Source organism: Herbiconiux sp. (assembly GCF_004297105.1).
GTDB lineage: Bacteria > Actinomycetota > Actinomycetes > Actinomycetales > Microbacteriaceae > Herbiconiux.
In genome coordinates, this window is the sequence record NZ_SCVE01000020.1 from 284,004 (window position 1) to 339,211 (window position 55,208).

Annotated in this window: 67 protein-coding genes and 2 tRNA genes (1 of these 69 only partly in view); 48 read left to right on the forward strand and 21 right to left on the reverse strand. The window is 66.4% G+C overall.

The window, feature by feature from the left end:
• From EPO52_RS17415 to EPO52_RS17440, 6 genes are all read right to left on the reverse strand, one after another.
• On the reverse strand, positions 1–323 hold the 5' portion of the coding sequence (locus tag EPO52_RS17415) for a hypothetical protein (RefSeq protein ID WP_290809107.1). It extends 268 nt beyond the left edge of the window; only the first 323 of its 591 coding nucleotides appear in the window; its start codon is at positions 321–323; its stop codon lies off the left edge, out of view.
• Positions 320–1,006, reverse strand: a complete 687-nt coding sequence (locus tag EPO52_RS17420) for a BON domain-containing protein (RefSeq protein ID WP_290809109.1) — start codon at positions 1,004–1,006, stop codon at positions 320–322. The genes EPO52_RS17415 and EPO52_RS17420 overlap by 4 nt, the downstream gene beginning before the upstream one ends.
• Before the next feature lie 82 nt (positions 1,007–1,088).
• Positions 1,089–1,724, reverse strand: coding sequence for a response regulator transcription factor (locus EPO52_RS17425; protein ID WP_290809111.1), 636 nt, complete (start codon positions 1,722–1,724; stop codon positions 1,089–1,091).
• Positions 1,721–3,448: a GAF domain-containing protein gene (locus EPO52_RS17430; protein ID WP_290809113.1), complete on the reverse strand. Its 1,728-nt coding sequence runs from the start codon at positions 3,446–3,448 to the stop codon at positions 1,721–1,723. Before EPO52_RS17430 ends, EPO52_RS17425 begins: the two co-directional genes overlap by 4 nt.
• 101 nt (positions 3,449–3,549) lie before the next feature.
• Entirely contained in the window at positions 3,550–4,077 is a 528-nt protein-coding gene (locus tag EPO52_RS17435; protein WP_290809115.1) for a universal stress protein, read from the reverse strand.
• A 67-nt stretch (positions 4,078–4,144) separates the two neighbouring features.
• Positions 4,145–4,217 (reverse strand) — tRNA-Val (locus EPO52_RS17440).
• A 49-nt stretch (positions 4,218–4,266) separates the two neighbouring features.
• Here EPO52_RS17440 and EPO52_RS17445 point away from each other — a divergent pair.
• Positions 4,267–4,971: a hypothetical protein gene (locus EPO52_RS17445; RefSeq protein WP_290809117.1), complete on the forward strand. Its 705-nt coding sequence runs from the start codon at positions 4,267–4,269 to the stop codon at positions 4,969–4,971.
• Positions 4,972–5,008: 37 nt separating this feature from the next.
• Here EPO52_RS17445 and EPO52_RS17450 read toward each other — a convergent pair whose 3' ends face one another.
• The 3 genes from EPO52_RS17450 to EPO52_RS17460 all read right to left on the reverse strand — a co-directional run bounded on the left by EPO52_RS17450 (position 5,009) and on the right by EPO52_RS17460 (position 7,010).
• Positions 5,009–5,803, reverse strand: a complete 795-nt coding sequence (locus EPO52_RS17450) for a hypothetical protein (RefSeq protein ID WP_290809119.1) — start codon at positions 5,801–5,803, stop codon at positions 5,009–5,011.
• Positions 5,800–6,438 (reverse strand): SatD family protein, encoded by a 639-nt coding sequence (locus tag EPO52_RS17455; RefSeq protein ID WP_290809121.1) that lies wholly within the window; start codon positions 6,436–6,438, stop codon positions 5,800–5,802. Before EPO52_RS17455 ends, EPO52_RS17450 begins: the two co-directional genes overlap by 4 nt.
• A gap of 98 nt (positions 6,439–6,536) precedes the next feature.
• The gene (locus EPO52_RS17460) at positions 6,537–7,010 is read right to left on the reverse strand and encodes a peroxiredoxin (protein ID WP_290809123.1); all 474 of its coding nucleotides are present in this window, start codon (positions 7,008–7,010) and stop codon (positions 6,537–6,539) included.
• Between the two features lie 208 nt (positions 7,011–7,218).
• Here EPO52_RS17460 and aceE point away from each other — a divergent pair, with 208 nt between their 5' ends.
• The 6 genes from aceE (at position 7,219) to EPO52_RS17490 (ending at position 15,002) form a co-directional block, all read left to right on the forward strand.
• Positions 7,219–9,945, forward strand: a complete 2,727-nt coding sequence (gene aceE / locus EPO52_RS17465; RefSeq protein ID WP_290809125.1) for a pyruvate dehydrogenase (acetyl-transferring), homodimeric type — start codon at positions 7,219–7,221, stop codon at positions 9,943–9,945.
• 61 nt (positions 9,946–10,006) lie between these two features.
• The gene (locus EPO52_RS17470) at positions 10,007–11,242 is read left to right on the forward strand and encodes a helix-turn-helix domain-containing protein (protein WP_290809127.1); all 1,236 of its coding nucleotides are present in this window, start codon (positions 10,007–10,009) and stop codon (positions 11,240–11,242) included.
• A gap of 90 nt (positions 11,243–11,332) precedes the next feature.
• Complete coding sequence (locus EPO52_RS17475) at positions 11,333–12,253, forward strand: ACP S-malonyltransferase (protein WP_290809129.1); 921 nt, start codon at positions 11,333–11,335, stop codon at positions 12,251–12,253.
• 49 nt (positions 12,254–12,302) lie between these two features.
• A complete protein-coding gene (locus EPO52_RS17480) occupies positions 12,303–13,307 on the forward strand; it encodes a beta-ketoacyl-ACP synthase 3 (RefSeq protein WP_290809131.1) in 1,005 nt (334 codons plus the stop codon).
• A gap of 41 nt (positions 13,308–13,348) precedes the next feature.
• A complete protein-coding gene (locus EPO52_RS17485; RefSeq protein WP_259526901.1) occupies positions 13,349–13,597 on the forward strand; it encodes an acyl carrier protein in 249 nt (82 codons plus the stop codon).
• A 169-nt stretch (positions 13,598–13,766) separates the two neighbouring features.
• Entirely contained in the window at positions 13,767–15,002 is a 1,236-nt protein-coding gene (locus EPO52_RS17490) for a beta-ketoacyl-[acyl-carrier-protein] synthase family protein (RefSeq protein ID WP_290809134.1), read from the forward strand.
• Between the two features lie 73 nt (positions 15,003–15,075).
• On the opposite strand, the gene EPO52_RS17495 is transcribed toward EPO52_RS17490, so the two are convergent.
• Positions 15,076–15,582, reverse strand: coding sequence for a DUF3145 domain-containing protein (locus EPO52_RS17495; RefSeq protein ID WP_290809136.1), 507 nt, complete (start codon positions 15,580–15,582; stop codon positions 15,076–15,078).
• Positions 15,583–15,788: 206 nt separating this feature from the next.
• Here EPO52_RS17495 and EPO52_RS17500 point away from each other — a divergent pair, with 206 nt between their 5' ends.
• On the forward strand, positions 15,789–16,340 hold the full coding sequence (locus EPO52_RS17500; protein WP_290809138.1) for a PadR family transcriptional regulator: 552 nt from the start codon (positions 15,789–15,791) through the stop codon (positions 16,338–16,340).
• Here EPO52_RS17500 and EPO52_RS17505 read toward each other — a convergent pair.
• The 6 genes from EPO52_RS17505 to EPO52_RS17530 form a co-directional block, all read right to left on the reverse strand.
• Positions 16,287–18,620: a transglutaminaseTgpA domain-containing protein gene (locus EPO52_RS17505; RefSeq protein ID WP_290809140.1), complete on the reverse strand. Its 2,334-nt coding sequence runs from the start codon at positions 18,618–18,620 to the stop codon at positions 16,287–16,289. The genes EPO52_RS17500 and EPO52_RS17505 overlap by 54 nt on opposite strands.
• The gene (locus EPO52_RS17510) at positions 18,617–19,390 is read right to left on the reverse strand and encodes a DUF58 domain-containing protein (protein WP_290809142.1); all 774 of its coding nucleotides are present in this window, start codon (positions 19,388–19,390) and stop codon (positions 18,617–18,619) included. Before EPO52_RS17510 ends, EPO52_RS17505 begins: the two co-directional genes overlap by 4 nt.
• Before the next feature lie 567 nt (positions 19,391–19,957).
• Positions 19,958–20,992, reverse strand: a complete 1,035-nt coding sequence (locus tag EPO52_RS17515; protein ID WP_290809144.1) for an AAA family ATPase — start codon at positions 20,990–20,992, stop codon at positions 19,958–19,960.
• Entirely contained in the window at positions 20,989–21,393 is a 405-nt protein-coding gene (locus EPO52_RS17520) for a hypothetical protein (protein WP_290809146.1), read from the reverse strand. The genes EPO52_RS17515 and EPO52_RS17520 overlap by 4 nt, the downstream gene beginning before the upstream one ends.
• Before the next feature lie 112 nt (positions 21,394–21,505).
• Positions 21,506–22,270, reverse strand: coding sequence for a helix-turn-helix domain-containing protein (locus EPO52_RS17525; RefSeq protein ID WP_290809148.1), 765 nt, complete (start codon positions 22,268–22,270; stop codon positions 21,506–21,508).
• A gap of 8 nt (positions 22,271–22,278) precedes the next feature.
• Positions 22,279–23,784: an APC family permease gene (locus EPO52_RS17530; protein ID WP_290809150.1), complete on the reverse strand. Its 1,506-nt coding sequence runs from the start codon at positions 23,782–23,784 to the stop codon at positions 22,279–22,281.
• A gap of 202 nt (positions 23,785–23,986) precedes the next feature.
• Here EPO52_RS17530 and EPO52_RS17535 point away from each other — a divergent pair, with 202 nt between their 5' ends.
• The 3 genes from EPO52_RS17535 (at position 23,987) to EPO52_RS17545 (ending at position 28,290) form a co-directional block, all read left to right on the forward strand.
• Positions 23,987–25,504, forward strand: a complete 1,518-nt coding sequence (locus EPO52_RS17535; protein ID WP_290809152.1) for an APC family permease — start codon at positions 23,987–23,989, stop codon at positions 25,502–25,504.
• Between the two features lie 61 nt (positions 25,505–25,565).
• Entirely contained in the window at positions 25,566–27,659 is a 2,094-nt protein-coding gene (locus EPO52_RS17540; protein WP_290809154.1) for a primary-amine oxidase, read from the forward strand.
• 31 nt (positions 27,660–27,690) lie between these two features.
• On the forward strand, positions 27,691–28,290 hold the full coding sequence (locus tag EPO52_RS17545) for a hypothetical protein (protein ID WP_290809156.1): 600 nt from the start codon (positions 27,691–27,693) through the stop codon (positions 28,288–28,290).
• 21 nt (positions 28,291–28,311) lie between these two features.
• On the opposite strand, the gene EPO52_RS17550 is transcribed toward EPO52_RS17545, so the two are convergent.
• The 4 genes from EPO52_RS17550 to EPO52_RS17565 form a co-directional block, all read right to left on the reverse strand.
• Positions 28,312–28,683, reverse strand: a complete 372-nt coding sequence (locus tag EPO52_RS17550) for a PLD nuclease N-terminal domain-containing protein (RefSeq protein ID WP_290809158.1) — start codon at positions 28,681–28,683, stop codon at positions 28,312–28,314.
• Between the two features lie 156 nt (positions 28,684–28,839).
• Positions 28,840–30,006 (reverse strand): site-specific integrase, encoded by a 1,167-nt coding sequence (locus tag EPO52_RS17555; RefSeq protein ID WP_290809160.1) that lies wholly within the window; start codon positions 30,004–30,006, stop codon positions 28,840–28,842.
• Positions 29,993–30,214, reverse strand: a complete 222-nt coding sequence (locus EPO52_RS17560; protein ID WP_290809162.1) for a hypothetical protein — start codon at positions 30,212–30,214, stop codon at positions 29,993–29,995. The genes EPO52_RS17555 and EPO52_RS17560 overlap by 14 nt, the downstream gene beginning before the upstream one ends.
• 91 nt (positions 30,215–30,305) lie before the next feature.
• The gene (locus tag EPO52_RS17565; protein WP_290809164.1) at positions 30,306–30,989 is read right to left on the reverse strand and encodes a helix-turn-helix transcriptional regulator; all 684 of its coding nucleotides are present in this window, start codon (positions 30,987–30,989) and stop codon (positions 30,306–30,308) included.
• Between the two features lie 122 nt (positions 30,990–31,111).
• On the opposite strand from EPO52_RS17565, the gene EPO52_RS17570 reads away from it, so the two are divergent.
• The 35 genes from EPO52_RS17570 to EPO52_RS17735 all read left to right on the forward strand — a co-directional run bounded on the left by EPO52_RS17570 (position 31,112) and on the right by EPO52_RS17735 (position 51,249).
• On the forward strand, positions 31,112–31,351 hold the full coding sequence (locus EPO52_RS17570) for a helix-turn-helix transcriptional regulator (protein ID WP_290809166.1): 240 nt from the start codon (positions 31,112–31,114) through the stop codon (positions 31,349–31,351).
• Between the two features lie 2 nt (positions 31,352–31,353).
• Positions 31,354–32,118 carry a phage antirepressor N-terminal domain-containing protein gene (locus EPO52_RS17575; protein WP_290809169.1) on the forward strand — a complete coding sequence of 255 codons (765 nt, stop codon included), beginning with the start codon at positions 31,354–31,356 and terminating at the stop codon, positions 32,116–32,118.
• Entirely contained in the window at positions 32,115–32,336 is a 222-nt protein-coding gene (locus tag EPO52_RS17580; RefSeq protein WP_290809171.1) for a helix-turn-helix domain-containing protein, read from the forward strand. The genes EPO52_RS17575 and EPO52_RS17580 overlap by 4 nt, the downstream gene beginning before the upstream one ends.
• Complete coding sequence (locus EPO52_RS17585; RefSeq protein ID WP_290809173.1) at positions 32,333–32,473, forward strand: hypothetical protein; 141 nt, start codon at positions 32,333–32,335, stop codon at positions 32,471–32,473. The genes EPO52_RS17580 and EPO52_RS17585 overlap by 4 nt, the downstream gene beginning before the upstream one ends.
• Positions 32,464–32,539: transfer RNA gene (locus EPO52_RS17590), tRNA-Arg, on the forward strand. The genes EPO52_RS17585 and EPO52_RS17590 overlap by 10 nt, the downstream gene beginning before the upstream one ends.
• A 310-nt stretch (positions 32,540–32,849) precedes the next feature.
• A complete protein-coding gene (locus tag EPO52_RS17595; protein ID WP_290809175.1) occupies positions 32,850–33,203 on the forward strand; it encodes a hypothetical protein in 354 nt (117 codons plus the stop codon).
• A 74-nt stretch (positions 33,204–33,277) separates the two neighbouring features.
• Positions 33,278–33,844, forward strand: coding sequence for a hypothetical protein (locus tag EPO52_RS17600; RefSeq protein ID WP_290809177.1), 567 nt, complete (start codon positions 33,278–33,280; stop codon positions 33,842–33,844).
• Entirely contained in the window at positions 33,841–34,173 is a 333-nt protein-coding gene (locus EPO52_RS17605; RefSeq protein WP_290809179.1) for a hypothetical protein, read from the forward strand. The genes EPO52_RS17600 and EPO52_RS17605 overlap by 4 nt, the downstream gene beginning before the upstream one ends.
• Before the next feature lie 217 nt (positions 34,174–34,390).
• A complete protein-coding gene (locus EPO52_RS17610; protein WP_290809181.1) occupies positions 34,391–34,576 on the forward strand; it encodes a hypothetical protein in 186 nt (61 codons plus the stop codon).
• The gene (locus tag EPO52_RS17615) at positions 34,573–34,980 is read left to right on the forward strand and encodes a hypothetical protein (protein WP_290809183.1); all 408 of its coding nucleotides are present in this window, start codon (positions 34,573–34,575) and stop codon (positions 34,978–34,980) included. The genes EPO52_RS17610 and EPO52_RS17615 overlap by 4 nt, the downstream gene beginning before the upstream one ends.
• Positions 34,964–35,302: a hypothetical protein gene (locus EPO52_RS17620; RefSeq protein ID WP_290809185.1), complete on the forward strand. Its 339-nt coding sequence runs from the start codon at positions 34,964–34,966 to the stop codon at positions 35,300–35,302. The genes EPO52_RS17615 and EPO52_RS17620 overlap by 17 nt, the downstream gene beginning before the upstream one ends.
• Positions 35,299–36,153, forward strand: a complete 855-nt coding sequence (locus tag EPO52_RS17625) for a helix-turn-helix domain-containing protein (RefSeq protein WP_290809187.1) — start codon at positions 35,299–35,301, stop codon at positions 36,151–36,153. The genes EPO52_RS17620 and EPO52_RS17625 overlap by 4 nt, the downstream gene beginning before the upstream one ends.
• Entirely contained in the window at positions 36,101–36,433 is a 333-nt protein-coding gene (locus EPO52_RS17630; RefSeq protein WP_290809189.1) for a hypothetical protein, read from the forward strand. The genes EPO52_RS17625 and EPO52_RS17630 overlap by 53 nt, the downstream gene beginning before the upstream one ends.
• Positions 36,430–36,609 (forward strand): hypothetical protein, encoded by a 180-nt coding sequence (locus tag EPO52_RS17635; protein ID WP_290809191.1) that lies wholly within the window; start codon positions 36,430–36,432, stop codon positions 36,607–36,609. Before EPO52_RS17630 ends, EPO52_RS17635 begins: the two co-directional genes overlap by 4 nt.
• The gene (locus EPO52_RS17640; protein ID WP_290809193.1) at positions 36,606–38,207 is read left to right on the forward strand and encodes an AAA family ATPase; all 1,602 of its coding nucleotides are present in this window, start codon (positions 36,606–36,608) and stop codon (positions 38,205–38,207) included. Before EPO52_RS17635 ends, EPO52_RS17640 begins: the two co-directional genes overlap by 4 nt.
• A 289-nt stretch (positions 38,208–38,496) precedes the next feature.
• Complete coding sequence (locus EPO52_RS17645; RefSeq protein ID WP_290809195.1) at positions 38,497–39,435, forward strand: hypothetical protein; 939 nt, start codon at positions 38,497–38,499, stop codon at positions 39,433–39,435.
• 172 nt (positions 39,436–39,607) lie between these two features.
• Complete coding sequence (locus EPO52_RS17650; protein ID WP_290809197.1) at positions 39,608–40,114, forward strand: hypothetical protein; 507 nt, start codon at positions 39,608–39,610, stop codon at positions 40,112–40,114.
• A 687-nt stretch (positions 40,115–40,801) separates the two neighbouring features.
• Positions 40,802–40,966 carry a hypothetical protein gene (locus tag EPO52_RS17655; RefSeq protein WP_290809199.1) on the forward strand — a complete coding sequence of 55 codons (165 nt, stop codon included), beginning with the start codon at positions 40,802–40,804 and terminating at the stop codon, positions 40,964–40,966.
• A 2-nt stretch (positions 40,967–40,968) separates the two neighbouring features.
• Positions 40,969–41,349 (forward strand): hypothetical protein, encoded by a 381-nt coding sequence (locus tag EPO52_RS17660; RefSeq protein ID WP_290809201.1) that lies wholly within the window; start codon positions 40,969–40,971, stop codon positions 41,347–41,349.
• 132 nt (positions 41,350–41,481) lie between these two features.
• Positions 41,482–41,751, forward strand: a complete 270-nt coding sequence (locus tag EPO52_RS17840; RefSeq protein WP_363340857.1) for an HNH endonuclease signature motif containing protein — start codon at positions 41,482–41,484, stop codon at positions 41,749–41,751.
• Between the two features lie 209 nt (positions 41,752–41,960).
• Entirely contained in the window at positions 41,961–42,266 is a 306-nt protein-coding gene (locus EPO52_RS17665) for a hypothetical protein (RefSeq protein WP_290809203.1), read from the forward strand.
• Positions 42,241–43,704, forward strand: coding sequence for a hypothetical protein (locus EPO52_RS17670; RefSeq protein ID WP_290809205.1), 1,464 nt, complete (start codon positions 42,241–42,243; stop codon positions 43,702–43,704). Before EPO52_RS17665 ends, EPO52_RS17670 begins: the two co-directional genes overlap by 26 nt.
• 9 nt (positions 43,705–43,713) lie before the next feature.
• Positions 43,714–45,120, forward strand: a complete 1,407-nt coding sequence (locus tag EPO52_RS17675) for a phage portal protein (RefSeq protein ID WP_290809207.1) — start codon at positions 43,714–43,716, stop codon at positions 45,118–45,120.
• Complete coding sequence (locus EPO52_RS17680; protein ID WP_290809209.1) at positions 45,104–45,772, forward strand: hypothetical protein; 669 nt, start codon at positions 45,104–45,106, stop codon at positions 45,770–45,772. The genes EPO52_RS17675 and EPO52_RS17680 overlap by 17 nt, the downstream gene beginning before the upstream one ends.
• Positions 45,773–45,853: 81 nt before the next feature.
• Positions 45,854–46,357 (forward strand): hypothetical protein, encoded by a 504-nt coding sequence (locus EPO52_RS17685; RefSeq protein WP_290809211.1) that lies wholly within the window; start codon positions 45,854–45,856, stop codon positions 46,355–46,357.
• A gap of 18 nt (positions 46,358–46,375) precedes the next feature.
• Positions 46,376–47,293: a phage major capsid protein gene (locus EPO52_RS17690; RefSeq protein WP_290809213.1), complete on the forward strand. Its 918-nt coding sequence runs from the start codon at positions 46,376–46,378 to the stop codon at positions 47,291–47,293.
• Positions 47,286–47,543 (forward strand): hypothetical protein, encoded by a 258-nt coding sequence (locus EPO52_RS17695; RefSeq protein WP_290809215.1) that lies wholly within the window; start codon positions 47,286–47,288, stop codon positions 47,541–47,543. Before EPO52_RS17690 ends, EPO52_RS17695 begins: the two co-directional genes overlap by 8 nt.
• A gap of 17 nt (positions 47,544–47,560) precedes the next feature.
• Positions 47,561–48,040, forward strand: coding sequence for a hypothetical protein (locus tag EPO52_RS17700; RefSeq protein WP_290809217.1), 480 nt, complete (start codon positions 47,561–47,563; stop codon positions 48,038–48,040).
• Positions 48,037–48,450: a DUF6093 family protein gene (locus tag EPO52_RS17705; RefSeq protein WP_290809219.1), complete on the forward strand. Its 414-nt coding sequence runs from the start codon at positions 48,037–48,039 to the stop codon at positions 48,448–48,450. The genes EPO52_RS17700 and EPO52_RS17705 overlap by 4 nt, the downstream gene beginning before the upstream one ends.
• Before the next feature lie 115 nt (positions 48,451–48,565).
• Positions 48,566–49,009, forward strand: a complete 444-nt coding sequence (locus EPO52_RS17710) for a hypothetical protein (protein ID WP_290809221.1) — start codon at positions 48,566–48,568, stop codon at positions 49,007–49,009.
• Positions 49,006–49,431, forward strand: a complete 426-nt coding sequence (locus EPO52_RS17715) for a hypothetical protein (RefSeq protein ID WP_290809223.1) — start codon at positions 49,006–49,008, stop codon at positions 49,429–49,431. Before EPO52_RS17710 ends, EPO52_RS17715 begins: the two co-directional genes overlap by 4 nt.
• A gap of 11 nt (positions 49,432–49,442) precedes the next feature.
• Entirely contained in the window at positions 49,443–49,829 is a 387-nt protein-coding gene (locus tag EPO52_RS17720) for a hypothetical protein (RefSeq protein WP_290809225.1), read from the forward strand.
• Entirely contained in the window at positions 49,819–50,319 is a 501-nt protein-coding gene (locus EPO52_RS17725; protein WP_290809226.1) for a hypothetical protein, read from the forward strand. Before EPO52_RS17720 ends, EPO52_RS17725 begins: the two co-directional genes overlap by 11 nt.
• A gap of 91 nt (positions 50,320–50,410) precedes the next feature.
• Entirely contained in the window at positions 50,411–50,815 is a 405-nt protein-coding gene (locus EPO52_RS17730; protein WP_290809227.1) for a hypothetical protein, read from the forward strand.
• A 233-nt stretch (positions 50,816–51,048) separates the two neighbouring features.
• The gene (locus EPO52_RS17735) at positions 51,049–51,249 is read left to right on the forward strand and encodes a hypothetical protein (protein ID WP_290809228.1); all 201 of its coding nucleotides are present in this window, start codon (positions 51,049–51,051) and stop codon (positions 51,247–51,249) included.
• Here the strand turns inward: EPO52_RS17735 and EPO52_RS17740 are convergent.
• Positions 51,212–51,439, reverse strand: coding sequence for a hypothetical protein (locus EPO52_RS17740; protein ID WP_290809230.1), 228 nt, complete (start codon positions 51,437–51,439; stop codon positions 51,212–51,214). The two genes, EPO52_RS17735 and EPO52_RS17740, sit on opposite strands and share 38 nt — an antisense overlap.
• Before the next feature lie 88 nt (positions 51,440–51,527).
• Here EPO52_RS17740 and EPO52_RS17745 point away from each other — a divergent pair, with 88 nt between their 5' ends.
• Positions 51,528–54,236 (forward strand): phage tail tape measure protein, encoded by a 2,709-nt coding sequence (locus EPO52_RS17745; RefSeq protein WP_290809231.1) that lies wholly within the window; start codon positions 51,528–51,530, stop codon positions 54,234–54,236.
• Positions 54,236–55,081 carry a hypothetical protein gene (locus EPO52_RS17750; RefSeq protein ID WP_290809233.1) on the forward strand — a complete coding sequence of 282 codons (846 nt, stop codon included), beginning with the start codon at positions 54,236–54,238 and terminating at the stop codon, positions 55,079–55,081. Before EPO52_RS17745 ends, EPO52_RS17750 begins: the two co-directional genes overlap by 1 nt.
• The last annotated feature ends 127 nt before the right edge of the window (positions 55,082–55,208 follow it).

Sequence of the window (55,208 nt, forward strand, 5' to 3'; positions counted from 1 at the left end):
GCCTGGCCACGCCGGTGGCAGTCCTCGAACACGGCCGACAACCGCTGCCGGAGGTGCGCGCGGAGCTCGCCTGTTCGCACCGTGGTCTCCTCGGGGGTGAGGAGATCGACCGAGAGGGTGCTGTACCCGTGTGCGTGGGCGATGGCGCAGAGGGCCTCATCATGCTGACCGAACCGGGAATACGCGGTCGGGTAGGCCAGGACGATGACGCCCTTGGCGTCGGGTTCGGTGTGCAGGCGCCCTTCGATGGTGCCGGCCTCGCTCGCGTAGACGAGATCCACTCCCCCCGCGGGCAGCCGTGTCGCGGGGGCGACATCGGTCATCTCAGCCCCTCGGCGTCGACGCTGATCCGGTTGTCGACGTTCTGCACGTGAGGCGAGTTCCAGGCGGCACGTTCCGCTTCGCGCTTCTCCTCGAAGGATCGCACCGTGCCGGTGAGTCGAACGGTCGTGTCGGTCACGGTGACGGTGATGTTGTGAGCGTCGATGAGAGCATCTCGCCGCAGAGCATTGCGGATCCGTTCGCCCGCATCTCGGGCCGACACCCGTCGGGTGAGCTCGATGCGGTTGTCGACGAAGCGCACGGACTGGAGATCCTGCACCGCCTTGCGTGCGGCGCGGCGCTGGTAGTCCCAGTCGACGGTACCGGTGAGGATCACGGCCCCGTCGTGGACGGTCGCGACGACCGCGCCCGTGGGCAACGTGGTCGTCCAGGTCAGCACCTCGTTGACGTGGTGGGCGATCTCCTCGTCGCTCGCGGCTGCGTCGACGGTTCCGCGCACGACCAGGTCGTTCGCCACGGTGCGCACGCCCTCGATCCGGAGGGCGGCCTTCTCGGCGGCGTTCTTCTCGGGCAGCGAGGCGACCTCGCCGGCGAGCGTGACGACGCCGTCGATGACGGCGACGCCGATCGCGGCGGGGTGGACGCCCGGAGTCCAGTCGAGTTCATCGATGATCGCCTGCTGGAGGTCTCGGTCCGTCGGAGTGAGAACGGGTGAAGGAGTCATGTGCCGATCCTGCGCCGGCTCGTTCGGGCGACGGGTGACCAAGGTCCATCACGTGCACGCCGGCAACCGGCCCGCGCCGTGGTCAGAGCTCGTCGCGGTGCTCCGAGCCCAGCACAGCGGCCTGGGTTCGGCGTTCGAGTCCGAGCTTGCGCAGCATGTTCGAGGCGTAGTTCTTCACGGTCTTCTCCTTCAACCCGAGCCGCTCGCCGATCTGCCGATTGGTCAGTCCGTCGGTGATCAGCCCGAGGATCTGACGCTCGCGGATGTTGAGTGAACCGAATCGGGGGTCGTCGCGCGACTCAGACCGTACCCGTTGCGACACTTTCCGCGAGGCCGCAGGGTGCAGGAGGGAACGACCCGCGGCGACGGCGATGATCGCATCGATCAGGCTCGGGCCCCGCACGTCTTTGAGGAGGTACCCGGATGCTCCGGCGACCACCGCCGCGACCACGGCGTCGTCGTCGTCATAGGCGGTGAGGATGACGCACCGGATGCCTTCGAGCCGCGACCGCAGTTCCCGGCAGAGCTCGATGCCGTTCCCATCCGGAAGGCGCATGTCGAGCAGGGCGACATCGGGGGCGGTCGCGGTGATGCGCGCCAGTCCCTGAGCCACCGTTCCGGCCTCGGCCACGACCTCGATGTCGGGGCTGGTCTCCAGGAGATCGGCAACCCCCCTTCGCACGATTTCGTGGTCGTCGACCAACGCCACCCTGATCATCCGTTCCTGCTCTCGTCGTCGTCTCGAATGGGGATGCGCCAGGTCACGCGGGTGCCGTTCGCCGAGGAGGACACGTCCATCGTGCCGCCGAGCGAAGCCGCCCGCGCGGTCAGATTCGCCAGCCCGCTCATGTGCACCGTCGGGGGAAGGCCGATGCCGTCGTCACTGACCTCGACCCGGATGTCGGCGTCGTCGACGGAGAGGGTGACCCCGGCATCCGCGGCCCCTGAGTGCTTGACGACGTTGCTCAGCAGTTCTCGCACCACTGCGGTCACTTCATCGGCCAGGCCGCTGTTCACGAACAGATCGACCGGACCGATGAAACTCACGGTGACCGGGTTGGGCAGCGCCTTGGATGCATCCGCGGCGATGTCGAGCACGCGATGCCGTGCCGTCGCCGATGTGTCGTCGGCAGGTGGGTTCAGTGCGAACACGATCTTCCGTATCTGCACGATCACCCGGTCGATGCGGGCGACCGCCTCGTCGAGTCGCGCCCGGTCCTCCGGCCCGGTGGTCGCAGAGAGGCTCTGCAGCTCCAGACCGGTGCCGAAGAGGTCTTGGATGACGTGGTCGTGCAGATCTCGCGCTATACGTCCGCGGTCTTCGAGCATCACCACCCGCTGCTGATCCTCCCGCGCGCGGGCGAGAGCGAGAGCGACACTGATCCGCTCCCCGAGGTCGACGCCGACGTCGAGGTCGGTGGGGGTGAAGCTGGGCCGGCCCGGTTCCCGGGCGGTGACCAGGACTCCCCAGACGGTCGTCCCGTCGGTCAGGGCGATGTAGATCGCGGGCCCCGTGGCCTCGCCGCGCGTGATGGTGAACGGGTCGGCGTGACGGTCGGCGCCGGTGTGCACCGGCGGCGCGATGATCGACGTCCCGGAATCGAGCACCTCGGTGGCGAGTGTCGTGGCGGCGCGGAGGTCGGTGCCGTCGAGGGCGGCGGCGCCTTCCCCCCGTGCGGCGGCGACGTGCACGGTACCGGGCTCGTGCCCGGGCACGAGGATGGTGAGCAGCTGGGAGTCGGAGCGGCTGATCAACTCTTCCGCGAGCGTCGCATACGCGCGGTTCGCATCCGTGTCCGACAACGCGACGGCGATCTCGGCCGACGAGGTCATCCATCGCTCGCGGGTGCGCGCCTCGAGCAGGATGCGGGCATGATCGATGGCGGATGCCGCGGTGGCGGCCAGGGCACCGACGAGTTGCTCGTCCTCGTCTGAGAAGTGCCCCCGGCGGGGATTGGTGAGGTAGAGGTTGCCGTACACCGCGCCGTGCACCCGGATGGGCACACCGAGGAATCCCTCCATCTCGGGGTGCCCCGACGGGAAACCCGACGACCGTGGATCCGTCCGGATGCGTTCGAGGCGGATCGGCTCGGAGTCGGAGATCACCGCCCCGAGCAATCCGTGCCCCTCGGGCAGATGTCCGATCCGGTCGACCGCGTCGGAATCCAGACCCACGTGGATGAACGCCTCGAGACCATGGCCGTCCGGCGCGATGACTCCGAGCGCTCCGTACTCCGCACCGACGAGCTCGACAGCGGCCTCGACGATTCGGCGGAGCACGACACCGAGATCGATCTCCTCCGCCACCGCCTGGGTCGCCCGCAACAACGCACGCAACCGGCCTTGCGATTGTCTGACCTCGTTCGCGCGGGCGATCAGTTCATCGATGGTGCGGTCGAGCTCCGAGCGCGGGAGGTCGGGGAAGGAGATGGAATCCGACATGGCACCTCCTGAGGGCTCAGCGTGAAAGTACCACGGCGGGGCCCCGGCCACTACAGCCTGCCCCGCGCGGCGCTCTGTCATCTCTCGCCTGCGGGCTGACGTCATCCGGCCGCTTCCCCGCCCTCTTTCGGGCTGCCGTGGTGCGACTTCGGCGCGGCGTGCGGATGCACGATCAACACGGGACAGTGCGCATGGGCGGCGATCTCCGCGCTGACCGACCCGAGCAACAGACCGGCGAATCCACCGTGACCCCGGCTTCCCGTCACGATCAGGTCGGCCGTGTCGCTCTCATCGATCAGTACGCGCGCCGCGGATCCCTCCACGATCGAGAGCTTCACGTAGTCCGGCTTGGTCTCACCGAAGACGACCGCGGCCACCTCACGCACCGTGTGGGCGGCATCCCGATCGGGATACCACTCCGGCGGTACGACCGTGTAGCGGGAGATGGGGTACGTCCACACGCACACCACGTCGAGCTTCGCGCCGAAGGCCTCGGCGATGACCCCCGCTTTGCGCAGAGCATCGATCGATGCCTCGGACCCGTCGACGCCGACCACGACGCGGGAGAATTCACCGAGACCGGCTCGAGCGGCCTCGGGGTGGGAGATGGTGACGGTCGATTCGCTCATGCGACCAGCCTCGCCAGCTACGCACGCCGAATCGTGGACCAAAGTCCATCACGCCACCCACTCGCAGTGGGCCCTACCGGGCTCGAACCGATGACATCCACGGTGTAAACGTGGCGCTCTACCAACTGAGCTAAAGGCCCCCTCGCACCCTGCGGTGCGTGAAAAGCATACAGGCCTAGACTTCGGGGCGTGGCAGAAGACGACGCACCCTCGGCGAAGAAGGAGAGGGCCGAGGCGGAGCACCGCTGGCCCGCCGCCATCGGGGTCTTCGTGATCCTGCTGAGCTACGCCACGCTTCCGCCTGATCTGTTCGGCGAGGTTCGCTTCGGTGTGATCGGAGTGTGCCTGCTCCTTCTCATCCCGGTCATCATCGTCAACCCGCACCGGCTGCGCCGGCAGACCACCTGGTCGCGCCGCGTGAGCGTGGGGCTCGTGCTCCTGATCGGGGCCACCAACCAGGTGCTCCTCGTGGTGCTCGTGCAGCTCCTGGTCGCGAACACCTCCGACGGGCCCACCGTCCTTCTGGCTGCGCTGCAGGTGTGGATCACCAACGTCATCGGCTTCGCCCTGCTCTACTGGGAGCTCGACCGCGGCGGCCCCGTCGTGCGCACCCAGCGCACCCGCGAGAAGCTGCCCCCGGCCGACTTCCGGTTCCCGCAGGACGAAGACCACGACGCCTCCCCCGAGGTCGCCGCGCATTCGTCGCGCACCAGCAACTGGCTCCCCGGATTCGTCGACTACTTCTACTTCTCGCTCAGCGACTCCATGGCCTTCAGCCCCACGGATGTCATGCCTCTCACCCACCGGGCGAAGCTCCTGATGGGCCTCGAGGCCTTCGCCGGCTTCGTGCTGCTCGCACTCGTGATCGCCCGCGGAGTGAGCCTTCTCGGCTGACGGCTTACATTAGCCCACAGCTTCTATTCGGTGAATATCAGCTGTGGGCTGATATCCAGATCACGCCGACCGCCGCGATCGCCACGGCCCAGCTCACCAGGCTTCCCACCAGGAAGTACTCCGCTTTGGATCCCCGGGCGGCATCGTTCGATATCTCCGGAAAGCGCACGATGCCCTTCGCCGCCAGGAGACCGGCCACGATGGGCAGGGCACCACCTAGGGTGAGAGCCACGATCAACAGCCTTTCGAGCGGGCCGATCAGACGGCCGCCGCGGAGGTCGGGAAGTCGGGCGGCCGTCGGCTCGGCCTCGACCGCCTTCGACCACCATCGAGGTGAACGTGCCGGAGCCGCCACCGCGACCGCCACCTCCGCACTCTCGACGACCGTCGGCCGGAGCGCCGCCCGTACGATCACGTTCGCGCTCTCGATCAGGAAGAGCGCACATCCCACTCCCATGACGACCGCGACGAGCGGCACCGGTGACGCCACGGATGCCTCGTGCCAGTCGACGAGGTATCCGCTCGGAACAGGAACAGCGCGGTCGGCTGCGATCGCCGCCAGTTCGGCCAGCAATACGCCGATCGCGGGGGCGATCCTGCCCGGAGAACGGACGGCCGGGTTCGTGGAGGTCGACAGCACCCAGCCGATCGAGAGCACCGTCGGGATCACTGCCCACCACAGCGGCACACCGAGGCCCGTGACGGCGAGGATCAGCGTCGCCGACCAGAACACGATCACCGATGCGATCCCCGCTCGCCCCGACAGGGCCGTCTGAGAGCGCAGCAGGTCGGCCCCGCCGATCATGACGAGCAGCACCGCTCCGATGATCACGGGGTGAGTCCGAGCTCGTCGATCGCTGCGATGAGGCTGGCGCCGCCCGAGCGCCGCAGCGCCTGAGACACCGCTGATTGCGTGATGCCCTCCTGGGCCGCGAGCTGATCCTGCCTCAGCCCGCACAGTGCGCCGAACGTCAGACGCCGGGCACGGCCCTTCATCGAGCCCACGATGTGATCCCGGGCCAGGAGGTAGGCGTTCACGGCCGGCTCGAGGGCGGCATCGCCGGCCGCTTCGCGGAACCATCCGCGAAGGCTCGGTGTTCGTGACTTCTCCCGGTCGTGCGCTTCATCGATGGCTTCTCTCGCCAACCACCAGGCTGCCCCGTCCTGGACGGGCCCGGCACTCCCCTGGCCGACTTCCGACACGGCACCGAGCCCCATGCCGAAGCGGCAGTCGATGCCCTCCGGAAGGGCCAGCCGCGCGAGGAGTGTGGCCTCCAGCGCCGCCGGGACGGTGGAGTAGAGGGCCTGGAACTCGTCACCCACCGTGGGATGCAGGTTCTGCACGCCGGGCAGCAGCGAGTTGACCCCGGAGAACGCGGCCACGATCTCAGCTTGCACCGAGCGACGGTCGGCGATCTTGCGGGAGTCGACGATGTCGGCGATCACGGCGACGGCTGTGCGGTCCATGACTATTAGCCTACAGCTAATATCTCGAAGAAATAAGCTGACAGCTAATATTCTCGCGAAAGAAGCTCCCCGTTCATGGCCTCGCGGCACCCAGCGGCTCAGACGCGCGCGGGAACCAGGTCTTCGACGGCGGCGCGATACGCCTCGATCGAGCGGGCCTCACCCGGTGCGGTGATGAAGGAGGCGCGGATGATGCGGTTGGTGTCGATGAGGAAGGTCGCGCGGTTCGCGAAGCCCTTCTCCTCGAGGAACACGCCGTAGTCTTTGGCGACATCGCCGTGGGGCCAGAAATCGGCGACGAGAGTGAAGTCGTAGCCCTCCTTCTCGGACCAGGCACGCAGTGTGGCCTTGGAGTCGACGGAGATGCCGATGAGTTCGACGTCGGCGTTCTTGAAGAGGGAGATGTTCTCCTCCAGGGTGCACAATTCGCTGGTGCACACTCCGGAGAAGGCGAGCGGGAAGAAGACGAGCGCGACGGGCTTCTTTCCCTGGAACTGACTCAGGCGCACGCGCTCCCCGAACTGGTTGGGAAGATCGAAGTCGGGTGCCAGAGTGTCGTTCTCCAAAGCCATGATGGCTTCCTTTCCACGGCCGGTCGTCGTTCCGGCAAAGGCGCCTGCCATCCTAGACCCGCCCGAGCCCCGCACCAAGCGGCTCACAGCGCGCACTCGGACGAGCGTGCCACGGAAAGTCAGTAGGCTTGTCGGTGGCGTTCCGCACCTCATCCGGAGCGATGCGCCCGACACGAACAGATCTGTACACAACAGAAAGAGGTCGCCGGTGACTGTCAACGACCAGGACCCTTATTCGGCGGGACACGTCGATATCGATCCCGAAGAGACCGCCGAGTGGAACGAATCGCTCGACGCCCTCGTGAAGGCCCAAGGTCACGGCCGTGCCCGCGACATCATGCTGAGCCTCCTCAAGCGCTCGAAAGAACTGCACCTCAACGTGCCGATGGTTCCGACGACCGATTACATCAACACCATCGCGCCCGAGAACGAGCCCGACTTCCCGGGCGACGAGTCGCTCGAGCGCAAATACCGCGCCTGGATCCGCTGGAACGCGGCGATGACCGTGCACCGCGCGCAACGCCCGGGCATCGGCGTCGGCGGCCACATCTCCACCTACGCCTCGTCGGCCGCGCTCTATGAAGTGGGCTTCAACCACTTCTTCCGCGGTCACGACCACCCGGGCGGCGGCGACCAGATCTTCATCCAGGGCCACGCCTCACCCGGCACCTACGCCCGCGCCTTCCTCGAGGGCCGCCTGAGCGCCGACCAGCTCGATGGCTTCCGCCAGGAGAAGTCCCGCGCCGGCGGCGGTCTCAGCAGCTACCCGCACCCGCGCCTCATGCCCGAGTTCTGGCAGTTCCCGACGGTCTCGATGGGCCTCGGCCCCATCAACGCCATCTACCAGGCGCAGCTCAACAAGTACCTCACCAACCGCGGCATCAAGGACGCATCCGACCAGCAGGTCTGGGCCTTCCTCGGCGACGGCGAGATGGACGAGGTGGAGTCGCGCGGCCAGCTCCAGGTGGCCACGAACGACGGCCTCGACAACCTGAACTTCGTGATCAACTGCAACCTGCAGCGTCTCGACGGCCCGGTGCGCGGCAACGGCAAGATCATCCAGGAGCTCGAGAGCTACTTCCGCGGTGCCGGCTGGAACGTCATCAAGGTCATCTGGGGCCGTGAGTGGGACGACCTGCTGAACCGCGACACCGAGGGCGCACTGCTCAACCTCATGAACACGGTTCCGGATGGCGACTTCCAGACCTACAAGGCCGAGTCGGGCGCCTACGTTCGCGAGAACTTCTTCGGCCGCGATCCCCGCGCCCTCGAGCTCGTCAAGAACTACTCCGACGACGAGATCTGGAACCTCAAGCGCGGCGGCCACGACTACCGCAAGGTCTACGCCGCGTTCAAGGCGGCCGCCGAGCACAAGGGCCAGCCCACCGTCATCCTGGCGCACACCATCAAGGGCTACGGCCTGGGGCCGGCGTTCGAGGGCCGCAACGCGACCCACCAGATGAAGAAGATGACGCTCGACAACCTCAAGACCTTCCGCGACCAGATGCACATCCCGGTCACGGACGCCCAGCTCGAGGAGAACCCCTACCTCCCGCCGTACTACAAGCCGGCCGAGGGCGACGAGGCGATCGAGTACATGCACGAGCGCCGTCGCGCGCTCGGCGGCTACCTGCCCGAGCGCCGCACGAAGCACACCGCGTTCACGCTGCCCGACGACTCCGCGTACCAGACCCTCAAGAAGGGGTCGGGCACGCAGGAGATCGCCACCACCATGGCCTTCGTGCGTCTTCTCAAAGACCTCACCCGCGCCAAGGACTTCGGCAACCGCGTGGTTCCGATCATCCCGGATGAGGCGCGCACGTTCGGCATGGACGCGTTCTTCCCGTCGAACAAGATCTACAACCCCAAGGGCCAGACCTACACCTCGGTCGACCGCGAGCTGTTGCTGGCCTACAAGGAAAGCCCCCAGGGCCAGATCATCCACGTGGGCATCAACGAGGCGGGTGCACTCGCGTCGTTCACGGCGGTGGGCACGAGCTACTCCACCCAGGGCGAGCCGCTCATCCCGATCTACGTGTTCTACTCGATGTTCGGCTTCCAGCGCACGGGCGACGCCCTGTGGGCGGCAGGCGACCAGATGGCGCGCGGCTTCGTGATCGGTGCCACCGCCGGGCGTACGACGCTCACCGGTGAGGGCCTGCAGCACGCCGACGGCCACTCGCACCTGCTGGCGGCCACGAACCCCGCCGTGGTGTCGTACGACCCCGCCTACGGCTACGAGCTCAACCACATCGTGCGCACCGGTCTCGACCGCATGTACGGCGGCACGCACCCCGACCCGAACGTCATGTACTACCTCACGGTCTACAACGAGCCGCACGTGCAGCCCGCCGAGCCCGAGGGTCTCGACGTCGAAGGCCTGGTCAAGGGCATCTACAAGCTCAAGAGCGGCACGATCGAAGGCCCGAAGGCGCAGATCCTCTCATCCGGTGTCGCCGTTCCGTGGGCGCTCGAGGCCCAGGAGCTGCTCGCCAACGACTGGGGCGTGTCGGCGGACGTGTGGTCGGTCACCTCGTGGACAGAGCTGCGTCGTGACGGCCTGAAGGCGGAGGAGCACAACTTCCTCCACCCGAACGAGGAACGCCACGTGCCGTACGTCACCACGAAGCTGCAGGACGCGCCCGGCCCGTTCGTGGCGGTCACCGACTACATGCACGCGGTCTCCGACCAGATCCGGCAGTTCGTGCCCGGCGAGTACGCCACTCTCGGTGCCGACGACTTCGGCTTCTCCGACACCCGCGCTGCGGCCCGACGCTTCTTCAAGATCGACGGCCCCTCCGTGGTGGTTCGTGTTCTCGAGCAGCTCGCCGCCCGCGGTGAGGTCGATCAGAACGCCCCGTCGTGGGCCATCGAGAAGTACCGTCTGTACGACGTGACGGCGGGCACCTCGGGGTCCGCGGGCGGCGAGAGCTGACCCGCATCCGCATGATTCGACGATCGATCGCGGTCGAGGGCTCTGCCCGTGGAGGGCGCTGATGCCTGCTAAGACCAAGGCGCAGACCCTGGCGTGGCTCCGCACCATCCAGGGCGAGCTCTCGACCGCGACGATCAAGAAGCTCGATGCGACGCTGCCGTGGTACGGCGACATGCCGCCCGGGCGGCGTTCCGCCGTGGGCCTCGTGGCCCAGGCCGGCATCAAGTCGTTCATCCAGTGGTACGACGACCCCACCACCACCACCTGGATCGCCGCCGACGTGTTCGGCTCCGCTCCGCGCGAGCTGCTCCGTTCGGTGAGCCTGCAGCAGACTCTGCAGCTCATCCGCGTCGTCGTCGAGGTGGTCGAGGAGCGCGTGGCGGGAACGGATGCCTCGCTGCGCGAGGCCATCCTCCTGTACTCGCGCGAGATCGCGTTCGCCGCGGCCGACGTGTACGCCCGGGCCGCCGAGGCCCGTGGGCTCTGGGACGCGCGTCTCGAGGCGCTGGTGGTCGACTCGATCCTGAGCGGCGAGTACGACGATGAGCTGCCGAGCCGCATCGCCGCCCTCGGCTGGCACGGCCACGGCGAGGTGAGCGTGCTCGTGGGCACCACGCCGCGCCAGCTCGATGTCGACCAGCTGCGACGCACGGCACGCCACCTGAGCGCCGATCTGCTGATCGGAGTGCAGGGCGGCCGGCTCGTGCTCGTGATCGGGCGCGCGCATCCCTCCGGGGGCACGAACCCGCTCGACGCCGCGGTTCCCGAAGACGACGGAACCGCGGTTCCGTCTCCGGATGAGCCCACCCTCTCGTTCCTCGACATCGCCACGCAGCTCGAGCCCGGCTTCGGCCCGGGGTATCTCGTGCTCGGCCACGAGGTACCGAGCCTCGTCGACGCCTCCCGCAGCGCCAAGGCGGCTCTCGCCGGGTTCGCCGTGGCGAAGGCCTGGCGCAACGCGCCCCGGCCGATGCTGGCCGACGACCTGCTGCCCGAGCGCGCGCTCGCCGGTGATCCTCTCGCGCGCTCGACCCTCGTCAACCGCGTGTACCGGCCGCTCCAAGACCAGTCCCCCGAGCTGATGACCACGCTCTGGTGCTACCTCGACAACGGCCGCTCGCTCGAGGCCACCGCCCGGGAGCTCTTCGTGCACCCGAACACCGTGCGCTACCGTCTGAAGCGCGTCACCCAGGTGATCGGGTGGGATGCCACGGGCGCACGCGAGGCCCTCATCCTGCAGTCGGCTCTCATCCTGGGGTCGATGAACGATCATGACGGCACGTCACCGCGTCGCTGACCCTGCCTTGTCGACTATCGTCAAGCAATAAGTGAATCTATTGGCTCTTTACAACACAGCACTGAAGCGAACTCTTGGGAGACTGAAGTCATGATCGTCGTCGTATGTCCCGGCCAGGGCTCGCAGACCCCGGGATTCCTCGAACCCTGGATCGCGGATCCGGCCTATCGCACCCGTCTCGGCGAGCTGGGCGACGCCGCCGGAGTCGACCTCATCACGCACGGCACCACGAGTGACGCCGACACCATCCGCGACACTGCGGTGGCGCAGCCGCTGATCGTGGCCGCCGGCATCCTCACCCTCGACGCTCTGCTGGCCGACGGCCGGCGTGAACTCGTCGGGGGCATCGCCGGCCACTCGGTGGGCGAGATCACGGCCGCGGCGGGAGCGGGCATCCTCAGCGCGGGCGACGCCATGCGGCTCGTGGGCGAGCGCGGCCGGGCCATGGCCGATGCGGCAGCCCTCACCGAGACCGGCATGAGCGCGGTCGTGGGCGGCACCGAGCCCGAGCTGCTCACCCTGTTCGATGAACTCGGCGTGCTGCCGGCGAACTACAACGGCGGCGGCCAGATCGTGGTGGCCGGGGCTCCGGATGCGCTGGCGCTGCTCGCGGAGCGCGCCCCACGCGGTGTGCGCGTCATCCCGCTGCAGGTCGCCGGCGCCTTCCACACCCACTTCATGGCCCCTGCCGTCGACCGGCTCGCCGCAGTGGCCGCCACGCTCAGGACGGCCGACCCCACGCTGCCCATCTGGACCAACAACGACGGATCGGCCGTCGACAGCGGCACCCGCTTCCTCGAACTGCTCGTGGGCCAGGTCTCTTCGCCCGTGCGCTGGGATCTCTGCATGGAGTCGTTCGCCGCCGCCGGCATCACGGGCCTCATCGAGGTCGCTCCGGCGGGCGCCCTCACGGGGCTCGCCCGCCGCGGTCTCAAGGGCATCCCGTCCGTCGCGGTCAAGACCCCCGACGAACTGCCCGCCGCGTTCGAGCTCATCGACCAGGCCGCCTGAGCGACCTCCACTCACTCACCCCCTCACGGAAGGCCACGCGGAACGCCCTATGACCCAGCCCACCCTGAACCAGAAGACCGGCGCGAAGTTCACCCGCATCCTCGCCGTCGGCGCCGCCCGCGGCGACCTCACGGTGCCCAACGACGACCTCGTGGGCCCGATCGACTCCTCCGACGAGTGGATCCGCCAGCGCACCGGCATCGTCGAGCGCAAGCGCGCCTCGCACGACGTCTTCGCCGTCGACCTCGCCGAGGCCGCGGCCAAGGAGGCCATCGAGGGCGCCGGAATCGTGCCCTCACAGATCGGCGCGATCCTGGTCTCCACGATCAGCAACCCGGTGATCACCCCCTCGCTCGCCACGCACGTGGCCGAACGGATCGGCGCACCCTTCGCCGCCGCCTACGACATCAGCGCCGCCTGCGCCGGGTACACCTACGGCATCGGCCAGGCCGACTCCCTGATCCGCTCCGGCATGGCCGAGTACGTGCTCGTGATCGGCGCGGAGAAGCTCTCGGAGTACGTCGACCCCACCGACCGGTCGATCTCGTTCCTGCTCGGTGACGGAGCGGGCGCCGCAGTGGTGGGCCCGAGCGACTTCCCCGGCATCGCTCCCACCATCTGGGGGTCCGACGCCACCAAGCGCGACGAGATCCACATGACAGGAACCTCCATCGCATTCCGCGACAAGGAGACCGATTGGCCCACGCTCTGGCAGAACGGCCAGGTGGTCTTCCGTTGGGCGGTCTGGGAGATGGTCAAGGTGGCCAAGGAAGCCGTGGCCGCGGCCGGCATCACGGTCGACGACCTCGCGGCCTTCATCCCGCACCAGGCGAACATGCGCATCATCGACGAGTTCGCGAAGCAGTTGAAGCTGCCGGAGTCCGTGCTCATCGGCCGCGACATCGTGACCACCGGCAATACCTCGGCCGCATCGATCCCGCTCGCCACCCATCGACTGCTGAGCGAACATCCCGAGCTCTCGGGCGGTCTCGCCCTGCAGATCGGATTCGGAGCCGGCCTCGTGTTCGGTGCACAAGTCGTCGTACTGCCCTGACTAAACTAAGTCTCGGTCAAACACACCCCAAGGAGAGAACAATGGCATTGTCCAACGAAGAAGTACTGGCCGGCCTGGCCGAGCTCATCAACGACGAGACCGGCATCGCGACCGACACAGTCGAGCTGGACAAGTCCTTCACCGACGACCTCGACATCGACTCGATCTCGATGATGACGATCGTCGTCAACGCCGAAGAGAAGTTCGACGTCAAGATCCCCGACGAAGAGGTCAAGAACCTCAAGACCGTGGGCGACGCCGTCACCTTCATCGTCGCGGCACAGGGCTGATCCAGCCCCTCCCTCGCGGATGGTCGACAGGATTGCGACCCGAAGGCACCAATCCTGTCGACCGCACGACATCACCTCACCATCGCACTGCGTCGCCGCATCCGGCTCCTCGCGTCTGCGACCTGCCCGACCGGGCGCCCTGGACTGACCACCCACAGAAAGTTTCACCATGAGCAAGAAGATCGTCGTCACCGGTATCGGTGCCACCACTCCCCTCGGCGGAACCGCTGCGGACAGCTGGAAGGCCTTGCTCGCGGGCGAGTCGGGCGCCACCACACTCGAGCAGCCGTGGGTGGCAGAGAACCAGCTCCCCGTCACCTTCGCCGCCCAGGCGCGTGTCGCCGCGAGCGAGGTGCTCGAGCGCATCGAGACGAAGCGCCTCGACCCGGGCAGCCAGTTCGCCCTCATCGCCGCGCGTGACGCGTGGGCCGACGCCGGGTCTCCGGATGTCGTGCCCGAGCGATTCGGCGTCGACTGGGCCACCGGCATCGGTGGTGTCTGGACACTGCTCGACGCATGGGACACCCTCCGCGAGAAGGGCCCGCGCCGCGTGCTCCCCATGACGGTGCCCATGCTCATGCCGAACGGCCCTGCGGCGGCCATCGAGATGTCACTGGGCGCCCGCGCCGGTGCCCGCACCGTCGTCTCCGCCTGCGCGTCGAGCACGGAGTCGATCGCGAACGCCTACGATCACCTGCAGGCCGGCTACGCCGACATCATCATCGCGGGCGGCTCCGAGGCGGCCATCCACCCCCTCCCCATCGCCGCCTTCGCGTCGATGCAGGCGCTCTCGAAGCGCAACGACGACCCGGCCACGGCATCCCGCCCCTACGACCTCACGCGCGACGGCTTCGTGCTGGGTGAGGGCGGCGCAGCGCTCGTGCTCGAGACCGAGGAGCACGCGCTCGCACGCGGCGCCCGGATCTACGCGGAGCTGCTGGGCGGCGCCGTCACGAGCGACGCCTACCACATCACCGCCCCCGACCCCGAGGGCTCGGCGGCCGCGCGCGCGATGATCGCGGCGGTGCAGAACGCCGGATACTCGCTCGACGACGTGGCGCACATCAACGCCCACGCCACGAGCACGCCCGTGGGCGACATCGCGGAGTACAAGGCGCTGCTACACGTGTTCGGCGACCGGCTGCACGACATCCCGGTGTCGGCCACGAAGGCCTCCACCGGTCACCTGCTGGGTGGCGCCGGCGGTATCGAGGCCATCTTCACCGTGCTGGCTCTGCACGAGCGCATCGCTCCCCCCACCATCAACCTCTCGGAGCAAGACCCCGACATCCCCCTCGACGTGGTGCGCGAGCCGCGCGCCCTGCCGGCCGGCGACGTCGTGGCCATCTCGAACTCCTTCGGATTCGGCGGCCACAACTCGGTCGTGGCCTTCAAAACCGCCTGACCTCCTGGCGACTCGCCAAAAAACGCCCTAAAGCGCAGCTTTTAGGGCGTTTTTTGGCGAGTCGCGAAGAGGATCAGCCGACGCCGCGGTGGAGGTAAATCACCGGAGACATGTCGCTGGCGTAGCGGAAGGGTTCGAGCTCGTCGTCCCACGCCTGGCCGAGGGCGAGCCGGAGTTCGCGGTGCAGGTCGAGGGCGTTGGTGCCCGCTGCTTCCATGGCGTGACGGATGCGGTCTTCGGGGATGACCGTGTTGCCCCCCGCATCCACCTGGGCGTAGAAGATGCCGAGATCGGGCGTGTGCATCCAGCGGCCACCGTCGGTGCCCTCCGAGGCGTCTTCGGTGACCTCGTAGCGCAGATGCTCCCAGCCACGCAGCGCCGACGCGATGGCGGCACCTGTTCCTGGTGCGCCCTCCCAGAAGAAGTCGGCGCGCTGAGAACCGCGGAGCACGGGCTGCTCGATCCAATCGAAGTTCACTGCACGACCGATGGCGCGACCTGCGGCCCACTCGACGTGGGGGCAGAGCGCGCGAGGAGCAGAGTGGACGTAGACCACTCCGCGTGCAACGATTGCCGCCATTTTTCTCTCCATTCGTGAGGTACGTCTTCCCCAACGACCTGTGAACGGAGCGGCTGCCTGGCGGCATGGATCTTCAGTTGTGCTGCCATTATGCCCGAGCAATCCGCCGAATCACAACGATGTAACACGGATGTCGCGAACTCCCAGACCTATACTGAGTGAGTAATTCCGTCGCAGACAGCTGACGGTCGCGAGGGAGGCCTGCCGTGTCGATCCGGGCCGGAATCCTCGTGATCCTCGGTGAAGCGGATGCGTACGGCCTCCAGGTGCACTCCGAGCTCGAAGAGCGCACCGACCGCACCGGGCGCATCAACGTCGGACAGATCTACTCCACCCTCGAGCGGCTGCGCACGGCCGGGCTCGTCGAGGCATCCGACACCACGGATGACGGCCTCCCCCTGTACCGGCTCACCCCCGCCGGGCGCCGCGAACGCGACTCCTGGCTCGCTGAGATCGACGTCGACGCCCCATCGGCCTGGAGCGACATGCGCTTCAAGCTGTTGCTCACCTCGAGCCTCGCCGGGAGTGGATTCGGTGACCTGCTCCCCCGCTACCGTGGCGCGTGGGAGATCGTCCGAGAGACTGCCACCGCGAATGCCGGAACCGCTCCGGCCGCCGCCGACCGGCATCTCGCGGACGCGGCGCTCGCCTGGATCGACGAACTCGAGGCATGGCCGGGAGGCGCCGAGGCGCTGGCCCGCCCGCTACGGAACGAGCGACCCCGCCGAGGCCGACGTCCTGCGCCGGCGCAGGAGTGACACCGGGAGCAGGCGTGCCCGCATCCGTTCCCCGGTGCTCGCCCGGGCCTCGAGCTGGGCGATGAGGGCCAGGAGATCGTCGCGCACCCGTGCTCGGTCGGATGTCGGTGACGACGCCCGGCCGCCCGCGTATTGCTCCCGTTCCACGTCGAGACGGAGTCGACCGACGAGCTCCTCGTTCAACGACAGATCGTCGATCAGGCGGCGCTCGGCGGCCTGCAGGGTGTCGCCGGCCGAACGCGGCGCACGGTAGTCGTCGAGGGTGTCTTCGAGCTCCGTCCACGCCAGGGTGGCGGGGGCATCCGCCTCGGGGAGCCGGCGCAGGCGGCTTCGGCGACGCAACCGGCGCACGCTGAACGGCAGAAGCACGATCGCGGCCGCACCGCCGAGGATGGCGGCGAACACTCCCCATCCCCGCACCTGGGCCAAGGTGACCTGTTCCGGCGTCTGCGCGACCGCCTGGTCGGGCTGGTCGGGCCGGTCAGCCGGGTTCGCCGTCGACGTGCTGGCCGGCGTCGGAGCCGCCGAAGCACCCGTGCTGCCCGATTGTGCGTAGTCGGGGAGGCTGTAGTCGGGCGGGGTGATGTCGAGACCGGGGGTGGGTTCGAACGGCAGCCAGCCGATGCCGTCGAAGTAGAGCTCGGGCCAGGCGTGCAGTTGATCGGTGTAGACCTCGTAGACGGGACGGCCGTCGGTGGTGGCATCCGCCGTCTGACCGGGTGCGTAACCGATCGCGATGCGCGACGGGATACCGAGGGTGCGCGCCATCACGGCCATCGCCGACGCGAAGTGGACGCAGTAGCCCTCCTTCTGCTCCAAGAAGGCCGCGATCATCGTGGCGTTGTCGCCGTCGTAGCCGCCGGCCTCCGGGGCGCTCAGCGAATAGCGGAACTGCCCGCCGCGGAAGTACTCCTGGAGCGCCACCGCCTGGTCGTAGTTCGTTGCGGCGCCGCTCGCCACCTGGGCCGCGGTGTCGGAGATGATGGCCGGCAGGTCCGAGGGCACCGAGAGGAACGGCGCGATGGCATCCGGGACCGTGGCGCCCGCTGCGGCGAGTTGCTCGGCCGTGGGTTGCACGAGTTGCGACTCGACCTCGTAGTCGTGACCCTGCGTATCGCCCTGCAGGTTCGTGACGGTGAACGTGCTCGGCGTCAGCAGCCAGTCACCGGCGAGCCCGTCGACCCGCGACGTGGGGTACGGCAACGGCAGCCAGTCGCTGCGGAGTGCCTGGATAGAGATGGAGGTGCTCGATTCGACGACGGGCACGTCGGCGGCCAAGCCCGGTGGGGTGCCGAAATCCTGCCCCGAGTACCCGACCGCGCCGAGGGGTGTCTCCGGCTCCCAGGTGTCGCCCGTGAACTCCCCGAGGTTCACCATCTTGAGGTAGAGCCCCTTCTCGGAGGTCGTGCTGTAGGTGAGGGAGAGAACCGGATCGCTGCGGCGCAGATCGCGACCGAGCTGGATGGTGGGGTCGACGCCCGTGGCGTAGACCGTCGGGAACCGGCCCCCCGCGCCGTCGTCGGCCAAGGATTCGGCTGTGAGGCCCGGGGTGACCGTGGGCAGCGCCACGAGCGCGGCCAGGGCTCCCACCCCGAGACCGACCGCCAGCAGCGGGTTGCGCCCGCCTGCCCTGGCCTGCCACCGGAAGCGGTGCTCCGTGCCGATGCGTGCGCTGCACCAGAGCAACACGAGGAACGCCACGGCCGTGAGCAGATAGACCGACACGTTCGGCTCGCTCCGCCGCACGAGAGGTGCGATCGCGAGCACGGCGAGCGGGCCGATGCCGGCGACCGCCGGCGCGCGGAGACCGGTGGCCAGCTCGTCGGTGACGATGGCGATGAGGCCGAGCGACATCACGAGCAGCTGCGTGATGGGCGCATCCGCCACCGCGGGCACCTCCTGCACGGCGATCGAGAGCCGCGCATCGGAGAGATCGTTCGAGATCTCGGTGAGGGTCGAGAGTGTCGGGAACACGAGCCACACCGTGGAGGCCGCGTAGAGCAGCACGACAAGGGCGCCCCAGACCACCGCCGCGACGCTCACCACCACGACCTCGGAGGCGCCGCGGGCCCGCAGAACCGCCATCACGGCGAGCAGCACGGCCACCATGAGCATCGTGCCGAACCACCAGTCGACACCCTGCAGAAGGGGTCCCAGACCGAGCAGCGCCGCGCCGAGCGTGCCGAAGACCGCGAGCGTGCTCTTCCACGCACCGGCGCGCTCGCCGCGCCGCAGGGCCGCCGCCGACGGGCGGGAGCTCCGGGCGGCTGCCGCGTTCACGCGAGACCTCGTGCTTCGCCCAGCGCTTTCCACAGCGCCGGGAGGGAGTCGCCGGGGTGGCAGTCGACCACGGTCCAGCCGGCGGCCCGGAGCTCGGCCGTGGCCGCGCTCGGCACCGCAGCCTGCCGCCCCAGCGGCACGGGCCCAGCGTCGACGACGAAGACCACCGGATGCGACGACATCGCCGCCAGATCACGGATGCGCTCCGCCGCTCCACCGCGCGCGGAGACCAGGGCGAACACGGGTGGCGCATCCGGGGAGGTGAGTGCAGCCTCCTCCACGGCGGCCCGGAAGTCGCTGGAGTCGTGCAGGGCGTCGACGGAGGCGTGGGCGAGGTCGAGCACGACCCGCGACCTGCCGTGGGGCAGGGTGAACACCTCGTCGTGGGATGCCGAAGCCCCGGTTGCCCCTGACGTGTGCCCGACGAGACGCACACCGTAGCCTTCGTTCATGAGGTGCAGCGCGATGGACGCCACCGCGCTCACCGCCCACTCGAACGCCTCGTCGGGCCGGTCGTCGCCCGCCCGGTCGAAGGAGTGCGCGTCCAGCAGGATCACCGCGTCTTGATCGTTGCGCTGGTCGTCTTGCCGCACCATCAGTTCGCCGTGCTTGGCCGTGGCCGGCCAGTGCACGCGCCGCATCGAGTCGCCGGGCAGGTATTTGCGCGCGATCACATCCTGCTCCCCCGCCCCCACGAGGCGGCGGGACACCTGCTCCGCGCCGTCGCCGGTCGACAGCCGCAGGTCGATCCGGGCGAGCTCGAACACCATGGGGGGTGACGAGAACCGTGTCGGTGACGCCGAGGCTGAGGCGTCGCACGGCGCAGCCGAACGGGTCGGAGACGATGATCGTGAACGGTCCGAGCTCGTGCACGCCGCGATACCGCGTGTCGAGACGGTAGCGCACGACCTGCGCGACGGGTTCATCGGCGACGGTGGCGCTGAACGCGGGAAGAGGCGGGAGCGCCGCCGGATCGGTGGCATCGAGCGGAAAGGATGCGGCATCCGTCCACAGTGCAGATGGCGTGCGCAAGCTGCCCCAGTTCTGCAGGAAGACGCTGGCGGTCACCGCCTGGTTCACTGCACCGGACTCGGGGTCGAGTCGCCGGCGCACGGTGATGGCGAGCCGCCGGAGCGCCACCCAGATGAGAGCGATGACGGGCAGCGCGAGGAGGAAGCAGGCGAGATACGCGAGTTCCTGACGGCGGAACACCTGGGTGGCGATGAGAGCCAGCACCCCGGCCGCGACCAGGCCCCACCCCCGCACGGTGAGGTGCGGGAGCGACGAGCGCGGTCGGGAGGGCGTCACGGGTTCACGGGTGTGCAGTCGCAGCGAGGTCAGACCGACCGCGAACGGTTGAGCGGAACCGGCGTCGACGCCACGATGGCTCTCAATGCGGCGCCGATCGCCGTGCTCGCGCCGCCCTTGGTGTCGCTGGCCGCCCGGCGGGTGGCCACGATACGGTGCGCCAGCACGGGCACCACGAGGTCGTTGATGTCGTCGGGCACCACGAACTCGCGCCCCTTGAGGGCCGCGAGCACCTTCGCCGCGCGCACCAGGTGAAGGGTGCCGCGCGGGCTCGCGCCCAGACGGAACTCGGGGTGGCTGCGCGTGGCCTGCACGATCGACACGACGTAGGACTCGACGGCGCGACTGACGTAGATCGACCGCGCCGTCGCGATGAGCGCGGCCAGCTGCGGCTTGTCGACCACGGCGGTGAGCCGGTCGAGGGGGCTCGCCTGCTCGCGGTGGTGCAGCATCGAGAGTTCGGCCGCGGCATCCGGATACCCCATCGAGAGGCGGGCCATGAAACGGTCGCGCTGCGCCTCGGGCAGAGCGTAGGTCCCCTCCATCTCGATGGGATTCTGCGTGGCCACCACGATGAACGGCGGTTCGAGGGGATGCGTGGTGCCGTCGACGGAGACCTGCCCCTCCTCCATGCACTCGAGCAGGGCGGACTGCGTCTTCGGCGATGCGCGGTTGATCTCGTCGGCGATGACGATGTTGGCGAACACGGCACCGCGTTTGAACTCGAAGGCGTGGTCGCTCTGGTTGTAGATGGAGACGCCGGTGACGTCGGAGGGCAGCAGATCGGGAGTGAACTGGATGCGGCTCACCGAGCATCCGACGCTCGTCGCCAGCGCCTTGGCCAGAGTGGTCTTGCCGACGCCCGGAACATCCTCGACGAGGAGATGTCCCTCGGCGATCAGCACGATGAGGGCGAGCGTGGCCGCCTCGGTCTTGCCGTCGATGACGCTCTCGAGGTTCTGCAGGATGGCACCAGTGAGGTCGCGGAACTCGTCGAGGGTGAGGGGAGCGTCTGTCGGGGGCGCCGGCGCGGCGGATGTCTGGACGGAACCTTCTGGGGTCATGGACGGCGCTCCCAACGAACGGCGAGCAGGAACACGGTTCCCACCAGCGTGACCAGCCCGACCGGGACGAGCCACTGTGACGATAAAGACAACACGGAGATCATGAAGAAGTCAGGTGTGAATTCGATCAGAGACCCGCCGTAGTAGCCGGTCGTGACCGAGGAAGCGGCGACGCCGAGGACGATCATCAGGGCGCCGATGACCCAGAGGGCGATCACGAAGCGGTCGATCAGACGCAGCCGTCGAGACCCTGGCACGACAGCTGGATCGCGCGGACCATCGCCGATCGCGACGTCGTCGCTCTCGAACACCGGCAGGTCGCCGGCGGTCTCGTCGAAGCCCGGCTGGAAGACCGCGTCGAAGCGGGAGTCGAAGCTCCGATCGTCTCTGGTGTCGCGCACACGTCTCCCGTCTCGGACGGGCTCCACGTCGAACGCGGCTCGCCCACCGTGGCGTCGTCGCCCTTCTTCCACGATAGGCGCAGTCGACACGATGCGCGAGCGCGCGAGCGGCTCAGCGCAGCAGAGGTGCGAGGCGGCGCGCTCCGTCGGCGAGCTGATCGAGCAGGATGCCGGGCTGTTCGATCCGCACACGAGGGGCGGAGAGAGCGAGGCCGGCCACGAGTTCACCGCCCGGCCCGCGGATCGGGAGGGCGAGGCATCCGAAGCCCGCGGTGAAGGCGTCGAGCTGGCGGGCACGACCGGTGCGTTCGTACTCGCGGCGGATCGCTTCCAGGCTCCCCGGCGACGACCGCGTGGCGGCACTCAGGTCGGCCGGCAGCGGTGCCCCCGTGCGCAGCAGCTCGGCCAGGAGCAGGCGTCCGACGGCGGAGACGTCGAGTTCGGCGAGCAGCCGGCCCTCGTCGGCCAGTGGGAAGTCGGGATCGGCGTCGACCACACGCATCCGATCGCCCTCGTAGCGCACCAGATGTACGCCGCCCCGGATGCTCGCCCGCAACTCCTCCACGACCGCCACCGCGGCCCGGGGAGGCGGCACCGGGGCCACGAGGTGGGCGAGCTCGACCACCTTGCGGCCGAGGGTGAAGCCGCGGAGGTCGGGCATGCGCACGAGGTACTCGTCCTGCACGAGGAGGTTGATGAGACGGTAGGCCGTCGCGCGCGGGAGCCCGAGGTTCTCGGAGACCTGGTGCGCCGTCACCCCCGCACCACAACGGGCGACCTCTTCGAGCACGGCGAGCGCCGAATGCACGGCCTTGGGCTGGCGGGCGCGGAGATCGGGCGGCCGACGGGATCCGTCCTCCTGGGAGTCATCGCGCACGCCGAAACTCACTCGGGCTCGACCGCCCCTCCGCCGAGAACGTCGTCGGACACCGGCTCGTCGTAGACCCCGATCGTGCGCGCGAGCCAGGGCCGCCGGTGCCGGCGGATCGCGAAGTAGACGCCACCCGACACCATGAGCAGCACGAACGTGAGCGCGCCCGCCCAGCGCGCGCTCGGGAACTCGACCGCCAGGTAGACGACGATGCCCACCGCGAGCAGACCGGCGGCGGTGAGTGATCGCACGGCGACGCCGGTCGTGAGCTCTCCGATCCGCCGCAGGAAGACCGGTACGGCGAGGCACACCAGAACGTAGGCCACGATGTAGCCGGCTGCGGCGACCACGATCAGGGTCTCCATCGTCGGCCACAGTCCCGCGCCGAGCGCCACCGTCGCGATCGGCACGGCTGCAACGATCGGTACCGACCAGACTGCCGCCACCCAGGGGGTGCGGAAGCGCGCGTGAGTGCGGCCGAGTCCCGATGGCAGCACGTCTTCGCGCCCCATGGCGAACAGCACGCGCGCGAGGGCGGTGGTGGAGGCGATCGCGCAGGCGAGGAACGAGGCCGCGATGCTCACGTCGAGCAGCAGGCCCATCCACTCCACCCCGTAGGCGCTGGAGAGCGTGTTCACGGGCGAGTCGGTGGAGCCGAGCGAGAGGCCGAGTGCCGAGAAGCCCACCATCTGGCTGTAGGTGGCCACGAGGTACAGCGAGCCGGAGACGATCACCGTCCACACCACGGCGCGCGGAATGCTCGCGAACGGCTTCTTCGCCTCGACGCCGAGCGTCGACGAGCTCTCGAAGCCCACGAACGCGGTGAGCGCGAGAACGGCACCCACGGCGAAGTTCGACGGGGTGGAATCGGCGAGACTGAGCGTGCTCCAGTCGAACCCCGAACCGACCCGGGGTGCCGTGACCACCAGCAGACTCACCACGAGGACCAGGATGATGGCCACCGACGCGGCTTCGATCACCATGGTGATCCGTGCCGAGATCCGGATGCCGCGCACGACCACCACGAGGACCACGGCGGCCATCGCGGCGATGAGCACCATGAGCAGCGCGGGCGATTGCGCCGCGCCCGGCCACAGCCGGTCGAGGAGGATGCTGAGGTAGTAGCCCGCCCCGGCCAGCGCGAACATCGCGATGAAGGCGTAGCCGATGAGGATGGCGGTGCCCGCCAGGAATCCGGTGCCCGTTCCGAGCCCACGGGACACGTAGGTGTGCAGCGACCCGGTGGCGGCGATACGCCGGGTGAACTGATTCACCGAGGTCGCCACGAGCAGCGACAGCACCATCGCGACGGCCAGGGCCCACAGCGTGGCCCCGCCCGCGACCACGGCCACGAGCATCGGGATGGTGGTCGCCGCAGCTGACGGAGCGACGGCCGAGACCGACTGGGCGAGCACATCGACGAAGCCGACACTGCGGCGCTGGAGACCGTCGACGGGAGAACGGTGGCCGATGCCGGGAACGGGGGTGGGGTCGGAGATCGCGCGACCGAGTGCTGTCACGCGCTCAGGCTACGAGCCGCACATTGCGGTCGTGCGACACGGATGTTTCGGCTGCGTGTTCTTCAAATGAGACACCAGCGGCGGCACCGTCTCATTCGGGAGGCAGCGAACCTTCATACGGCGGTGACAGGCCCGCAACGGGAGCGGAGCACAGTGGACGGCAAGCCGCCCATCCCCATCCCATCCCCGAGGAGAGATCGCCATGTCCGTCACCAAAGATCCCGCCGCCGCGACCGGCACACCTCACTCCCGCACCCTGAAGGGATCGCTCGGCGTCACCGCGATCGTGTTCATGGTGGTCGCCGCCGCGGCACCGCTGACCGTCGTCGGAGGTGCGGCGCCGCTCGGCATCCTCTTGGGCAACGGAGTGGGGTTCCCGAGTCTCTACGCCGTGTCGGCGGTCATCCTGCTTCTGTTCGCCGTGGGGCTGGCGGCCATGACGCGCCACGTGCCGAAACCGGGCGCATTCTTCACCTTCGTGGGCTACGGGCTGGGCAAGCCGGCGGGCCTGGCCAGCGCCTTCCTCGCCCTGCTCACGTACACCGCCATCCAGGTGAGCGTGCACGGGTACATCGGCTACATCCTGCAGGTGACCGTCACCGGGCTCGGCGGCCCCGACATCCCCTGGTATCTCTACTCCCTCGCGGTGATCGCCATCGTGGGCTTTCTCGGCTACCGGCACATCGACCTCTCCAGCCGGGTGCTGGGGGTGCTGCTGGTGGGCGAGGTCGGCATCGTTCTCGTGCTCGTGGCCGCCATCGTGTTCTCCGGGGGTGAGCAGGGCCTGTCGGCCGAGCCGTTCATGCCCTCGAACATCTTCTCGGGTGCTCCGGGCGTGGGCTTGATGTTCGCCATCGCCGCGTTCATCGGGTTCGAGGCCACCGCGATCTTCCGCGACGAGGCCAAAGACCCCCGCCGCACCATCCCCCGCGCCACCTACACCGCGGTCATCGGCATCGGCGTGTTCTACACGCTCGCGTCGTGGGGACTCGTGATGGCGTGGGGGCCCGACAACGTTCTCGGGGTCGCCGCCGACGACCCGGGCGCCATGATCATCGTCACCACCGCCAAGTATCTGGGTGTGGTGGGCGAGGTCATCATCAACATCCTCCTCATCACCTCGATGTTCGCTTGCGTTCTGTCGTTCCACAACGTGATCACCCGCTACCAGCACTCCATGTCGAACGCGGGCGTGCTGCCGAACGTGCTCGGCCGAGTGCACCCCAAGCACCTCTCGCCGCACACCTCCTCGGTCGTGCAGACGGTCACCGCGGCCGTTCTGATCGTGGTGTTCGCCGTTCTCGCACTCGACCCCGTGCTGCAGGTCTTCACCTGGTTCGCCGGGGTGGCCACCCTCGCGATCGCCATCCTCATGGGCATCACCTCGCTGGCCGTGATCGTCTACTTCGCCCGCACGAAGCAGGACACCCGCCTCTGGAACACCGTCATCGCCCCCGCACTCGGCTTCATCGGCCTGATCGGCTCGGCGGTGGTGATCATCGCCTACTTCCCGATCATGGTCGGCGATGTCGACGGCGCCGGCTCGCCGGTGTTCGGCGGGGTCAGCATCGCCCTCCTGGCACTGATCGTCGTCTTCCCGGTCTTCGGACTCGTGCAGGCGGCCGTGCTCAAGCGCACGAAGCCGGCCGTGTACGAGCGCATCACCGAGGCGATCAGCGACTCCAGCGCCGCCACCGTGCCGGACGCGCTCGCGGGCTGAGCGACATCCGTCGCCTCCATTTCGATTCTCATCACCCTCACCACCAGTAAGGAACCGCATCATGACCATCGCCGATCTCGATTTGACCACCTCGGATGCCTCAAACCCCGCAACGGGCGGCGGCTCGGGTACGCTGCATCCGCTCGCCAGCCTCACCGCCGCCGAGTTCACGGCCATCCGCGACATCGTGAGCGCCGCGCCGGATTTCACCGCTACGACCCGCTTCGCCTACGTCGGACTCGATGAGCCGCACAAGCGAGACGTGCTGGCCTGGGAGGCCGGAGACGGTGAGCTGCCCGATCGCCGGGCGCGGGTGATGCTGCTCGACATGGCCACGGGCCGGTCGACCGACAACGTGGTTTCTATCGGTGGCGGAGAGATCATCTCCACGGCCGTGCTCGACGGTTCGACCGGACAGCTGCCGGTGCTGATCGAGGAGTTCGATGCCATCGCGCAGATCGTGGCCGACGACGAGCGCTGGGTGGCGGCGCTCCACCGTCGCGGCCTCACCGTCGACAACGTCATCTGCGTGCCGTTGTCGGCGGGCTACTACGAGTTCCCCGAGGAGGAGGGGCGCCGCATCCTGCGCGTGCTGGCGTTCCGCATGGATTCGCCGAGCGACCACCCGTGGGCACACCCCGTCGACGGACTCTCGGCCTATGTCGACACGGCGACGCGTTCGGTCACGCGGCTGATCGACGCCGCCGATCTGCCGGTCCCCGCCACGTCGGGCAATTTCGACGACCCCGAGCTCCAGGGCCCGCCGCTCGACACACTCACGCCGATCGTGATCACGCAGCCCGAGGGCCCGTCGTTCACGGTCGACGGGGAAGACGTCTCGTGGGGCAACTGGCGCTTCAAGGTGGGCTTCGACACGCGGGAGGGGCTCGTGCTGCGGCAGCTCGGCTGGGCGGATGCGGCATCCGGCCAGACCCGGCCCATCATCTACCGGGCGTCGATCGATGAGATGCTCGTGCCCTACGGAGACCCGTCGCCCGTGCGGTTCTGGCAGAACTACTTCGACACTGGCGAGTACTTGTTCGGCCGCTTCACGAACTCGCTCGCGCTCGGCTGCGACTGCGTGGGCGAGATCCACTACTTCGACGCCGTGCTGGCCGACGAGCTCGGCAACCCGTTCACCATCGCGAACGGCATCTGCATGCACGAGGAGGACTTCGGCACGCTGTGGAAGCACTCCGACATGTTCACCGGGTCGAACGAGGTGCGGCGGTCGCGCAGGCTCGTGATCTCGTTCTTCACGACCGTGGGCAACTACGACTACGGGTTCTACTGGTACCTCTACCTCGACGGCACCATCGAGTGCGAGGCGAAGCTCACGGGCGTGCTGTTCACGTCGGCGTACCCGGGACTCGACGAGGCGGGAGCCGACTATCCGTACGCCTCGGAGGTCGCTCCCGGCCTCGGCGGCCCGTATCACCAGCACCTGTTCTCGGCGCGCCTCGACATGATGGTCGACGGTGTCGCGAACGCGGTCGACGAGGTCGACGCGGTGCGGGTGCCCGTCGGCCCGGGCAACGAGCACGGCAACGCCTTCACGAAGGCGGTCACGCGGCTCACCACCGAGGGGTCGTCAGGAAGGGTGGCGGATGCCTCGGTGGGGCGTGCCTGGCATGTCACCAACGCCTCGGAGACCAACGCGATGGGGCGGCCGACCGGCTACGTACTTCTGCCGACCGAGTCGCCGACGCTGCTGGCCGACCCGTCGTCGTCGATTGCGCGGCGCGCGGAGTTCGCCACGAAGCACCTCTTCGTGACCGCGTACGACCCGGCCGAGCGGTACGCGGCGGGCGACTTCGTGCACCAGAATCCGGGTGGCGACGGCATCACCCGTTTCATCGCGGATGACGCCCCCATCGACGGCGAGGACATCGTGCTGTGGCACACGTTCGGCCCGACCCACTTCCCGCGGCCCGAGGACTGGCCCGTGATGCCGGTCGACTACGCGAAGTTCACGCTCAAGCCCTACGGCTTCTTCGACCGCAACCCTGCCCTGAATGTGCCGGCACCGGGTTCGTCGGCGGGGTCATCGGCCGATCACTGCGCCCACCACGCGATCGACGCGGTGTCGGAGCACGCCACGGGAGAGGCCCATCCGGCCGGCCACGCGTCGCACGACGGCCACGCCGCTCACTGACGCGCCCGCTCGACGAGAACAGGAGCTCCTCGTGGGTGAACTGCTGCACGCGGGGGCGCTCGTTCCCGCCACGGTCGGCGCGTGCTGTGTGATCGGCACGCGCCGGGCCGGGCGGGTGATCGCGGCGGTGGCGGCGCTCGTGATGCTCGCCGCGATGCTCGATGCGTCGACACGGATGATGGGGCTGCCCGCCTTCGCCTGGGCCACGCTGCTCGTGCTCACCGCGCTGGTGACGTCGTTCGTGACGAGTCGGACGCCTCCGGCTCATCACGGCACGCATCAGGGGCGGATCATGGGGATCCACGGTGCTCTCGGCCTGATCGTCACGGCGGCACTGCTGCTCGTGATGGGGACGCCATCGGGGGGTGGGGTCGCAGCGACATCCGCATCGCCCGCGCTGGCGCATCACGCCGGTGGCGCGGCATCCGGAACCCTGGGCGCCGTCGTGGGAATCGCGGTGCTGGCCTATGTCGGTTTCAGCCTGCAGCTCGCGGTGCGGCTGAGGCCGCGGCCGACCTCGCCGCGGATCGCGGGGTGGGGCACGCGGGCCCGTGCGATCGTGCCCTCGGTCGAGGTCGCGAGCATGGGCGTCTCGGCCGCCTTGATGCTGATGGCGTTCGTGCTGGCCTGAGGGCGCAGGCCGGGCGCTCGGCTAGGTGCCGGTCTCCGGGCCCTTCGGCCGCTCGGGGCGCTCGACGCCGTGCTGGCTGTAGTAGTCGATCTCCGATTGAAGGTCGGCGAGCTGCTGCTCCGTGCTGCGGGTGTCGAACGCTGGACGCTGCTGCACCGGCTGCTCGCGCGACCACCGTCGCGGATCGCCGAAGCTGATGGCCTCCCGGCGCGAGCCGTCGTATTCCCGGCCGATCGTGAACCACAGGATGATGCCGATCAGCGGGATGAACACCACGAGCAGCACCCAGACCACCTTCGGCAGATGCTTCACCTGACCGTCGTGGCGAGTGATGATGTCGACCAGCGCGAACACCGTCAGGGCGAGGAACAGGACGGAGACGATGACGTACATGCGTCAACCCTTCCGCACCGCGCGGCAGATTTCAACACCTGTCGAGGTGCAGAGTAGGGCGGACGGGACTTGAACCCGTGACCGACGGATTATGAGGGAACGCGGGGCCGTAAAGCCGATTACGGCACCGTACAGTCTGGTGAAGGAAATGCCCGGTCAGTGAGGCTTTGATGCCCGATTGTCTACAGCGCGGTACAGTCCCGAACCGCCTCGTAAACGATCGGTTTGCCATGCATTTGCCATGCGCTTCGGAGCCTTCTTGGGCTTCTGAGTGGGGTCGCTGAGAGCGTCGAGCACCTCGTCGCTAGCGACCTTCGCGAGGTGGCTGTACCGCTGTGTGGTCAACGGTGAAAGGTGGCCGAGGAGCTTTCCGATCTCCTCGAGCGACCGTCCCGCCTGGACGAGCATGGAGGCGTAGGTGTGGCGCAGGGTGTGGATGGTGACCTCGCCGTCGTCGAGGTGCGCGCCGATGATCGCGTTAGACCATGCCCGGTTGCGCCAGTTCGAGTAGTCGATGACGTTTCCGTCGATCTCGAACACGAACCCGCTGGCGCTGTTCTTCATGAGCGGCTTGATGCGCCTGGCGACCCACGGAGGGATCGGAACGTCGCGACGCCGCTTGCTCTTCGGGTAGGCCTTGAGCTCACGGCTCTTGTTGTCCCACACCTCAGCGACCCGCAACATCTTTCGCTGCAGATCTACCCGCTTCACCTGCAACCCGACCGCTTCGCCCCACCGCAGGCCTGTGCCGAGGAGCAGGGCTACGAGGGCCTGGTCGACGGAGTCGTCTTCGAACTGGGCGAGGAGCCGCCCCTGCTCCTTCTTCGTGAGGTAGCGCTCCTTGGTGTTGTCTGCAGGCGGGAGTCGGAGCCGGTAGGCCACGTTCCCGGGCAGAATCTCAGCATCCACGGCCGCGGTGAGCGATGCCGAGAGCAGGTGCACGGTGCGCTGCACGGTCGCCGGAGATAAGCCCTCGTCGCGCAGTTCCCCCGCCCACTTCTTCACCTCGTGGCGAGTGATGTCACAGAGCCGGACATCGCCCCACTTCGGCATCAGCCGTCCGTCCCGGCGTCCCGCATCCGTCTTCAGCGTGCCAGGCGCGACCGTGCGCGTCGGCCACCACTCGGCAGCCCACTCACGCCACGTCTGCTGCGCGACCTTCGGGTCACGCCACCCGACCTTCCGGGAGTTCTCTTCAGCCACCGTAGCGGCGGCGATGGCCGCCTTCTTGTGGTCGAACGATCCTGCAGATCGGCGCTCGCCGGAAGCCGTCCGGTAGAGCGCCTGGTACCGGCCGGAGCGGAGCGTTTCAGTCCAGGGCATTGCTGCTCTCGATCTTGAACCCGATCGGTACAGGTGCGCCCTCGTAGTCGAAGGTGATGATCTGGATCTCGTCGTCAGGGCTGAGCTCCGCGGCGCGCACAGCGTCTGCGAATTCGAGAAGCTCAGCGACGGTGATGACGCCGGGCTCGTCCTGGGCAGTCTCGCGGTCGAAGTCGAGGATCGTGACGGACGTCTTCTTGAGCACCATGTGATTATCCTTCGGTTGATGCCGCCCGAATCATTTTCAAGCGACGGGCGGCTAGTTTGTTTCTGCGGGCACATGACCGGCGATCGGAAGGTTATTGCTGCTCGTGCTCGTGCTCTGGATCGGGGGCCTCAGGCGAGTCCCCCGCCTCAGGCTCACTCGGCTTAGAGGGGGGCTCAGTATCACGCAAACGACTCACACGGGTACTGCGACGGTCGCGATCAAGCCTGGGGTCGGCAGCACGCGCGGGCAGAGACTCGGACCTCTCACGGATGCTCGACATTCGGAACAAAAAGCCCGACATCGCCTCATCGTCCGATGCTGCGATCATCACCAGGGTTCCGGTCTGTACGATTCCGTCCATTACGGCGCTCAAGATTGATGCTGGTAAGTCTCGACTCACCTTTGCCTCCACGAGCACGTCGACATAGTCGAGAGCGAGCATCGCGGACTCGAAAATCGCTCTATGCCTCTCGAGCAGTTCCTGCGGCGAGGCGGTCTCGTCAAGCATTCGAGAAGCTTTGAACATTGAGAGCGCGAACTGGCTCATGTTCTCGTCATCGTCTTCCGGCCGCGGCTCCGCAGGCTCCATCTCAGCGTATGCAGCATCGCGCTTCTCCACGAGGCGGGCAAGTCGATCAACGTACTTCGCCGGGAAAGCGCCGTGCGCCTCCCAGTTACGCACCGTCCTTGGCGAAACATCCAGCGCTTCAGCGAGCTCCCCCTGGCTGTAGCCGAGGGCATGACGAAAGCTGCGAGGGTCTTTTCCGGTGTCCACGGCCCTAGCTTAGGCAAGGCGCGGCAATAAATACAAACCAAGTTCCCCGGAAACGTGCGACACGCGGAAGTAATTCCTTGCCTAGCCTCGCATTGCCGCTTTTTGCCGCTTACTATTTCCTCATGACGAACCAGACCTTCCGCCTCAACGGCGAGAGCGTGCGAGTGATCCGAGAGCTCCGGGGCTACCGACCGAGTGCTTTGGCGACGCGCGCTGAGATCGACCCGGGCTACCTCACCAAGATCGAGAACGGCCAGAGGCAGCCTTCGCCCGCCGTCCTGCACCGTCTCGCTGCTGCGCTCGCAGTCCCACTCACTGCCATCACCTACCCGGTCACGATCATCGAATCGAAGGCGGCGTAGTCATGGCGACCGTGATCGAACGCATCCCATTCCACGAGACCGAGCTCGTCGCCCAGCGCGACGGTGACGGGTTCCTCGTCTCTATACGTCACGCCTGCGACAACATCGGCGTCGACTACTCTCGCCAACTTAAGAAGCTGCGTGAGAAGACCTGGGCAACCGTGGTCTTGAAGGCCACGGTTGCTGACGACGGCAAGTCTCGCGAGATGGCGATGATCGACCGCCGTACTTTCACCATGTGGCTCGCGACCATCGAGCCGTCGCGTGTCGCTCCCGAGGTTCGTCCGGTCCTCGACGCATTCCAGTCGGAGGCAGCCGACGCGCTCGATGCCTACTTTCACGAGGGTGGCGCGATCAACCCCGCGGCGACGGTGGATCAGCTCGACGTTCTCGCCCGCCGTGCGCAATCCCAGGCCGGTGTCCTGTCCGCACTGAAGGGCATCGTGGACGAGCACTACCTCGAGGTGCAGGGCCGATTCCTCATCGCCCAGGCCCTCGGCGTGGAGCCGGAACTCGATCCCGAGACGATGCCGGTGGACGTGGAGTCGTACCTCGACGAGGCCGGTGTCAGCCGCGTCGAGCGGGTGCGCATCCGGTCCTCGTTCGGCAAGCGGCTGAAGGGCGCATACATCGCGAAGCACGGGGTTGAGCCGCTGAAGGTGCCGCGCACGATCAACGGCACCATCCAGCAGGTCTACGGGTACACCCGCCGCGACCTCCCGGTCTTTGACCAGATCTTCGAGTCGATGGGGCTGGTGCGGTCATGAACCTCTACAACTCGGAGGAGGCGGCGAACGTGTCCCGCCGGCACCCGGAGACAATCCGCGACGCATGCCGCGCCGGTGAACTCCACGGGGTTCAGCGAAAGAAGGGCGGGCCGTGGCTCATCGCCGAGCCGTGCCTGGCCGCTTGGGTGTTCCGCCAGAAGTGCGAGCACCAGGCCGCGAAGTCGAACGTCACCCGCATCGACAGGCGCGCAAGTTGATCTGGGTGCTCGCCGTGGTCGCGATCCTCGCGGCCGGGCTCACTTTGCCCACCACGCTCGCGGTCATCGTCTGCGCCGCGGTGATCGTCACCGCCTGCATCGTCCACCACATCATCCGCCAGATCCCGCCCCTGTAGCTCAGCGGACAGAGCACCGGCCTTCTAACCCGGTCGTCGCTGGTTCGAATCCAGCCACGGGCACCACCGACCGCACCTTCACAACTCAACAGCGTTTGTCAGATTCACGCCCCTGAGAGCTAGGCATTGCCGACTCCATCGGATGCGGGATGCAGATGCGTCTCCTGCCGCATCCTCAGCAGCGACCGGATTGGACCCGGCCGCTCGAACCACTCGCGCACCCCTCCGAGTCCCATACCCCGTGCGGCGCGTGAATCGGTAGCTCTCGCCACGGCCAGCCGTGCGACCCCTTCGAGTCCGGGTCGAGAGCACTCCCTCAAAAGAAATGCCCCCGGTGTTAGTGCACCGAGGGCGACGACTCCTGAAAGGAATCACATTGTCAATCACGATTGTATCCGAGACGACCGAGCTGCAGCTTCGAGACGATGAAGAGCAGCGCCGCCTTCTCAACGAAAACCACCAGTGCCCCGACCATGAGGGCTGCGTCTACAACGTCTACTGGGACGACAAGCCTTTCGACGATCCCGGTAACCGGTGGCATCACATCAACGTCGGCGACGGTGAGTGGTACCGCGTCGAGGTCGAGCTCTCCCCCGCCTCGAATGGTTGGGATATCGACGTGTACGTGCCCGACTCCGGCCAGCACTCCCCCGACGCGGTGCAGGAACTCGCCGCCGTACTCACGATCGCCGCCGCGCGCGCGAACGAATTGAACAGCTGTCAGTCGTGACACGGCAGATGACACGACAAGGCCTCAGGCGGGAGATCGATGGCGCGCCTCAGGCAGGGTGGCGAGTCAACCTGATGTCGCCGAGCGAGAAGGTCGCGCGCCGCCATGTCGAGTATCCCGATGACGGCGTAGACGAAGGCACCGCGTGGGTCTTCTACGGGATCGCGTACCTGCGGCCGGATGTCGAGGAAATCAACGTACTTCCCGCGTTGGGGTGCTCCGTTCGCGAGGAACGAAGTTTGTTCCTCGCCGTCATCGCGAGTCGGAACGACCGCGACCTCACCGAGTGGGAGGGAGAGTTCCCTCGCCCGGCCGGGACTGCTCAATCGGCGTCATATGGTGCGCGCTTCAACGTCATCCGCTGCCGGGTGCCAGGGTGCCGCCAGTACCAGCAGTGGCATCGAGCCGACGTCAACTTCACCCTCCTGGACGAACAGCACGTGGCCGAGAGCGCATCCGGAGACGGCTACACGGTGCAACTCGTGTTCGACCGCGGCGCGTGGGTGCCGCAAGTGAAGCTCGACCAGCGCGTCAACGGGAAACCCCTCACTGCCCGCCAAGCTGCGGACCTCAGCAACGACATCAGCTGGCTGCTCGCCGAGTCAGCCCGCATCAATACCCCGAAGGAGAAGGTGGCATGAACGATCACGAGTGGCTTGGAACGCTGCATGACGACGACGGGGGCGTAAAAGGCGTCTACCCTCCGGCCCGCTGCGGTGAATCCTCGGTGCAGCTGGACGCTTCTGTCTATCCGGACGAAGCGATCCAGTTCAGCTTCGAAGTGGAGTGGTGGGAAATCGCCGAACCGGATGTGGACAAGGAGTTCGCGGACATCCGTAGCATCATCGATCAGCTCGAGGCACAGTGCCGAGACTTCATTGAGCAGGTGCGCGGCAAGCCTGCGACCGTCACGGAACTCGCGGACCTGCGCCCGGTCTTTCTGAAACCGACGGGCGGTGACGCAGCGTGAAATCGATCATCTGCCCTCGATGCCGTGGGTTTATCCCAAATGCTGCCCATGCCGGTGAGTATGCCGGGGCCACTTCGCGCGCTGACAACGATACGGAGGTTTGTGGGCCATGTGGATCAGATGAAGCCTCTCGAATCGCGATGGCGAACGAACTAGTCCCGATCCACGACTGGCCCGTCGAAGACGCCCACGCTTACGCGCCGGAAGTGGGGCGGTGATGGCAGAAGCCGGCTACCCCACCTCAACTGCATCTCTGGGACTCAACTCACAGATCCCCGATGTCACCGCCGAGCAAGCCCGCGCCGCCGCCGTACAGGTTGCCGGCCACGTCCTCCCCACCGAGATCCTGCCCATCCTGGCGATGCTCGGCCTCACCCCCGAAGAAACTCAGGTCACCCCATGACGTACACCGCGCTCGACACGCTGAAAGACACCGTGCTCCGCGTCGAAGACAAGATCGGCGTCGCCCAAGATCACCTCTCGGGCAGTCGCGACATCGACGACGAGGACGACGCCATGCAGATCCTCGAATACGCCCGAAGGCTGCTCTGGGAGGCGCTCGCCGATCACGTCGCGGGCGTCTCGCCAGCGTTCCCTCACTACCCCACTGCAGCCAGCCACCAGGATGCCCACACTTACTCGGATGGCTCCACCATCTGCGAGCTCATCGACCTATCGGACGGGGCAGGGGTCTTCTACTTCCCTCGGTACGACGGCGACCGTGACGCCTTCATCAACATGTTCGAAACGGGCCGCCGTGCCCGCCTGACGCTCGTGGAAGGAACAGCCGATGGAAACGACCACTGACCAGAAGATCGAGGCCGTAGACCTCGCTCTCGCGCACATCGAAGACATCCTGACGCCGCTCAACCTCGCCGCCATCCAACGAGCCCCGCTTGACACGAAGTTCGAGTTCGACTGGGAAGCGATCGCTCGCACCGGCTTCACCGACACCCACCTGGTGACTGTCGCGCGGACCATGCTCATGATGACCAAGCACGCGCTCGCTGAGGATGTAGCCGACTCTACGATCGTCTCCTCCACCAAGATCACCGGAACCCATCTCGCCGAGCTCATCAACGGCAGCTTCCCCGATTGCGCAGGGGAAGCCGTCGGGAGGGCCGCATGAACCGGAGTCTCTATCGGTCACGGAACTCATTCGCGCAGATCTCCTGGGACCTTGTCAAAGTTCTGGACGGTGACGTGGTAGCCGCTGCGATCTTCGACTGGATCGCGTGGAAGTGCGAGTCAGAATTCGCCCCTGTCGACGACAACGACGACCGTTGGTATCCGATCAGCTATCCGTCGCTGAGCGCCGTCACGGGTGTGAGCGAGAAGACGATCCGAACCACGATCGCCAAGCTGATCGACGCCGGACACCTCCGGTCCACACAGCTTCGCCGCAATGGTTCGTACGACCAGACCCGCTCGTACGCGCCCGTCTGGTCAGAGGGGGTGCCCTCAGGGGCAGATGCATCTGCCCTCACTCAGGGGGTGCCCGTAGGGGCAGATGGACCTGCCCCACAGGGCGGATCTGATCTGCCCCTACGGGCAGATGTTCCTCTTATAGGAGAACTAAGTAATGACGTTATAGAAGACTGCGCATCAGACGATGCGGTGGTCATTGCGGTGGTCGTCGATACCTTCGATGAGTTCTGGTCGGAGTACCCGATCAGAAAGGGCAAGAAGCCTGCACGCCTGGCCTACGAGAAGGCGCTGACGAGAACCACGCCCGAGAAGATCCTTGCCGGTGTCCGCGCCTACGTCGCCAGCCTCGGCCCGAACCCGGACCCGTCGAAGGTCAAGTGGGCGCAGGGATGGCTGAATGACGACCGCTGGGACGACGAGTACGTCTCGCAACCGAATCGCGCCCTGACCAACGCCGAGATCGCGGCTGCCGACTGGATGGCTCGCTATGGGGGTGACGATGAACGAGAAGGAGACGCGCGCTCTCTTGACGCAGCTCTCGGCTATCGATAACCGAGTCGTTACCGATCTGGCTGTTGCCGTCTGGAATCGGGTACTCGCCAGATTCGACTGGGATACCGAGGTGCTTCCGGCGCTCGACGGGGCTATCGAATCGGCGAGGTTCGACATCCGCCCGGCAGACATCGTGGATCAGATCAAGATCGGCCGCGCTCGCCGGCGCGAGCTTCATGGGTTGCACCCCACACCACCGCCTGGTCGTCGCTGGGCGGTCGACGCTATCGAGAACGACCCGGAGTACGCCCCGGAGTCGCGGAAGGAAATCGGATCGTGACACGCGCAACACAGGTCGCCCGCGAGCAGCGCGACGACCAACTGAACGAGCTCGAGCATCTTCGCGCCGAACGCCAGCGGCTCATCGGACTCGTGTTCGAGAACGGCAGACTCGTGAACCTTGCCCTGGGCGGCGTTACGGAATCCGTAACGAGCCCCATCGAGGTGAATCTGTGAGAGACGCCACCCTCGAGCTCGTCGATGCGGTCGTCGCGAAGGGTAGCAAGGTCAAGGCGGCGGGCCAGGACCGGTGGGTTGCGCAGTGCGTAGCTCACGAGGACCGCAACCCGTCGCTATCGATCATGCGTGGACGAGGTCAGGCGCTCCTGTTCTGCCACGGAGGATGCAGCACCGATGCGGTCCTCGACGCGCTCGGGTGGCGCATGGAAGCCCTCTTCGACAACCCGAAGGGCATCGACTACGAGTACAAGCACCAAGGTCGCGTAGTCCGCACCGTGCACCGGTCGCCCGCGAAACAGTTCTTCCAGAGCATCGCGGACGATAGTGTCATCCCGCTCTACGAGCCCCCGGGCGTCGACCTGGTAGCCGCAGTGGCAGCGAAGCGAGACATCTACCTCCCGGAAGGCGAGAAGGATGCGGAGACTCTAGCCCGCCACGGCGTCACCGCTGTCGCTTCCCCGATGGGCGCGAAGAACTGGGCTCGCTGCGACTACTCAGCGCTCCGAGGGGCGTCAGACCTGTACGTCGTCGCAGACAAAGACGAGCCGGGCATGACGCGCGCTCGCGGCCTCTCAGAGCACCTGGCCGGGTTCACCTCCGGCAGCGTCTACGTGGTGCAGGCCGCCACGGGCAAGGACGCAACCGATCACATCGTCGCCGGCCGCACGCTGGCCGAATTCGAACGTGTCGTGTTCGACGCCAACGACGACGACGCAACCCCGCTCGACCCGGAATTTGAGAACATGGTCGAGGCCGAGCGGGGGTATTGGCGGGTCAAGAAGGAAGCTCGCAGACGTGACGACGAGGAAGAGGCCGCGCGGGTCAGCTCGAAGCTCTCACCCAAGACGCTCGGCGAGATCCTCGACATGCAAGTCACCCACAACTGGGTGGTGCCTGGCCTCCTCGAGCGCCGTGACCGCCTCGTGATGACCGGCGCGGAGGGGGCGGGTAAGAGCTACCTGATGCGCCAGATCACGATCTGCCTCGCTGCAGGCCTGCACCCGTTCAACATGCGGCAGCAGGTTGATCCGGTCAAGGCGCTCGTCATCGACGCGGAGAACAGCGAGGAGCAGTGGCACCGCGCCACCCGCTACGTCACCGGACGGGCTGCCGCCCTCGGCAATGATGACCCGCGCGAGAACGTAGTGATCTCTGCCGGGGTTCGGATGGACCTGTCGAAGACACCCGACATCAACGAGGTTCGCCGCCTAATCGATCTTCACAACCCCGACGTGCTCTACATCGGTCCGCTGTACAAGCTGCTGCCGCGGGCGATCACGAACGACGACGACGCAGCCCCGCTCATCGAGACCCTCGACGGGTTCCGCGAGAACGGACTTGTTCTCCTGATGGAAGCGCACGCAGGCAAGGGGCGCGGGATCGGCGGCGACCGGGACATGAGCCCGCGCGGATCATCCGCGCTGCTCGGATGGCCCGAATTCGGCATGGGCCTCAGACCTGTCGAGGAAGACGACTCCATGGCCGCACTCGTGAAGTGGCGGTTCGACCGAGAGGAACGCGACTGGCCGACACATATCAGGCGAGGCCTGGACGGCGAACTCCCATGGATGCCAAGCACGACAGGAGGCTATTGATGCCCGGTTCCGGATGGGTGCCCGATGGGCGGGTTTACCGTCCCCCACACTGCTGCTCCCGTTGCCGCACCCCATGGAATTGCGCCAACACCAGCTGCGCCTGTCACGGCCCCACTCAGGTGCCGCTGACGCCTCGACCCGCCGAAGGGTGGGCGACCTGGCAGCAGGTCATAGAGACGCTGCCACCCATCCCGCGCGAACTAGCCCGCCTCGGCATGCGCGAGTTCCAGACCCAGTGGTTCGTCCGCCACCTGGTCATCGTCCCGCAAGCCCGAACCAAGGAGACCGAGTGAACACCGTCGATGACCACCCCTGCGCTCGCCGCTGTACCCGCAACGGCACCGACAGTGAACTCCTGCCTGCCAGGCACGGAGCGTACTGCCGGCGGTGCTTCACCACCACGCTGAAGGCCCTCGCCCTCGCCCCGGAGCTCACCGAGCACCTACGCGCGCAGTGCCCGCCGCAGATGTCACGGCAACTGCAGGAGGTCTACGTCCCGCCGCAGGACGCCGAGTCGGACGAACCGTTCAACACGGTCGCATTCGACGCCGTCAACCACCTGTTTCGCATGGTCGTGTACAACGCCCGACGCATGGCGCTGCTCCTCGGGAGGGTAGCGCCGGTGACCGCGATCAACTCGTGGCGCGACACCAACGGGGTGGTGCTCGGCCTGCCGGCCCGCGCCACCCCCGCAGGTGCCCGCTATCTGGTGCTCCCGATGACAGACTGGCTCGCCACCAACCTCGAAGACATCTTCACTCATGACGCCACCACGGCAGCGGAGATGATCGACATGCGCGACTACCTCTTCGGGGTCGCGAACAAGTGGCCCCGTGAAGACCGTTCACGCTTCAGCGACATGCCCCACGAGTTCACCACCCGTCTGCGCGCCACCGTCACCGAGGAAGGTCAACCGACCCAGGAGTGGGCGGTCACGACACTGACCCCGCCACAACCGTTCGCGGCAGGACCCGGACCGTGCGGAGGCCGCATCGCCCTCTTCCCACCCCGCTTCGACGGCGACCCCGAGGTCATCGAATGCGAGATGTGCGGAACCCGGTTCTCACGCAGCGAATACGAGGCCGCGCTCACGACGCACCTGAAGCACAAGCGAGATGAACGCAACGCCGCCGACCGTGCACGCCGCGCCCGCAACCGGAAAGCCGACCGCGCCGACCAAGTCCGCAACCACCTCATCAACAAGTACGTGAAGGAGACACCAGCATGATGTGCAGCGCCCGAGTCACCGACAACCGAGGATCGAAGGAATGCCTCCGCCCCGTCGTGGAGTCATCCCCACTGCAGATGTGCGCCGTGCACCTGCTCCTCGCCGTCCAGACCGTCGAAGAGTTCGGCGGGAAGGCAGCGCTCGCCGCATACGCTCGAGCGCAGGCCGCCCAATGAGCCGCGCCGACACGATCCTGCAGTTCGCGATGTTCATGCAGGCCCGCGACGCCCGACCCAACGGGAAGTTCACCGGCGTCGCCTGGGACATGCTCGAACCACTCGGCGGCCAGGCCGAATACCTCAAGGACGCCGAGGCGTACCTCGCCGCGATCGAGGCGCTCGGCTACCGGCAGGCCGATGAGGTCCGCCGCGAGACCATCGACGAAGCCGCATCCGTGGCGGAAGCCCAGATGCGAGCGAGCCTCCGCGCATGGCTGATCGAGACCGGCGACGAGACAGACCCACCCGACGACGACTTCGACGACCAGATCGCCGAGGTAGTCCGTGCTGTGAAAGAAGCGACCAGACCACTCAACGCGCTCGCCGAGATGGCATGGGCCGGCTACCTGTCCTACCTCCACAGCGTCAACGAGGTTCCAGACGATCCAGCGGCTGTGTGGGCGATGAAGGCGGACTTCCTCAGCGGCTTCGACGACACACCCAACAACCAACCGACTTGACGCGAACACGTCGTCACTTCACGTTATACTCGTCGTGTAGGCCGCACCCACCCAAGGGATGTGGCCTTCGCGCATTTAACAGGCTCCGCACTGGGAACGCCCGGTGCGGCGACGGGAAGCCCGCCAAGGCTCAATCCATGATCCGGTACAACCCGTAGATGCCGGACGCCATCCACGCTAACCGTTGGCGCGGTCGTGGTTGGTCTATTGCTCGCTTCGATCCTCCGGGATGCGAAGCGTCGCTTCGAGAAGCGGGGCAGGGCATTCACGTCTTCGTCCCGGGACGCTGGTTCAAGCCGAGCCCGCCCCGCTTCTCACCCCATACTCGGCCTGGCGTGACCTCGCCCAGCGCACCTGACACGTGCCACGGTGACCGGAGCGACAGGCCCCATCTTGGTGGGCGGGTTGACGCGGTTTTGTGATTCCTACGCAAAGGACGCCCACGACCCCGACCCCCGCTTCGGATAGGCGCACCTGCCCGCCCACCGATCGCCGACGATCGCGAGAAGCCATGGCCGCCAAGCAGTACGTCAGCTTGACCCTCGATCGGTCAGACGAGATGTGCACCACCTGCTGGCGATGCGCAATGCTGCGACTCACCATCACGATCCTCACAGAGACTGGCGTCTCATCCCGGATGCGCGACTACTGCCGCGGATGCGAGGAAGACAAGAAGCGAGGGTACTGATGCGACTGCGCCTGGCCCTCACCATCAGCCTGACGCGCTCGCCGCGAAACAACCCCGAGCCTCCCCAGTTCGAGCACCGGGACGTCGACAGCATGGTCATCCACGAAGACCAGCCCAAGTTCATCGGCTTCCGCCGCGTCGAAGAAGAGCCCGGAGACGAATGATGATGGAACTCCTCGAAGCCACGGACGCCCCCGTCATGCAGAAGGTGCTCGCTCACACCCCATGGGTGCGCACGGAAGACCTCGACCGCATGCGAGGCGACGGAGAATCATGGGAGTACGACCTAGCGTTGGCGCTCGGCTACGGACCCCGCTCCTTCGACGGAATGTGGAAGCTGACCCAGCGACCGTTTACGTACCGCGCAGGCCTGATCATCGCCCGTGAAGTTGTCTACGAACCAGGCACCCGCCGCTCCATCCTTGACGGCGACCACTTCCGCACCCGCCTCGTCGCCCATCGTGTGCCCCGAGGATGGCGGATGATCCGGGAGGTCAGCATGCTGCACCCCGACCGGTACATCCTCGTTCCCCCGGACACGGTGTGAGTAACCCCTACCTCTGCCCCGCATGCAACACCCCCTGCGTCGTTCCCTCCCTGGCCCGCCAACACTGCCAGCCCATCGGATACGACAATCACGGCGCACCGATTTACCGATGGTCGCAGCAGGGAACCAGTGATGAGTAGCGGCAGGAACACCACACAGCGCAACCGTGATCGGTACCGCATCCGGGCCACCCACGCCGCCTGCGGGATATGCGGCGACACCATCGACTACACACTCCCGCACACAGACCCGCGATCGTTCGTCGTCGACCATGTCATCCCGCTCGCTAAGGGCGGCCCAGACCGCATCGAAAATAAGCAGGCTGCTCATAGGGACTGCAACTCCACCAAGCGGGCACGCATCATCGCACCCATCGTGAAACGGAGCGGCTCACTTCACTAAGCAGCCGAACACTTTGTACCAACGCAAGCGGAACTGTACCAAGGGTTGTAGCAATACAGACCAGGGGCTCCCCCACCCCAACCCAGGCCCAAAACCCCTCCGGGGATTGGCGAGGTATCTCCCCGCCGTTTTTTCCAAATCCGACCCAACTTTGTACCAAGCGTTTTGTACCAGGCAGTGGGGCTCCTGCGACCTTGAGGAGGTGTTCCGTGGCTGCTCGGACGAACCCTTTGCGGGCTGTGAAGCCGGGCGAGACGGCACCGAAGCTCAAGAAGCCGATGTCCAGCTTGGAGGCGGCAGTCGCGGAGGATCGCCTCGAGGAGCTGCGGTCCATGCGCCGACGCATCGCGACTGCTCTCGATGACCCGAACACTCCCGCTCGTGATCTGGCCGCGTTGACGCGTCGGCAAATCGAGATCGGTCGGGAGATCGAAGCTCTCGTGGCGCGGGACAAGCAGGAGGCCGCAGAGAATGTCGAAATCTCCGACGGTGACTTCGACGCCTCGGCTGTCTGAGTTCGCCAAGGCGTTCGTCTTCCCGAAGACGATCAAGAAGACGGTGTGGCCTCGGGTGGAGGCGAAGGGCCGTGAGGTTGGTCTGCTGTTCGATTGGTGGCAGGCGCAGCTGGGCAGCGTGTGTCTGGGCTACGGCGATGACGGCAAGTATGTTGCGACGGTCGGTGGTATCGGTCTGTCGATCCCTCGCCAGGTGGGTAAGACCTACTTCGTCCTCGCGCTGCTGTTTATCCTGTGCATCCTGTTCCCGGGGTTCCATGTGGTGTGGACCTCGCATCATCTGCGCACCACGAACAAAACGCTCACGACCGCTCGTGGCATGGCCCGGCGGAAGAAAATCGCTCCTCACATTGAGGCTGTGCGCACGTCGCACGGTGAGGGGCAGGTCGAGTTCAAGAACGGCTCGATGATCATGTTCGGTGCCCGTTCGCAAGGTTTTGGGCGCGGCTTTGATGAGATCGACGCCGAGGTGTTCGACGAGGCTCAGATCCTCGACACGAAGGCGCTCGAGGACATGATTGCGGCCACCAACCAGGCCCGTCATCCGTACGGGGCGCTGCTTTTCTTCATGGGCACGCCTCCGCGGCCGTCCGACCCGTCGGATGCGTTCACGTCACGGCGCGCGAAGGCGATCGAGGGCAAGGCATCTAAGGCCATCTGGTTGGAGATCGGCGCTGACCCGAAGTCCGACCCGAACGACCAGTCGCAGTGGCCGCTGATGAACCCGTCGTATCCGCACCGCACCCCGCCGGAGTCGATGGAACGTCTGCGGGAGAACCTCGAAGACGACGACTCGTGGAACCGTGAGGGCCGCGGCGTCTGGGACCCGCTGAACACCAGCCGCGTCATCGACGAGGTCACATGGGGGAAGCAGGCCGACCCTGCATCTATGGCGATCGATCGTCTCACCCTCTCGATCGAGGTTCCGCCTGATCGTTCTACCGCCGCTGTGGGTCTGGCCGGCCTTCGCGCTGACGGCCGCTGGCATGTGGAGCTCGACGAGGAACGACACAGCGTGGACTGGGCAATCCAGTGGGTCGTAGACCGGACGAAGAAGAACCCGTTGCACGCCGTGGTTGTCGATGAGCTTTCTGGCCTTGCTGAGGAGAAGCGTGGTCGCCACTACCTGATTGGCACAAAAGTCCGGGTGACGTTGGCGGGGTCCGAGGGCAAGGACATGGCGATCGCGTGCGCGAAGTTCTACGACGGCATCTACGACGGGTCCGTGTGGCACACCAACCAGACCCAGGTGAACGTCGCCCTGTCGGTGGCCACGAAACGACCCCTCGCGGGCCGGTGGGCGTGGAACCGCCGCGACCCGAACTCCAACATCTCCCCGATCGTCGCGGAGACGCTCGCCCTGTGGGGAGCGCAGAGCGACAACGTGAAGCGTCCGACCGTGGCGCGCACCGAGACCAGAACGGCGGTGATCCTCTAAATGGCTGGAGTGCCCACTCTCGAAAAGATCAATGTGCCGGGGCTCTCCGACGACGAGAACCGCACCGTCAATCTCCTTGTCGAGCAGCTCGCCAGCCACGAGCGCCGCAACAAGCTCCGGACCGCCTACTACGACGGCCGCCGCGCCGTCCGCGGCCTGGGAAGTGTCGTCCCGCCGCAGTACACCAAGATCGGGCTTGCTCTCGGGTGGGCGGCTAAGGGTGTCGATGGTCTCGCGCGTCGCTGCAACCTCGACGGGTTCGTGTGGCCGGGCGGCGACCTAAACGCGCTGGGCCTCCCGGAACTCATCGACTCAAACTTCCTCCTCGCCGAGATTGGCCAGGCACGCACCGACTCGCTGCTGCACGGTGTCTCCTACCTGATCAACACGCAGGGTGACGTTTCCGACCGGGAGCCGAAGTCGCTGATTCACGCTAAGAGTGCCCTCGATGCGACCGGCGAGTGGAACAACCGTCGTCGCTCCCTCGACAACCTCCTGTCGATCACTTCCCGAGACGAGAACCGGATCACCGGATTCGTCCTGTACCTCGACGGTGTCACCCTCAACGTCGACCATGTCGGCGGCAAGTGGTCTGTGGACCGTTCCGAGCACCCGTGGCATGTTCCGGCGGAACCGATGGTGTACCGGCCGCGCGCATCCCGCCGAATGGGTCACTCGCGGATCACCCGCCCGGTTATGTCCACCCAGGATGCCGCCCTCCGAGCGCTGGTGCGTCTCGAAGAGCACATGGATATCTACGCCTACCCGAAGCTGTTCCTCCTCGGAGCGAACGACTCGATTTTCAAGAACCCGGACGGGTCGATGAAGGAGTCGTGGCAGATGATCCTCGGCCGCACGTTCGGCATCCCCGACAACCTCGACGGCGACCAGGACAACCAGCGCGCCGACGTGAAGCAGTTCTCTGCCGAGTCTCCGGCGCCTCACCTGGCACACCTGAACGCCCTCGCGAAGATCATGGCACGCGAGACGGACCTATCCGATGCTGACTTCGCCCTCACCGACATGGCGAACCCCACCTCGGAGGGGTCGTACTCGGAAGCGCGCGAGAACCTCATCTCCGAGGCGGAGAGCGCCACGGACGACTGGTCGGTGTCGGTGCGCCGTTCGGTCACGCGCGGGCTTGCCATGCAGAACGGTTTTGCGGAGATCCCGAAGGAGTGGGCGGGCATCGCACCGAAGTGGCGTCCGCCGATGTACCTGTCCAAGTCCGCCGCAGCGGATGCTGGCGCGAAGCAGATCGGCAGCGTCCCGTGGTTGGCGGAGACCGAGGTGGGCCTCGAGCTTCTGGGACTCGACGAGCAGCAGATTCGGCGCGCTCTCGCCGATAAGCAGCGCGCAGCAGGGCGTGCGGTGATCGCGGCCCTGAAGCCGGCTACCGATGCCGTCGCCTCGTGAGACGCGGGCGGCGCTCAAGGTCCTGACCGGCGAAGCGGTCCAGACCGCGGCAGAACTGCTTGGGCGGCTGGGAGGTGCGCCTGAGCAGCAGCGCGCCGCCTTACTGTCGACGGTCCCAGGGCTTATCGACTACTACGCCGATGGCTCCGCGGCTCTCGCGCTGGACTTCTACGACGAGCAACGCCAGATGGTCGGGCAGACCAGCGTCTTCACGTCCGAGTTCGTAGTTAACGACCGGACGGTGAAGATCCGCCGCGCAGTCGCGTGGGCGTCCGCTCCACTGTTCACCGAGGACCTGGACGCAGCAGCCGCCCGCCTCGGCGAGGTTGTGCAGCTCGAGACGGCACGCCCGTTCAGGGACACGATTACCGCGAACCGGCGACGTGACCCCGCAGCGGTCGGATGGCGGCGCGTGACCGCTGGTGGGTGTGGCTTCTGTCGAATGCTCGCCGACCGCGGCGCTGTCTACAAGGAAGCCACAGCCCGGTTCGCCGCCCACACCAACTGTCACTGCATTGCACAACCCGTGTTCGGTGCTGACGACTTCGGCGAGGAAGCCGACGCCCTGCAGTACATGGCGTCTCGGCGCTCCCGCACGCCCGAACAACGGGCCGTGCTTCGTGAGTTCATCGCGACGCACTACCCGGATTGAGATTTCCCCGATTGGGGATGACGCTACGGCCGCGTTCAAGGCCGGTCTGATGTCCGACGGGACAGAAACGGATCACGACCGATGACAACCACCACGACGACTGACACGACCGGCACGGAAACGAAGCCGGACACCGATCAGACGCAGCAGGGCAAGACCTTCACGGAAGCAGAAGTCAACGACATCGTTCGCGACCGGCTCAAGCAGCAGGCCGCGAACAAGTTCGGCGACTACGACGAGCTCAAGACGAAGGCGGGTACCGCTCAGACCCTCGAGGAACGGTTGGGAACGCTGGAAAGCGAACTCAGCTCCACGAAGGCATCCGCGCTCCGCACCAGCATCGCCGCCGAGTTCGGCATCAGCACCAAGAAGGGGCCGAAGGGCGAACCGTCCGACGCAGACCTGTTCCTCACCGGAAGTGACCAGGACACCCTCACCGCGCAGGCCTCACGCCTCGCCGAGACGGTGGCCGACCGCAAGAAGAACGGCAACGTCGCCCCAAAAGAGGGCGTCACCAAGCAGACCGGCAAGACGAACACTGACGAGCGCGAGTTCGTCTCCAACCTGTTCGGCTCCGGCGACTAACAGTCCGAGGAGGACACCATGGCAGTACTCGCAACTTCGGGGATCACTCTCCCGAAGAACATCGCTGAAGGCATGTGGAAGAAGGCCCAGACGGGTTCCGCAATCGCCGCTCTCTCCAACGCCGTCCCGCAGAAGTTCGGTGAAGAGACCATCGTCACCCTGACCGGCCGGCCTCGCGCTGAGCTCGTCGCTGAGGGCGCGGACAAGGGTGACACCAACGCCACGTTCGGCACCAAGACCGCCACCCCTCACAAGTTCCAGGTGACCATGCGGTTCAACCAGGAAGTTCAGTGGGCCGATGAGGAGTACCAGCTCGGTGTTCTCTCGACGCTCGCAGACGAGGGCGGGCAGGCGCTTTCCCGCGCACTCGACCTCGGCGGGTTCCACGGCATCAACCCGCGCTCCGGGGCTGCTGCCGCGTCGATCGTCGCGGGTGACCGCATCGGGACCACCACCAACTCGGTGGAGATCACGACCGCTACGCTCACGACCCCGGATCTGGTTATCGAGCAGGCTGCTGGTCTGGTGATCGCTGACGGTTACATCCCGAATGGCATCGCCTTCGATCCCACCTACTCGTGGACCGTCGCGACCGCCCGCTACGCGGATGGCCGCAAGAAGTACCCCGAGCTGGGATTCGGCGCGAACATCACCTCGTTCGAGAGCCTGCCTGCGTTCTCGTCCACCACGGTCTCGGGTCTCCCCGAGGCGTCGGCGAACTCGAACATCAAGGCGATCGTCGGTCAGTGGGACGCGTTCCGCTGGGGCGTGCAGGAGAATATCCCTGTCGAGCTGATCAAGTACGGCGACCCGGACGGCCTCGGCGACCTGAAGCGTAAGAACCAGATCGCTCTCCGCCTCGAGGTTGTGTACGCATGGGCTGTCATGGACCTGGACGCATTCGCGACCGTGAAGGATGCGGTCGCCAATGTCTAAGTTCGAGAACCTCAAGACCGGCGTCGTCGTCTCGGTCGACGACTCGAAGGACGACCGGTTCGTCTCCGGATGGAAGCTCTTCGGCACGGCATCGCCGGCCACCAAGAGCGACGCCCCGGACAAGTCGTGGAAGGTCGAGGAGCTCAAGGCCTACGCCGAAGAGCACACGATCGACCTCGGCGAAGCCACCAAGAAGGACGACATCATCGCGGTCATCGCGGCGTCGTCCACCTCGCCTGCGGGCGAATAGCGAGGAAGGGGGCGGTCATGTCCGTGACACCCAACATGATCGCGGTAGCGCTTGGCGTGACCGCCCCCGAATCCAACTCGGTGACCGAGCAGCAGTGGAAGATGTGGGTCAACGACGCGCTCCTCCTCATCGACTCACGCCGAGTGAAGCTCGGCCTACCCGCTGATGCGATCCCCACCGCGAAACTCGACTACGTCGTCCGCGAAGCCGTCGTCGCACACGTCAAGAAACCCGACGACGCCACCCAGGTAACCATCTCCATCGATGACGGGTCTTCGTCTCGCACCTACCAGTCCGGTAAGGGCAGGGTCACGATCATCGATGAGTGGTGGACGCTCCTCGGGCTCACCGAACCCGACGGCGCATTCTCGCTCGACATGCTCGGCGTCTCGAACGTGCACCTACCGTGGTGCGCGCTCAACTTCGGTGCCACCTACTGCTCATGCGGGGTGGATATCGCCGGCCGCCCCATCTTCGAAGGCGGTGACGACGAGTGACCCTCGGCGACGACCTCGACGCCGCTCTCCCGGAGCTCCGCCGCCAGGCCGAATCAATGATGCGGGACTCCTGCACCATCGCCACAATCGTGAAAGGTGCATGGGACGAGATCACCCTCACCCACAGCGTTGATGTCGAGACGGTGCACTACAGCGGCCCCTGCAAGCTCAAAGGCGTCAATGCGGTCATCGGCACTGTTGATGCCGCCTCGCAGATCCTCGTCGCGCAGGAAGCGATCGTTTCCCTCCCGGTGGGCTCATCCACGACGGTCGACCGTGGGATGGTCCTCACAATCACCGAGTGTCGCCACGACCCCGCGCTAGTGGGCGCGAAGGTCACCATTGGCGGCCCTACCCCGCTGAACACTTACAGCACCGCCCGACGGTTCCGCATCGAGGAAGTCGCTTGATGGCCGTGCGCGTCACATTCACCGCAGATGTCACCGCGTGCCTGCGCGGCCTACGCAGAGCCCGCCGCCGCACCCGGTGGGACGCATTTTGTGCCCGATGGCGACGGAGGTTCCCATGGCTGACGATATCGATGCGGACACCTCCGAGATGGACGCTTTAGCCCGCGATCTCAGCGCACTTGCCGACATCATCCCCAGGAAGGTGCGGCAGGCGGTGCAGCAGACTGCGATCAAGGGCAAGGACTTCTGGCAGGCCGACGCAAGCGTCAAGGCAAGTCGTTCCACTGCCGGATACCCCGGCTCGATCGATTACGAACTGAAAGGTTCGGTAATCGGCGGCGGCACTGTCGAGGGCGAGGTCGGCCCCAACCTCTCCCGAGGCGGAAAGACGGGCAAAGGCGGTCTGCAACCATCCCTGGGCATCCTCGAAGAAGCGCCCGGCGGTGTCCGCGCCGCACCTCGCCAGTCGATCCGCCGCGCATACACGTTCATCGAGGAAGAACTCGACAAGGGCGTGGACATCGCGATCAAGCAGTCGGAGGAGGCGAGAGGCCTGTGAGCTTACCCTCCCTCCACTTCGACGCCCTCACGGCCCGGCTGCTGTCCGATCCACGCTTAGCGGGAAAAGTGTTCGACACGACCGTCAACAGCGATGGCACCGTCCGCACCGGCGAGTACCTGGTGCTTTTCGGCGGCAACCCTGACCAGGTCACCTCAGGCCGATTCAATGCCCCGCAGATGCCCGACTCCGACGCTGTCTACCGGTACACCCTCCGCGGTGTCGGAGGCAGCAAGGATGCCGCCCGCGACATGTGCGCCGCCGGGTTCGCTCTCCTCGTCGGATTCCAGCCCGTCATCGCCGGACGCAACTGCAGCCGCATCCGCCATGACGGCGCGGACCCCATCGACCGTGACCCCAACGAGTCCATCCCGCTGTGGTTCGGCGACGACGACTACGTCCTCAACTCCTACAAGGCCTGAAAGGCAGAACGATGCTCACCGAGTTCAAACGTGTCCGCGACATCTCCGGGCTCGAATACGACGCGCCCGTCCCCACGATCGAGCAGTGGCCTGATGAGTTCATCATCCTCGATGACGAGATCGTCTACTACCAGCGCCCGCCCGCGCAGCACGAGGTGGTCACTGCACCCCCGAAGTCGGGCGCCGGATCGGGCGAGTCCGAATGGCGCGCCTACGCCGAGTCCATCGGGTTCGACACCACGGCGGCGGAGACCCGCGCCGACATCATCGCGCTGGTCGAAGCGCCCCCCAACTCCGGCATCACCGATGGTGCCGAAGATCCCGAAGCCGATACAGGCGACGGAACCCCCAATGGTCCGGTGGCAGAGCCTGTAGAGGAGATAACCCATGACGACTGAAACCGTTCCCGGTGCAGTCCAGACCACCGACAACCTGCGGATCACGTTCGTGCCCGACGGCAGCAATGCGCTGTCGGTCGCGATCCTGAACGGCGGCACGTCCAAGCTGATCACGTACTCCCTGACCCCGGATGGTTGGGCGTTCCCGATCACTGAGACCGAGGTCAACGACCCGCGCCTCACGCTCGGCGTTCAGGGCTCTGTGCCTGGTACCGCGAAGTACGGCCCGATCGCCGTGAAGTACGTCTACGGCTCGGCCGCTGACGTTGCCAAGGCGGCGCTCACGCCCGGCGTGAAGGGGAAGCTCGTGTACCGCGACATCCTCCCCAACGCGACCGACTACGCGATCGGCCAGAAGGTCGATGTGATCTCGATCATCGCCGGCCGCCAGCGCAAGGACCCTGCAGCTGCGGACGGTCTCTTCACCACCTCGCAGACCATCTATGTGGTCGCGGGTGGCTTCACCCCGGATCAGACGCTCGTCGCCTGACCCCACAATCTCCCGCCGGGCGTAACACGCCACCGGAGCGCCCGGCGGGGGCCATCCTCATCTTCCGGCGGCAGAAATCTGGTGGCCCCAAATGACATCCCCCATCGACGACTTCGACGCGATCCTCGACGCGGCAGAGAGTGCAGAGCGTGCACCAGTCGAGCTTGAAGTCGCGCTCGGAGATCAAGTCGTGACGTTCGAGTTCATCCCGATGGATGGCCTCGAATATTCCGACCTGGTCGCGACGCATCCGCCCCGGCCCACTGCTCAGACTGATGCGGGGGTCGGCTTCAACAGTCACGCAGCGGTGCGCGACCTCCCGGTGAAGTACATCCGACGAGTCGTGGACGGAGAGCGCCGCGAGATCACCCAGGAGCAATGGGACCGTGCATTCTCCCGTTTCCTCGGCCGTGATGTTGAGCTCGCAGCGACCTGCCTGTGGGGTGTCAACTTCTACACCCCGAACGCGCGGGTGCAGCAGCTAAAAAAAGCCTGAGCGGGTACCTGGCGGAGAAGACCAAGGCTGCCCGCGAGCTCGGGATATCTGTCCGGCGATTCGACGGATGGGAACCCCGCGAAGCGACGACGTACGAGTACGACGAGGACGGCAAGCTGGCGCGGTCAGTGACTGTGCGGGAACCAGAATGGACGCCCGAGCAGCAAGCGCTCGTGCTCAGCTCGCGCCGCCTCGACATCAGGGGCAGGCACGGTCACCTGCTCGAAGAATCCATGAATCCCCTGGCCAACCCCGCCAATACAAAGGGCACGCACTACTACCTCGCGGGGATGCCCGAGGTCGACTTCGCTGAGAAAGCCGAGCTCGACGGATGGGATGCTCTCCGGGCTCGTGAAGGCAAGGACGCGAACCTCAACGGGTTCCACATCCCCGTCATCAAAGTGGATCGCCCGCGGCCTCCGTCGCAGCAGTAGCTGCTCGATCGTCCGCCAGCCCGCCTGAGATAGCTGAGCGCAGCCCTACATGAGCAGTCGTTGGGGTCTCCCCCGTGCCATAAAGGGCGTCCAAGACCGCGTTCTTCACGGCGAGCTTGATCACGAAGTACAGCACCACAGTGGCAGCCGCAAAGACCAGCACGGTGATCACGATCCCGGTTGCGTCCATGGCGTGAGCCTAGCCGCGCGCTAGCTCTCACCGCTAGATCCCTCGTCCACCCGCGCTTTGCGCAAGAGCCTGCGAGGGAGCTTCACCCATGGGCGAGCGCAATACGAAGATTCGGTTCTCTGCACAGGTCGCGGAGTACATCGCTGGTGTCGAGAAGATGGCGAGCAAGACCCGCGAAGCGGGTAGCGAGGCTGAGAAGCTCGCGCAGAAAAAGGAGGCTTTCAACCTCCTGGGCCGCACCGCCCTCGGGTTCGGCGTCGCCCTTGCCGCCGGTCTCACTGTGGCTATTGCCAAGGCTGCCGACTTCGACCAGGCGATGTCGCAGGTACAGGCTGCCACTCACGCTTCGGCTGCCGATATGGCCCTCCTTCGGCAGGCCGCATTGGACGCAGGCGCATCCACTGTCTTCACTGCCACTGAAGCTGCCAACGGTATCGAGGAGCTCTCCAAAGCGGGGCTCAACGCGCAGCAGGTTCTCGGGGGCGGCCTGAAGGGTGCTCTGGACCTCGCGGCCGCCGGCGGCCTCAGCGTGGCTGAAGCGGCGCAGAACACGGCAACTGCCCTCAAACAGTTCGGACTCGACGGGTCCAAGGCGTCGCATGTCGCAGATCTCCTGGCAGCTGGTGCTGGTAAAGCGGTTGGTGATGTTTCGGATCTGACCATGGCTCTGAACCAGTCAGGTGTGGTCGCAAATTCCACGGGTCTCACGATCGAAGAGACGACCGGAACGCTCTCCGCTTTCGCTGACGCCGGTCTCCTCGGCTCCGACGCCGGCACGGCTTTCAAGACCATGCTTCAGCGTCTCACGCCTTCCTCCGCAGAGGCGAAAGCCGAAATGACTCGGCTTGGGATCAGCGCGTACGACGCCCAGGGCCAGTTCATTGGCATCAGCAAGTTCGCCGGAGTCCTCCAAGCGGCCCTGAAGAATCTCACCCCGGAACAGCGATCCGCCTCCCAGGCGATCATCTTCGGGTCTGACGCGGTGCGTGCATCCACCGTCCTGTACGACGAGGGTGCCGCAGGCATCCAGAAGTACATCGACCAGACCAACGACGCAGGGTATGCCGCCGAAACCGCGGCCATCCGTCTCGATAACCTCAAGGGTGACGTGGAGGCGCTCGGCGGCGCTCTCGACACGGCACTGATCCAGTCGGGCTCAGGGGCAAACGACGTACTTCGGGACATTGTCCAGAGCCTGACCAGCCTCGTCGATTCATTCAACGATCTGCCTCTCCCCGTGCAGCAGAGCATTCTCGGCATCGCAGGCTTCACCGCGGGCGCGAGCATTCTGGCCGGGGCTGCTGGCATCGGCATCACGAAGCTCGCCGACCTCCGCGTCGCATTCCAGGTGCTCTCCGAGATGATGCCAGGCACCGCAAAGGCGATCTCGTCAGTGGCGAGCGTCCTCACCGGGCCGTGGGGGCTGGCAATCGCGGCAGCCACTGTCGTGGGGCTGCAGTTCATGCAGATCAGCAGCGATCAGCAGCAGGCAGTCGATGACCTATCCGCCTCCCTTGATGAGAACACGGGCGCATTCACCAAGAACACTCGCCAGCTCGTCGTGAACCAGCTGGAAGCAGACGGCACGTTCAACCTGGCGCGTAAAGCCGGTATCGGCCTCGACCTCGCAACTGATGCCGCTCTTGGCAACGCTGACGCTCTCGAGCAGGTCGACCAGATGGCGAAGGTCTACGCCGCGACCGTCAAAGACGGCGACTTCGACATCCTGGGCGACATCAACCAGGACGAGTACGAGGATCTCAAGAATCGACTGCTCGGCCAGAACGATGTTCTGAAGGATGCGCAGAAGGAGTGGCGCAACAATCAGGAGGCGATGGGCGAGGCTGGTGAAGCGGCCGACGGCACCGCTTCCGAGCTCGAACAAGTATCTGCGGCGACAGAGCAAGCGTCTGATGACCTAGCTGACCTCGCGGACCAGATTCGCAACTTCGGTAAGGAAACTCTCGACACCCGGGATGCAACTCGCCAGTACGAACAGGCCATCGACGATATCGCGAAGGCGATGGGCGAGGAGGGATGGACCGCCTCTCTCGACGACACGACCCAAGCCGGACGCGACAACAACGAGATGCTCGACGGGTTGGTCTCGTCCACCCTCGAACTATCCGCGTCGATCATCGCCCAGACAGGCGACACGGAGGCGGCGCGAGCTGCGATGGCGAATGGCCGCCAGGAGTTCGTCAACACGGCGACTCAGATGGGTCTCACTGCGGACGCCGCGAACGCACTTGCCGACCAGGTTGGACTGATCCCCACCAACGTGGTTACAAACGTCACCCTCACCGGGACAGAGTCGATGACGCAGCGTATTCAGTCGATCGTCTCGTTCTGGGAGAGCCGCGGCATCAACATCCCGGTCTACACGATAAGGCAGGACGACGCTGCAGCCGCTCGAGGCCCAGATGGCAACGCGAACGGCGGCATGTACGCCTACGCGAACGGCGGGTTCGGAGAAGGTATCTACTCGGGCCGTCCTGGGGCGCTCTATAAGTTCGCTGAGCCCGAGGTCGGGTGGGAGGCGTTCATTTCTGGGAAGCCCGGGATGGAGGACCGCAATCGCGGTATCGCGCTCGAGGCGCTCTCTCGTCTGGGCGGGGTTCCTGCTCCCCCGTCCTCTGCTGTGACAGTGGTCGAGAACACAGGTCCCATGTATTTCACCGGGCAGTTGGTGACCGATTCCGGGTACGTGCAGGGAATTGTTCAGGGTGAGTTGGTTCGCGCGGAGTCGGCAAGGAATCTGGATCTGTCGACGGGTGCGCAGAAGGGCAGTCTCTGATGGCCTACGCACCGACTCTGACGGTGTTCACCGACTACAACCCGTCACCGCGCGTCCTGGTGACGTTCCCGACGGTTGCCGCCACAACGGCCACGATCGACGTGTCGAAAGTCGTGGAGGGACGCTCGTTCCCTGTTCGCGGCGGTATCGGCCTGTACGCCGTGGGTGGCGCGTATGTGATGGATTCCGAGCCGGCACTCGGTGTCCCGAACACGTACCGGGCGGAAATGTTCACCGCAGCTGGTGTGTCTCTGGGGTTCACGGATGCGGCGGTCGCGACGATCACCCTCACGGACGTGCTGCGTGACACCTCAGAGATGGTGATCTCCCAGCCGCTGAAACCTTCCCTAGCGATTCGGGCGTCAATGGGTGGTGACACGGCGGGGCAGGTTGTTCGTTCCATACCAGCGGAAGTCGTCTTCCCTGAGGGCGCGACCGTTGGTGTGGGAATCGGTGGGCAACTGCGTGGGATCGTCGACATGCCGTTGGAGGTGGTGTGTGAGACCACGGCGGACGCCGACGAGTTGATCTCCATGTTCGGCGGGTACACGTCCTCCTTCCCCCCGGTGTTGTGTATCCGCACGGGCGCACCGGTCCGGTTGCCGCGTCTGCTCTTCGCATCCTGCTCGGAGATCGTCGAGACCACCATCTACGCCGCGGACGTGCGGGTCCGGTTCCAGTTGAAGGTCACCGAAGTTGCCCCGCCCGCGCCGGGACTGGTGCTGCCGTCGCTTCGACGCATGGACATCGATGCGGCGTTCGCGACGAGGGCGGCGCGCGCAGCTGCGTACGCGTCACGGTTGGCGCGGGACACGGATTACACGAAGGCTGGATTGGCGGGCTGATGAAGGGCTCAACCCGCAACCTCCCGAACGTCCTCCTGGGGTCGAACACGTTTCGGTGGGTGGCTGACGTGTTCAACGGGAACGGGTCGCGACGGTTGCAGGATGTCCCGTGCGTGAACCCTCGCTT

Coding starts and splice junctions, on each gene's coding strand:
- EPO52_RS17420 (WP_290809109.1), bottom strand. CDS start 1,006: ATGACTCCTTCACCCGTTCTCACTCCGACGGACCGAGACCTCCAGCAG.
- EPO52_RS17425 (WP_290809111.1), bottom strand. CDS start 1,724: ATGATCAGGGTGGCGTTGGTCGACGACCACGAAATCGTGCGAAGGGGG.
- EPO52_RS17430 (WP_290809113.1), bottom strand. CDS start 3,448: ATGTCGGATTCCATCTCCTTCCCCGACCTCCCGCGCTCGGAGCTCGAC.
- EPO52_RS17435 (WP_290809115.1), bottom strand. CDS start 4,077: ATGAGCGAATCGACCGTCACCATCTCCCACCCCGAGGCCGCTCGAGCC.
- EPO52_RS17455 (WP_290809121.1), bottom strand. CDS start 6,438: ATGGACCGCACAGCCGTCGCCGTGATCGCCGACATCGTCGACTCCCGC.
- EPO52_RS17460 (WP_290809123.1), bottom strand. CDS start 7,010: ATGGCTTTGGAGAACGACACTCTGGCACCCGACTTCGATCTTCCCAAC.
- EPO52_RS17470 (WP_290809127.1), top strand. CDS start 10,007: ATGCCTGCTAAGACCAAGGCGCAGACCCTGGCGTGGCTCCGCACCATC.
- EPO52_RS17475 (WP_290809129.1), top strand. CDS start 11,333: ATGATCGTCGTCGTATGTCCCGGCCAGGGCTCGCAGACCCCGGGATTC.
- EPO52_RS17480 (WP_290809131.1), top strand. CDS start 12,303: ATGACCCAGCCCACCCTGAACCAGAAGACCGGCGCGAAGTTCACCCGC.
- EPO52_RS17485 (WP_259526901.1), top strand. CDS start 13,349: ATGGCATTGTCCAACGAAGAAGTACTGGCCGGCCTGGCCGAGCTCATC.
- EPO52_RS17490 (WP_290809134.1), top strand. CDS start 13,767: ATGAGCAAGAAGATCGTCGTCACCGGTATCGGTGCCACCACTCCCCTC.
- EPO52_RS17495 (WP_290809136.1), bottom strand. CDS start 15,582: ATGGCGGCAATCGTTGCACGCGGAGTGGTCTACGTCCACTCTGCTCCT.
- EPO52_RS17510 (WP_290809142.1), bottom strand. CDS start 19,390: ATGGTGTTCGAGCTCGCCCGGATCGACCTGCGGCTGTCGACCGGCGAC.
- EPO52_RS17515 (WP_290809144.1), bottom strand. CDS start 20,992: ATGACCCCAGAAGGTTCCGTCCAGACATCCGCCGCGCCGGCGCCCCCG.
- EPO52_RS17535 (WP_290809152.1), top strand. CDS start 23,987: ATGTCCGTCACCAAAGATCCCGCCGCCGCGACCGGCACACCTCACTCC.
- EPO52_RS17540 (WP_290809154.1), top strand. CDS start 25,566: ATGACCATCGCCGATCTCGATTTGACCACCTCGGATGCCTCAAACCCC.
- EPO52_RS17550 (WP_290809158.1), bottom strand. CDS start 28,683: ATGTACGTCATCGTCTCCGTCCTGTTCCTCGCCCTGACGGTGTTCGCG.
- EPO52_RS17555 (WP_290809160.1), bottom strand. CDS start 30,006: ATGCCCTGGACTGAAACGCTCCGCTCCGGCCGGTACCAGGCGCTCTAC.
- EPO52_RS17560 (WP_290809162.1), bottom strand. CDS start 30,214: ATGGTGCTCAAGAAGACGTCCGTCACGATCCTCGACTTCGACCGCGAG.
- EPO52_RS17570 (WP_290809166.1), top strand. CDS start 31,112: ATGACGAACCAGACCTTCCGCCTCAACGGCGAGAGCGTGCGAGTGATC.
- EPO52_RS17575 (WP_290809169.1), top strand. CDS start 31,354: ATGGCGACCGTGATCGAACGCATCCCATTCCACGAGACCGAGCTCGTC.
- EPO52_RS17580 (WP_290809171.1), top strand. CDS start 32,115: ATGAACCTCTACAACTCGGAGGAGGCGGCGAACGTGTCCCGCCGGCAC.
- EPO52_RS17600 (WP_290809177.1), top strand. CDS start 33,278: ATGTCGCCGAGCGAGAAGGTCGCGCGCCGCCATGTCGAGTATCCCGAT.
- EPO52_RS17605 (WP_290809179.1), top strand. CDS start 33,841: ATGAACGATCACGAGTGGCTTGGAACGCTGCATGACGACGACGGGGGC.
- EPO52_RS17610 (WP_290809181.1), top strand. CDS start 34,391: ATGGCAGAAGCCGGCTACCCCACCTCAACTGCATCTCTGGGACTCAAC.
- EPO52_RS17615 (WP_290809183.1), top strand. CDS start 34,573: ATGACGTACACCGCGCTCGACACGCTGAAAGACACCGTGCTCCGCGTC.
- EPO52_RS17620 (WP_290809185.1), top strand. CDS start 34,964: ATGGAAACGACCACTGACCAGAAGATCGAGGCCGTAGACCTCGCTCTC.
- EPO52_RS17625 (WP_290809187.1), top strand. CDS start 35,299: ATGAACCGGAGTCTCTATCGGTCACGGAACTCATTCGCGCAGATCTCC.
- EPO52_RS17630 (WP_290809189.1), top strand. CDS start 36,101: ATGAACGAGAAGGAGACGCGCGCTCTCTTGACGCAGCTCTCGGCTATC.
- EPO52_RS17650 (WP_290809197.1), top strand. CDS start 39,608: ATGAGCCGCGCCGACACGATCCTGCAGTTCGCGATGTTCATGCAGGCC.
- EPO52_RS17655 (WP_290809199.1), top strand. CDS start 40,802: ATGCGACTGCGCCTGGCCCTCACCATCAGCCTGACGCGCTCGCCGCGA.
- EPO52_RS17660 (WP_290809201.1), top strand. CDS start 40,969: ATGGAACTCCTCGAAGCCACGGACGCCCCCGTCATGCAGAAGGTGCTC.
- EPO52_RS17840 (WP_363340857.1), top strand. CDS start 41,482: ATGAGTAGCGGCAGGAACACCACACAGCGCAACCGTGATCGGTACCGC.
- EPO52_RS17680 (WP_290809209.1), top strand. CDS start 45,104: ATGCCGTCGCCTCGTGAGACGCGGGCGGCGCTCAAGGTCCTGACCGGC.
- EPO52_RS17685 (WP_290809211.1), top strand. CDS start 45,854: ATGACAACCACCACGACGACTGACACGACCGGCACGGAAACGAAGCCG.
- EPO52_RS17690 (WP_290809213.1), top strand. CDS start 46,376: ATGGCAGTACTCGCAACTTCGGGGATCACTCTCCCGAAGAACATCGCT.
- EPO52_RS17695 (WP_290809215.1), top strand. CDS start 47,286: ATGTCTAAGTTCGAGAACCTCAAGACCGGCGTCGTCGTCTCGGTCGAC.
- EPO52_RS17700 (WP_290809217.1), top strand. CDS start 47,561: ATGTCCGTGACACCCAACATGATCGCGGTAGCGCTTGGCGTGACCGCC.
- EPO52_RS17710 (WP_290809221.1), top strand. CDS start 48,566: ATGGCTGACGATATCGATGCGGACACCTCCGAGATGGACGCTTTAGCC.
- EPO52_RS17720 (WP_290809225.1), top strand. CDS start 49,443: ATGCTCACCGAGTTCAAACGTGTCCGCGACATCTCCGGGCTCGAATAC.
- EPO52_RS17725 (WP_290809226.1), top strand. CDS start 49,819: ATGACGACTGAAACCGTTCCCGGTGCAGTCCAGACCACCGACAACCTG.
- EPO52_RS17730 (WP_290809227.1), top strand. CDS start 50,411: ATGACATCCCCCATCGACGACTTCGACGCGATCCTCGACGCGGCAGAG.
- EPO52_RS17735 (WP_290809228.1), top strand. CDS start 51,049: ATGAATCCCCTGGCCAACCCCGCCAATACAAAGGGCACGCACTACTAC.
- EPO52_RS17740 (WP_290809230.1), bottom strand. CDS start 51,439: ATGGACGCAACCGGGATCGTGATCACCGTGCTGGTCTTTGCGGCTGCC.
- EPO52_RS17745 (WP_290809231.1), top strand. CDS start 51,528: ATGGGCGAGCGCAATACGAAGATTCGGTTCTCTGCACAGGTCGCGGAG.
- EPO52_RS17750 (WP_290809233.1), top strand. CDS start 54,236: ATGGCCTACGCACCGACTCTGACGGTGTTCACCGACTACAACCCGTCA.